The sequence below is a fragment of the Ruegeria sp. SCP11 genome, assembly GCF_040329455.1.
Classification (GTDB): Bacteria; Pseudomonadota; Alphaproteobacteria; order Rhodobacterales; family Rhodobacteraceae; genus Ruegeria; species Ruegeria atlantica_E.
Genome location: NZ_JBDZYG010000009.1, coordinates 112,427 through 169,121, shown reverse-complemented (window position 1 = coordinate 169,121; position 56,695 = coordinate 112,427). Strand labels below are relative to the sequence as shown.

53 protein-coding genes (2 of these 53 cut by a window edge) are annotated in these 56,695 nt (G+C 53.6%); 25 read left to right on the top strand and 28 right to left on the bottom strand.

Going from position 1 to position 56,695, the window contains the following annotated elements; translation table 11 throughout:
• The 4 genes from ABLN94_RS15430 to ABLN94_RS15415 all read left to right on the top strand — a co-directional run.
• On the top strand, window positions 1–960 hold the 3' portion of the coding sequence (locus ABLN94_RS15430; protein ID WP_352993775.1) for a TAXI family TRAP transporter solute-binding subunit. It extends 27 nt beyond the left edge of the window; 960 of the gene's 987 nt are visible here — the last part of the coding sequence; the start codon falls outside the window, past its left edge; it ends in the stop codon at window positions 958–960.
• Window positions 961–1,036: 76 nt separating this feature from the next.
• Window positions 1,037–3,409 carry a TRAP transporter permease gene (locus tag ABLN94_RS15425; RefSeq protein WP_352993773.1) on the top strand — a complete coding sequence of 791 codons (2,373 nt, stop codon included), beginning with the start codon at window positions 1,037–1,039 and terminating at the stop codon, window positions 3,407–3,409.
• Window positions 3,410–3,549: 140 nt separating this feature from the next.
• Window positions 3,550–4,683 (top strand): M20/M25/M40 family metallo-hydrolase, encoded by a 1,134-nt coding sequence (locus ABLN94_RS15420; protein ID WP_352993770.1) that lies wholly within the window; start codon window positions 3,550–3,552, stop codon window positions 4,681–4,683.
• Window positions 4,676–5,419, top strand: coding sequence for a sulfite exporter TauE/SafE family protein (locus tag ABLN94_RS15415; RefSeq protein WP_352993767.1), 744 nt, complete (start codon window positions 4,676–4,678; stop codon window positions 5,417–5,419). The genes ABLN94_RS15420 and ABLN94_RS15415 overlap by 8 nt, the downstream gene beginning before the upstream one ends.
• Before the next feature lie 347 nt (window positions 5,420–5,766).
• On the opposite strand, the gene ABLN94_RS15410 is transcribed toward ABLN94_RS15415, so the two are convergent.
• Window positions 5,767–6,327, bottom strand: a complete 561-nt coding sequence (locus tag ABLN94_RS15410) for a CHAP domain-containing protein (RefSeq protein ID WP_352993764.1) — start codon at window positions 6,325–6,327, stop codon at window positions 5,767–5,769.
• A 176-nt stretch (window positions 6,328–6,503) separates the two neighbouring features.
• The gene (locus ABLN94_RS15405; protein WP_352993761.1) at window positions 6,504–7,028 is read right to left on the bottom strand and encodes a GNAT family N-acetyltransferase; all 525 of its coding nucleotides are present in this window, start codon (window positions 7,026–7,028) and stop codon (window positions 6,504–6,506) included.
• Window positions 7,029–7,480: 452 nt separating this feature from the next.
• Between ABLN94_RS15405 and ABLN94_RS15400 the strand changes: the two genes are divergently transcribed.
• The 5 genes from ABLN94_RS15400 to ABLN94_RS15380 all read left to right on the top strand — a co-directional run bounded on the left by ABLN94_RS15400 (window position 7,481) and on the right by ABLN94_RS15380 (window position 11,365).
• Window positions 7,481–8,113, top strand: a complete 633-nt coding sequence (locus ABLN94_RS15400; RefSeq protein ID WP_352993759.1) for a glutathione S-transferase family protein — start codon at window positions 7,481–7,483, stop codon at window positions 8,111–8,113.
• A gap of 694 nt (window positions 8,114–8,807) precedes the next feature.
• On the top strand, window positions 8,808–9,455 hold the full coding sequence (locus ABLN94_RS15395; protein ID WP_352993757.1) for a hypothetical protein: 648 nt from the start codon (window positions 8,808–8,810) through the stop codon (window positions 9,453–9,455).
• A 141-nt stretch (window positions 9,456–9,596) separates the two neighbouring features.
• Window positions 9,597–10,187, top strand: coding sequence for a hypothetical protein (locus tag ABLN94_RS15390; RefSeq protein ID WP_352993754.1), 591 nt, complete (start codon window positions 9,597–9,599; stop codon window positions 10,185–10,187).
• Window positions 10,188–10,189: 2 nt separating this feature from the next.
• A complete protein-coding gene (locus ABLN94_RS15385; RefSeq protein WP_352993752.1) occupies window positions 10,190–10,579 on the top strand; it encodes a hypothetical protein in 390 nt (129 codons plus the stop codon).
• A gap of 102 nt (window positions 10,580–10,681) precedes the next feature.
• The gene (locus ABLN94_RS15380) at window positions 10,682–11,365 is read left to right on the top strand and encodes a hypothetical protein (protein ID WP_352993750.1); all 684 of its coding nucleotides are present in this window, start codon (window positions 10,682–10,684) and stop codon (window positions 11,363–11,365) included.
• 382 nt (window positions 11,366–11,747) lie between these two features.
• Here the strand turns inward: ABLN94_RS15380 and ABLN94_RS15375 are convergent, their stop codons facing one another.
• Window positions 11,748–12,584 (bottom strand): DMT family transporter, encoded by an 837-nt coding sequence (locus ABLN94_RS15375; RefSeq protein ID WP_352993948.1) that lies wholly within the window; start codon window positions 12,582–12,584, stop codon window positions 11,748–11,750.
• A gap of 598 nt (window positions 12,585–13,182) precedes the next feature.
• On the opposite strand from ABLN94_RS15375, the gene ABLN94_RS15370 reads away from it, so the two are divergent.
• A complete protein-coding gene (locus ABLN94_RS15370; protein WP_352993747.1) occupies window positions 13,183–15,096 on the top strand; it encodes an adenylate/guanylate cyclase domain-containing protein in 1,914 nt (637 codons plus the stop codon).
• Between the two features lie 324 nt (window positions 15,097–15,420).
• On the opposite strand, the gene ABLN94_RS15365 is transcribed toward ABLN94_RS15370, so the two are convergent.
• The gene (locus ABLN94_RS15365) at window positions 15,421–17,112 is read right to left on the bottom strand and encodes a winged helix-turn-helix domain-containing tetratricopeptide repeat protein (RefSeq protein WP_352993744.1); all 1,692 of its coding nucleotides are present in this window, start codon (window positions 17,110–17,112) and stop codon (window positions 15,421–15,423) included.
• 181 nt (window positions 17,113–17,293) lie between these two features.
• Here ABLN94_RS15365 and ABLN94_RS15360 point away from each other — a divergent pair, with 181 nt between their 5' ends.
• A complete protein-coding gene (locus ABLN94_RS15360; protein ID WP_352993742.1) occupies window positions 17,294–17,719 on the top strand; it encodes a hypothetical protein in 426 nt (141 codons plus the stop codon).
• 387 nt (window positions 17,720–18,106) lie between these two features.
• Here the strand turns inward: ABLN94_RS15360 and ABLN94_RS15355 are convergent, their stop codons facing one another.
• The 3 genes from ABLN94_RS15355 to ABLN94_RS15345 all read right to left on the bottom strand — a co-directional run bounded on the left by ABLN94_RS15355 (window position 18,107) and on the right by ABLN94_RS15345 (window position 19,956).
• Window positions 18,107–18,985, bottom strand: a complete 879-nt coding sequence (locus ABLN94_RS15355) for an ergot alkaloid biosynthesis protein (RefSeq protein ID WP_352993739.1) — start codon at window positions 18,983–18,985, stop codon at window positions 18,107–18,109.
• On the bottom strand, window positions 18,978–19,433 hold the full coding sequence (locus tag ABLN94_RS15350; RefSeq protein WP_352993736.1) for a nuclear transport factor 2 family protein: 456 nt from the start codon (window positions 19,431–19,433) through the stop codon (window positions 18,978–18,980). The genes ABLN94_RS15355 and ABLN94_RS15350 overlap by 8 nt, the downstream gene beginning before the upstream one ends.
• Window positions 19,434–19,494: 61 nt before the next feature.
• Complete coding sequence (locus ABLN94_RS15345; protein WP_352993733.1) at window positions 19,495–19,956, bottom strand: DMT family transporter; 462 nt, start codon at window positions 19,954–19,956, stop codon at window positions 19,495–19,497.
• A 106-nt stretch (window positions 19,957–20,062) separates the two neighbouring features.
• Here ABLN94_RS15345 and ABLN94_RS15340 point away from each other — a divergent pair, with 106 nt between their 5' ends.
• Window positions 20,063–20,674: a TetR/AcrR family transcriptional regulator gene (locus ABLN94_RS15340; RefSeq protein ID WP_352993731.1), complete on the top strand. Its 612-nt coding sequence runs from the start codon at window positions 20,063–20,065 to the stop codon at window positions 20,672–20,674.
• Window positions 20,675–20,749: 75 nt separating this feature from the next.
• Here the strand turns inward: ABLN94_RS15340 and ABLN94_RS15335 are convergent, their stop codons facing one another.
• Complete coding sequence (locus ABLN94_RS15335; RefSeq protein WP_352993729.1) at window positions 20,750–22,159, bottom strand: PLP-dependent aminotransferase family protein; 1,410 nt, start codon at window positions 22,157–22,159, stop codon at window positions 20,750–20,752.
• A gap of 120 nt (window positions 22,160–22,279) precedes the next feature.
• Here ABLN94_RS15335 and ABLN94_RS15330 point away from each other — a divergent pair, with 120 nt between their 5' ends.
• Together ABLN94_RS15330 and ABLN94_RS15325 are read left to right on the top strand one after the other, a co-directional pair.
• A complete protein-coding gene (locus tag ABLN94_RS15330; RefSeq protein ID WP_352993727.1) occupies window positions 22,280–22,669 on the top strand; it encodes a DUF983 domain-containing protein in 390 nt (129 codons plus the stop codon).
• Between the two features lie 121 nt (window positions 22,670–22,790).
• Window positions 22,791–23,633, top strand: coding sequence for a hypothetical protein (locus ABLN94_RS15325; protein WP_352993725.1), 843 nt, complete (start codon window positions 22,791–22,793; stop codon window positions 23,631–23,633).
• Window positions 23,634–23,717: 84 nt separating this feature from the next.
• Here ABLN94_RS15325 and ABLN94_RS15320 read toward each other — a convergent pair whose 3' ends face one another.
• The gene (locus tag ABLN94_RS15320) at window positions 23,718–24,467 is read right to left on the bottom strand and encodes an SDR family oxidoreductase (RefSeq protein ID WP_352993723.1); all 750 of its coding nucleotides are present in this window, start codon (window positions 24,465–24,467) and stop codon (window positions 23,718–23,720) included.
• Between the two features lie 95 nt (window positions 24,468–24,562).
• Between ABLN94_RS15320 and ABLN94_RS15315 the strand changes: the two genes are divergently transcribed.
• Window positions 24,563–25,477 (top strand): AraC family transcriptional regulator, encoded by a 915-nt coding sequence (locus tag ABLN94_RS15315; protein ID WP_352993720.1) that lies wholly within the window; start codon window positions 24,563–24,565, stop codon window positions 25,475–25,477.
• Here the strand turns inward: ABLN94_RS15315 and ABLN94_RS15310 are convergent.
• The gene (locus ABLN94_RS15310; protein WP_352993717.1) at window positions 25,457–26,422 is read right to left on the bottom strand and encodes an AraC family transcriptional regulator; all 966 of its coding nucleotides are present in this window, start codon (window positions 26,420–26,422) and stop codon (window positions 25,457–25,459) included. The genes ABLN94_RS15315 and ABLN94_RS15310 overlap by 21 nt on opposite strands.
• 184 nt (window positions 26,423–26,606) lie before the next feature.
• On the opposite strand from ABLN94_RS15310, the gene ABLN94_RS15305 reads away from it, so the two are divergent.
• Window positions 26,607–27,509: an SDR family oxidoreductase gene (locus tag ABLN94_RS15305; protein ID WP_352993714.1), complete on the top strand. Its 903-nt coding sequence runs from the start codon at window positions 26,607–26,609 to the stop codon at window positions 27,507–27,509.
• A 151-nt stretch (window positions 27,510–27,660) separates the two neighbouring features.
• Here ABLN94_RS15305 and ABLN94_RS15300 read toward each other — a convergent pair whose 3' ends face one another.
• On the bottom strand, window positions 27,661–28,398 hold the full coding sequence (locus ABLN94_RS15300; protein WP_352993711.1) for an SDR family oxidoreductase: 738 nt from the start codon (window positions 28,396–28,398) through the stop codon (window positions 27,661–27,663).
• A gap of 93 nt (window positions 28,399–28,491) precedes the next feature.
• On the opposite strand from ABLN94_RS15300, the gene ABLN94_RS15295 reads away from it, so the two are divergent.
• Window positions 28,492–29,388, top strand: a complete 897-nt coding sequence (locus ABLN94_RS15295; protein ID WP_352993708.1) for a LysR family transcriptional regulator — start codon at window positions 28,492–28,494, stop codon at window positions 29,386–29,388.
• A 155-nt stretch (window positions 29,389–29,543) separates the two neighbouring features.
• Here ABLN94_RS15295 and ABLN94_RS15290 read toward each other — a convergent pair whose 3' ends face one another.
• Together ABLN94_RS15290 and ABLN94_RS15285 are read right to left on the bottom strand one after the other, a co-directional pair.
• Window positions 29,544–29,762, bottom strand: a complete 219-nt coding sequence (locus ABLN94_RS15290) for a GDCCVxC domain-containing (seleno)protein (protein WP_352993705.1) — start codon at window positions 29,760–29,762, stop codon at window positions 29,544–29,546.
• Between the two features lie 4 nt (window positions 29,763–29,766).
• Window positions 29,767–30,090 carry a hypothetical protein gene (locus ABLN94_RS15285; protein WP_352993702.1) on the bottom strand — a complete coding sequence of 108 codons (324 nt, stop codon included), beginning with the start codon at window positions 30,088–30,090 and terminating at the stop codon, window positions 29,767–29,769.
• Between the two features lie 89 nt (window positions 30,091–30,179).
• Here ABLN94_RS15285 and ABLN94_RS15280 point away from each other — a divergent pair, with 89 nt between their 5' ends.
• From ABLN94_RS15280 to ABLN94_RS15270, 3 genes are all read left to right on the top strand, one after another.
• Window positions 30,180–30,569, top strand: coding sequence for a MerR family transcriptional regulator (locus ABLN94_RS15280; protein WP_352993699.1), 390 nt, complete (start codon window positions 30,180–30,182; stop codon window positions 30,567–30,569).
• Between the two features lie 201 nt (window positions 30,570–30,770).
• On the top strand, window positions 30,771–30,974 hold the full coding sequence (locus tag ABLN94_RS15275) for a hypothetical protein (RefSeq protein ID WP_352993697.1): 204 nt from the start codon (window positions 30,771–30,773) through the stop codon (window positions 30,972–30,974).
• 226 nt (window positions 30,975–31,200) lie between these two features.
• Complete coding sequence (locus ABLN94_RS15270; RefSeq protein WP_352993695.1) at window positions 31,201–34,569, top strand: DEAD/DEAH box helicase family protein; 3,369 nt, start codon at window positions 31,201–31,203, stop codon at window positions 34,567–34,569.
• On the opposite strand, the gene ABLN94_RS15265 is transcribed toward ABLN94_RS15270, so the two are convergent.
• The 4 genes from ABLN94_RS15265 to ABLN94_RS15250 are packed head-to-tail and all read right to left on the bottom strand — an operon-like array spanning window position 34,566 to window position 39,930.
• Window positions 34,566–36,395: a TniQ family protein gene (locus ABLN94_RS15265; protein ID WP_352993694.1), complete on the bottom strand. Its 1,830-nt coding sequence runs from the start codon at window positions 36,393–36,395 to the stop codon at window positions 34,566–34,568. The genes ABLN94_RS15270 and ABLN94_RS15265 overlap by 4 nt on opposite strands.
• Window positions 36,367–37,347, bottom strand: a complete 981-nt coding sequence (locus tag ABLN94_RS15260) for a TniB family NTP-binding protein (protein ID WP_352993692.1) — start codon at window positions 37,345–37,347, stop codon at window positions 36,367–36,369. Before ABLN94_RS15260 ends, ABLN94_RS15265 begins: the two co-directional genes overlap by 29 nt.
• Window positions 37,328–39,280, bottom strand: a complete 1,953-nt coding sequence (locus tag ABLN94_RS15255) for a Mu transposase C-terminal domain-containing protein (RefSeq protein WP_352993690.1) — start codon at window positions 39,278–39,280, stop codon at window positions 37,328–37,330. Before ABLN94_RS15255 ends, ABLN94_RS15260 begins: the two co-directional genes overlap by 20 nt.
• On the bottom strand, window positions 39,277–39,930 hold the full coding sequence (locus ABLN94_RS15250) for a hypothetical protein (protein ID WP_352993688.1): 654 nt from the start codon (window positions 39,928–39,930) through the stop codon (window positions 39,277–39,279). The genes ABLN94_RS15255 and ABLN94_RS15250 overlap by 4 nt, the downstream gene beginning before the upstream one ends.
• Window positions 39,931–40,051: 121 nt before the next feature.
• Here ABLN94_RS15250 and ABLN94_RS15245 point away from each other — a divergent pair, with 121 nt between their 5' ends.
• Both ABLN94_RS15245 and ABLN94_RS15240 read left to right on the top strand, forming a co-directional pair.
• Window positions 40,052–40,879 (top strand): hypothetical protein, encoded by an 828-nt coding sequence (locus ABLN94_RS15245; protein ID WP_352993686.1) that lies wholly within the window; start codon window positions 40,052–40,054, stop codon window positions 40,877–40,879.
• Between the two features lie 358 nt (window positions 40,880–41,237).
• A complete protein-coding gene (locus ABLN94_RS15240) occupies window positions 41,238–41,888 on the top strand; it encodes a sce7726 family protein (RefSeq protein WP_352993684.1) in 651 nt (216 codons plus the stop codon).
• On the opposite strand, the gene ABLN94_RS15235 is transcribed toward ABLN94_RS15240, so the two are convergent.
• The 5 genes from ABLN94_RS15235 to ABLN94_RS15215 form a co-directional block, all read right to left on the bottom strand.
• Complete coding sequence (locus ABLN94_RS15235) at window positions 41,885–43,105, bottom strand: beta family protein (protein WP_352993682.1); 1,221 nt, start codon at window positions 43,103–43,105, stop codon at window positions 41,885–41,887. The genes ABLN94_RS15240 and ABLN94_RS15235 overlap by 4 nt on opposite strands.
• Window position 43,106: 1 nt before the next feature.
• Window positions 43,107–43,670, bottom strand: coding sequence for an ImmA/IrrE family metallo-endopeptidase (locus ABLN94_RS15230; RefSeq protein WP_352993680.1), 564 nt, complete (start codon window positions 43,668–43,670; stop codon window positions 43,107–43,109).
• The gene (locus tag ABLN94_RS15225) at window positions 43,667–44,308 is read right to left on the bottom strand and encodes a hypothetical protein (RefSeq protein WP_352993678.1); all 642 of its coding nucleotides are present in this window, start codon (window positions 44,306–44,308) and stop codon (window positions 43,667–43,669) included. The genes ABLN94_RS15230 and ABLN94_RS15225 overlap by 4 nt, the downstream gene beginning before the upstream one ends.
• A gap of 653 nt (window positions 44,309–44,961) precedes the next feature.
• Complete coding sequence (gene gyrB / locus ABLN94_RS15220) at window positions 44,962–47,379, bottom strand: DNA topoisomerase (ATP-hydrolyzing) subunit B (RefSeq protein WP_170491156.1); 2,418 nt, start codon at window positions 47,377–47,379, stop codon at window positions 44,962–44,964.
• A 102-nt stretch (window positions 47,380–47,481) separates the two neighbouring features.
• On the bottom strand, window positions 47,482–48,054 hold the full coding sequence (locus ABLN94_RS15215; protein WP_352993677.1) for a TetR/AcrR family transcriptional regulator: 573 nt from the start codon (window positions 48,052–48,054) through the stop codon (window positions 47,482–47,484).
• A gap of 99 nt (window positions 48,055–48,153) precedes the next feature.
• Between ABLN94_RS15215 and ABLN94_RS15210 the strand changes: the two genes are divergently transcribed.
• Complete coding sequence (locus ABLN94_RS15210; RefSeq protein WP_352993676.1) at window positions 48,154–48,720, top strand: carboxymuconolactone decarboxylase family protein; 567 nt, start codon at window positions 48,154–48,156, stop codon at window positions 48,718–48,720.
• Here ABLN94_RS15210 and recF read toward each other — a convergent pair.
• The 6 genes from recF to mutM all read right to left on the bottom strand — a co-directional run bounded on the left by recF (window position 48,717) and on the right by mutM (window position 55,341).
• On the bottom strand, window positions 48,717–49,814 hold the full coding sequence (gene recF / locus ABLN94_RS15205) for a DNA replication/repair protein RecF (protein ID WP_352993674.1): 1,098 nt from the start codon (window positions 49,812–49,814) through the stop codon (window positions 48,717–48,719). The two genes, ABLN94_RS15210 and recF, sit on opposite strands and share 4 nt — an antisense overlap.
• A gap of 39 nt (window positions 49,815–49,853) precedes the next feature.
• Window positions 49,854–50,975, bottom strand: a complete 1,122-nt coding sequence (gene dnaN / locus ABLN94_RS15200; protein ID WP_352993672.1) for a DNA polymerase III subunit beta — start codon at window positions 50,973–50,975, stop codon at window positions 49,854–49,856.
• A 230-nt stretch (window positions 50,976–51,205) separates the two neighbouring features.
• A complete protein-coding gene (gene dnaA, locus ABLN94_RS15195) occupies window positions 51,206–52,603 on the bottom strand; it encodes a chromosomal replication initiator protein DnaA (protein WP_352993670.1) in 1,398 nt (465 codons plus the stop codon).
• 554 nt (window positions 52,604–53,157) lie between these two features.
• A complete protein-coding gene (gene rpsT / locus ABLN94_RS15190) occupies window positions 53,158–53,421 on the bottom strand; it encodes a 30S ribosomal protein S20 (RefSeq protein WP_170491168.1) in 264 nt (87 codons plus the stop codon).
• Window positions 53,422–53,646: 225 nt separating this feature from the next.
• Window positions 53,647–54,423 (bottom strand): enoyl-CoA hydratase, encoded by a 777-nt coding sequence (locus tag ABLN94_RS15185; RefSeq protein ID WP_352993669.1) that lies wholly within the window; start codon window positions 54,421–54,423, stop codon window positions 53,647–53,649.
• A 66-nt stretch (window positions 54,424–54,489) separates the two neighbouring features.
• Window positions 54,490–55,341, bottom strand: coding sequence for a bifunctional DNA-formamidopyrimidine glycosylase/DNA-(apurinic or apyrimidinic site) lyase (gene mutM, locus ABLN94_RS15180; RefSeq protein ID WP_352993667.1), 852 nt, complete (start codon window positions 55,339–55,341; stop codon window positions 54,490–54,492).
• A gap of 86 nt (window positions 55,342–55,427) precedes the next feature.
• Here mutM and ubiE point away from each other — a divergent pair, with 86 nt between their 5' ends.
• Window positions 55,428–56,180 carry a bifunctional demethylmenaquinone methyltransferase/2-methoxy-6-polyprenyl-1,4-benzoquinol methylase UbiE gene (gene ubiE, locus ABLN94_RS15175; RefSeq protein WP_352993665.1) on the top strand — a complete coding sequence of 251 codons (753 nt, stop codon included), beginning with the start codon at window positions 55,428–55,430 and terminating at the stop codon, window positions 56,178–56,180.
• Window positions 56,180–56,695 carry the 5' end (the start) of a 2-polyprenylphenol 6-hydroxylase gene (ubiB, locus tag ABLN94_RS15170; protein WP_352993663.1) on the top strand. The gene runs 1,014 nt beyond the window's last position, so the window shows 516 of its 1,530 coding nt (coding positions 1–516); its start codon is at window positions 56,180–56,182; its stop codon lies off the right edge, out of view. The genes ubiE and ubiB overlap by 1 nt, the downstream gene beginning before the upstream one ends.

Below are 56,695 nucleotides of genomic sequence, written 5' to 3'. Positions count from 1 at the left end.
CTGGCAGCAATGGTATCGCTTGGGGTGTCTGCATCAGTACAAGCTGAAACCAAGTTCATAACAATCGGAACAGGAGGCCCGACCGGCGTCTATTTCGTAGCAGGCAATGCAATCTGCCGCATGATTCACAAAGAAGCTGCGGAAGGACGAAAAGAGGGCCGGCAGCATGGCTTCCGATGTGCGGCACCATCCAGCAATGGTTCGACTTACAATTTGGCCCAGATTTCGCAAGGCGAGTTCGAATTTGGCGTGTCACAATCTGACTGGCAGTATTACGCCGTCAACGGAACATCCGACAAAGTCGTAAACGACGAAGGTTTCCGCGCGGTGTTCTCAGTACACCCTGAACCGTTCCAGCTGATTGTGTCCGCAGAATCCGGCATTAAATCCTGGATGGATCTTGAGGGGAAAAAACTGAACATCGGCAACCCCGGTTCTGGTCAACGTGGCACCACGGAATTGCTGATGGAGCGCTATGGCACAGATCGCGATTTCTTTGGCCTAATAACCGAAATGACTTCGTCAGAGCATTCGAACGCACTGTGCGATGGGAACATTGATGCCTTTACCTATGTCGTTGGTGTTCCCAACTCTGGTGTCGCGGTTGCGACCGAAGGGTGCGGCGCACAGATCGTCACGCTTAACACTGAAGTAGAGCAGAAACTGATCGAAGAGCGCCCATTCTACGCCGCAACGGACATTCCTGCTGGCGTGTATTCTTCACAGAAAGAAGATGTCACAACGTTTGGTGGGTATGCGACAATCGTTTCACATGAAAACGTCGATCCTGACGTCGTTTATGAAGTTGTTCGCGCGGTTTTCGAGAATCTTGATGACTTTCGGGGTCTGCACCCGGCTTTTGCCAATCTGGAACCTGAAAGCATGATCAACAACGGGAATTCCGCGCCGCTTCATGAAGGTGCCGCGCGCTACTACCGTGAAAAAGGTTGGATCGAATAACCTCTCCCTCCCTTCGATCCCTTTGGGTCCCTGCTGAACAGGCGGGGACCATCTCTCTTCCAAACTGGAAAGCACCATGTCAGAGAAATCACTGCAACAAGCAGCAGTTGATGAAGCGCTGAAGGTAGAACGCAGCGACTATTTTGGGCCTTGGCCAAAAACCTTCATCACCCTTGCCGCCCTTTGGTCCCTATATCAACTCTGGATCGCATCGCCGATTCCCTATGCCCTTGGCTGGGGTATATTTGTAGATTTGCCCGCACGCGGGATCCATCTGGCCTTTGGATTGTTCCTTTGCTTTCTCTTGTTCCCGACAAAATTCGAAGAAAAGCGTGGAGGAAAGGCGTGGTTCAGCCTGATATTGGCGGTCATCGCCGCGGCCAGCGCTTTGTACGTATATCTGGGTTATGACGGCATCGTTCTTCGCGCTGGTATCCTGGCAAATTTGGATATCCTGGGATTTAGCATCCCGTACGAAGTGATCCTGTCCGCTGTTGGGATGCTCTTGTTGCTTGAGGCCACAAGACGTGGGGTCGGTACGCCGCTGGTTATCGTTTGCGGTATTTTCATGGTCTATTCGCTGTTTGGTCCCTACATGCCAGAGATCATTTCCCACAGGGGCGTTTCCATCCCGCGGATGGTCGGATACAATTGGCTCACCAGCGAGGCGATCTTTGGCATCCCTATCGCAGTTTCGCTAAGCTATGTATTTCTATTCGTGCTGTTTGGCGCATTCATGGACACAGCTGGCGCTGGCAAGTTCTTTCTTGATATGTCTTTTGCCGCCGTCGGGAAATACCGAGGCGGACCTGCTAAAGCCGCAATTCTGGCATCTGGCTTGACGGGCATGATTTCAGGCTCTTCGATTGCTAACACGGTTACCACCGGTGCGTTTACCATTCCAGTGATGAAGAAGACTGGATTTCCTGGTGACAAAGCAGGCGCAATTGAAGTCTCGGCGTCGATCAACGGTCAACTTATGCCACCGATCATGGGGGCCTCGGCCTTCATCATCGCTGAATTCATCGGGATTTCTTACTATGACGTTATCGTGCATGCGATGATCCCGGCGTTTATCGCTTATATCTCGCTGTTCTACATATCGCATCTGGAAAGCCTGAAAATGGGGCTTGTGGGTCTTCCGAAGGCTGACTTGCCAGCGATGGCCAAGACGTTCAAAGAAGGTGCATACTTCCTGGTTCCAATCGGAATGCTGGTTTATCTGCTTTTGGTAAAGCGCTGGAGCCCAGGAAGCGCCGTGTTCTGGTCAATTATGATGATGGCCGGAATCATTATGTTGCAGCAGGTGATACTAGCGCGTCAGCATGGTTTGTCGGTCCTTAAAGGTCTCCGGTCGGGCGGGATAATTGTATTCTACTCACTGGTTGCTGGTGCGAAATCAATGACGGCCGTAACGGCAGCTGTTGGTGCGGCCGGGATCATCGTCGGAATCGTGTCATCGACCGGGCTCAACAACGCCATGCTTGGAATTGTTGAAGCACTTTCACAGGGCAACATCTACATCCTGTTGTTCCTTGTGGCTGTCGTCAGCATCATCCTGGGAATGGGGCTACCGACTACGGCAAATTATATTGTCGTCGCCTCATTGATGGCGGGCGTAATGGTCGAGCTGGGCAACGCGTCGGGTCTGGTTCTGCCACTTATTGCCGTGCATCTTTATGTGTTCTACTTCGGGCTCATGGCAGATGCGACGCCACCAGTTTGTCTCGCAGCATTTGCGGCCTCTGCCATCTCGGGTGCAGATCCCATGAAGACGGGCATCCAGTCCTTCAAATACGCGATCCGCACGGCCATCCTTCCAATTGTGTTCATTTTCAACCCAGAACTTTTGCTGGTCGGAGTAGACAGTATCTGGCAAGGGGGCTTAATCTTTGTCGTTGCGTTGATGGCTATCTTCGCCTTCTCGTCCCTGACACTTCAGTGGATGTTCGTTCGCCTGAAGCTGATTGAATCCGTGTTGCTGGTTTTTGTTGTAATCAGCCTTTTCCGTCCGGATTTTGTGTTGGATCGATTCAGCCCTGCCTATGAGGATGCACCAATGGCACAAGTTGTTGCCGGTGAAACCTCGGTTGGAGAAGGGCAGAAAGTGCGTTTGTATGTCACTCGCGAAACCGAATACGGGGACCGCTTCAAACTGTTCACTGCAACTGTTCCAAATGCATCGGACAATTTGCTGGAAGCTGTTGGCATCTCAGTTGAGGTCGAAAGTGATGGGCGTACCGCGGTCTCTGACATTGGATTTAATGGCCCAGCCGAACAGCTTGGGGTTACCTGGGGCGATTATATCACGTCAGTTGGTCTAGAGCAGTCCGGTCGGATGCCTAAGGAGATTATCTACATTTTCGGCATTCTGGCTTACGCCGCTGTAGTTCTGATGCAGCGACGCCGGATGAAGAAAAATCAACAAGCTGATCTGGTGGAAGCGTGAAAATGGAAGCCAATATTACCGAGCCAAATGTACGCAACAAAATATGGTTTTGGCTCGACAAAAATCGAAAACAAGTCGTCGATCTAACTCTTCGTCTGGTGAAAATCGAAAGCCAACAGCCCAAAGGAGATGTTCGGGCGATGGCAGATGAAATTGAAGCTATTGCAGCATCGATACCTGGTGTCGAGATTGAGCGCTTTGTCTCAGAAGAACCGGTGCATAATGTTGTCGTCCGTCTCCGGGGCAATCGCCCCGGAAAACGTCTGATCCTAAACGGGCATATGGATACGTTCCCTGCCGGCGATTTGTCTGGTTGGACGCGCGATCCAAAAGGTGAAGTGGACGGCGACAAAGCCTATGGATTGGGCATCTCTGACATGAAAGGCGGCATCGCGGCCAGTCTTCTGGCAATGAAATGTCTAGCCGATATCGGGGCGGATTTCCCTGGCGAAATCGTGGGTACATTTGTCGGCGACGAAGAAACTATGGGGGTGCTGGGAACCCAATACTTGCTCGACAACGTGCCGCACGCAAAAGGCGACGCTATGATAAGCGGCGACGTCGGGTCCCCGCACATTTTGCGGTTTGGCGAGAAAGGGATGATCTGGGCCAAGGTTACGGCAAAAGGCAAATCCACCCATGCCGCCCATGTTCACCGCGGGGAAAGCGCAATCGAGAAACTGACCGCCGTTATGGATAGCTTCAAATCCTTGCGGTCTTTTCCGGTTGAAACCACAGGTAACAATGTTGTCCCGCTCATTGATCAGTGGTCGGAAAAATCCGAACGCATGTCAGGTGAAGGTGAAACGGACGTGCTGAAAAATGTGACAATCACATTCGGCACAATTGACGGCGGCAGATTGTCAAATCTGGTTGCCGACAGGGCTGATTTTACTTGTGATGTCCGGCTACCGGTTGGTGTTTCAGTTGCGCAGATCGAGGCTGAGATGACCCGAATGTGTCAGGATGTTGATGGGATTGAGCTTGAAATCACGCGCCGATACGAACCCAGTTGGACCGCCCCGGACCACCCCGTGATCGAAGCGGTGCGTCAAAATTGTATTGAGGTTTTGGGACAAGAGCCGGCAGTGACCATGCGTGTCGGGGCGTCTGACGCCAGGCTGTATCGCTACGCAGGCGTGCCAGTCGTTGTCTGCGGATTGATGGCCCATAACCTAGGCACAGCCGACGAATACATCATGTTGGATGAACTCTATTCCCTTGTCGATATTTTCGCCCTGTCGGCGCATGACTATCTGGTGAGGAATGCTTGATCTCACCATCATATGTGTCGCCGCTTTTCTTGCAGGTGTTTTGAACTCAATTGCCGGCGGGGGTAGTTTTCTAACTTTCCCGGCGCTGGTGTTCATTGGCGTACCTCCCATCCCGGCGAATGCAACAAGCGCCGTCGCCGTGTTCCCAGGATACCTCGGCGGTGCCGCTGGTTTTCTGACAGAGATTCAAGCCTTCGACAGGCGCGCACTATTTGTCCTGTTGGGGTTATCAGTCTTAGGCGGCGTACTGGGTGCCATATTGCTACTGATAACGCCGTCTGAGGTGTTCAGTTTCATCGTCCCGTGGCTGTTACTTTTCGCAACGCTCTTGTTTGCATTCGACAAGCAAATCCGCAACTGGACCAAAAGTGACGGCAAAGCGAACCCCGTTGGCAGAAACGCGGCCACACTGGCCGTCACGACCTATGGCGGATACTTCAACGGTGGATTGGGAATTGTCCTTCTTGCGCTGTTTTCGGGTCTGGGGTTTCGGGACATCAACCTGATGAACGGGTTAAAAAACGCATTGTCGTTCATCTTATCCGGAGCCTCCGTCGTGACGTTCCTGCTGGCCGGAATCGTCTACCTGAAAGAAGCCGCTATTATGATGATCCTCGCAACAATTGGAGGATATGTAGGCGCAAGACTCGCAAAGAAGCTGCCGGTAAATGTGATCCGTTCCATCGTTATTGTCGTCGGGTTAGGAATGACGGTGGTATTTCTGGCACGCAGCTAAGTTCCCCCAATCGGCATTCTTCAGCCTTACACGGCCATACCAATCTTGTCGTAGAACCAAATTTGTCGAGGCAATGACGGCTTTGGTCTGATTGCACCACTTCAAGCACAGCGCAGCATCGGTCAATGTGGGCTCGAATTAGCCACTCTCTGCGGTACACGTAATTGACTGATGCAGCCCTAAGCAGACATCCAAATTCAGGCTTTAAACATTCCGACACACGGAAAAACGCCACCATTCGGCTTCATTAAACAGGCAGTAATTCCGTACGATTTATTTCCGAGACGAGGGACGATTTTGGCGCATACCACCGGTTCTCGACGCGCACGAAGGGAAATCGATTTGGGCTAACCGTCATCTTTCGGATAGATGAATCCGTTCACTGGGTAGAAACTGCCATACCGGCCCGGATGGCTTTCGACCCGTACCCGCGTCCAATCATTGTTTTTGGACACATCCTTAACCCCCATTTTCAAGGATACTTTGTTGCGGTGCCAGTTCGCGTGGTTCACGACGACTTCCCGCTCGGTAACAACATCGGACACGACAGCCACATGGCCAAGGGGCATACCACGGGTTGCCCGAAATGACATGACGGCTCCGACAACTGGTTCATTGCCCCGCTGATAGATATTATGCGCCTTGCCCCACCAGTCCTTGGCGTTGCCGCGAATTTCGATACCACTGAGATTCCGAGCGTAGGGCACACACCAAACTCTTTGCCCGCGAGCCTGCTTTTTTGAGACCTCTTGCAGCGCCCTTAACTGACGTTCCGGATCGATATCCGCGTCGTTTGGGTTCTGCGTGCAGGCAGAGACAAGAGCAAAGAGCCCAATCGCAACTGCAACACGGGCGACGCCGGTCAGGGGCGGCCAAATCGTATTTATTTTGCGGGCGCTTTTCTGCAAGAAGCTTTGTTGCCGTTTAGAGTGGTCTCGGAGTTTTACGACGAAATTGCGGGCTGTGAAAAGATATCTGCCAATTCCCCGGCAGGAATTTGCCAGCGCAAACCGGTCATTCAAAATCAAACTTCGCAACTTCCAAGATGCGGACGAAGCAGAACTTCGTCGGCCCAGCCTGAAGGTCAGCTATGCTCGGACTTCGCAGCAACGTTGATGCGCTGGACTGGATCATGGAGACGCTTCTCCATCAGGAAATTCGTTAATGTAGTGCCAGCCCTTTCGATTTGCTGCTCCTGAACAAGCTCCCAACCCTGCTGCTCAAAAAGTCCTCGGACGAGATAGCTCGCTTGAGAATGAAGGCGCGTCATGTTGGCGGCACGTGCCAACGCCTCAATCCGAGCATAAAGATTTACACCGATACCTTGTCGTTGGTGCTCAGGTGCGACGAAAGCAAGATCTATGTAGCCGTCTCTGTCGAGCGTCATGAAGCCAACGGGCAGACCCGCTTTGCGCGCGACTACGGTTTTCTGAGCAGCCAGCCGCGATGCCCAGTTTGGCCCGGACGGCGTCTTCGACACCCAAGCCTGTCGCTGCTCTACGTTATAGAATTCAGTCGCTCCTTTGCGCACGGCATCGAAGAATATAACACCAAGCTGATCCGCTTCTGATGCTTCGAAGTCACCAATTTCTATTGATGAGTCCTGCATTTCTGTGATCCTCGATAGCATTTCAATGAGTGCGGTCGAATCCAACAATCGCGAAAGCTGACCTTCGTACGTATCGCAGCACTGTGCAAGTTTGGGCTCGATGCGGACGTTCCGTAAAATTCAGTGTAAGCCCGTTTTGCGGGCAAACCTGCCGTTGGCGCACGGGGCCTGAATGTCTGGTTCGGCCTCGATTGCTGCCTTAGGCGGTATATCGGCCTCGTGCCAAGAGTTGCCCGTACGACTGATGCGACCTGACGGCAGCTTTCTGCCCGTTTCCGGACTCTCCAGTGGGCATCAGACGGCAGCGGGTTTAACCCCAAAACTCACCGTAAGCCAAGAGGCAGCTCTTGTGCTGAAGCGACTACACCCCGGACTCTTGCCCGAAAGCTTCACCGAAGCGATGCGTGCCAGTTGCAGCTGTGCTAGCTTTCCAACTCAGGGAGGAACGTCAAATGGCAAATCTGACTCTTTACGGACCAAGTTACAGCACATACACGCGCTCGGTACGCCTCGTGATGGAAGAAAAAGGGGTCGACTATGACCACGTCGAGGTTGATTTCATGGACGGCATGCCAGCTGAACAGATTGCCAGGCAACCGTTCGGCAAAGTACCGGCATTTGAGCACAATGGATTTCACCTTTATGAGACCGGCGCGATTGAGCGTTACATCGACGAAGGGTTCGACGGCACAGCATTGCAGCCCGGTAGCTTGAAACAGCGCGCCCGCATGGCGCAGATGATAAGCATTGTCGACAACTATACATATGGCCCGGTCATTGGTTTGTGCGAGCAAAGAATTTTTGCACCGATGATGGGTGGCGAGACCGACGAAGCTGCCTGCCAAGCCCTTATGCCCGAGATCCAAAAAGCCCTCGGCACTCTTGAAGACTTGCAAGATGGAAATCCCTATTTGGCTGGGGACGATCTGAGCCTTGCCGATCTCCACTTGGCCCCCGTGTTCTGGTACTTTGTGCAAACGCCAGATGCAGAACCCATTCTTTCGGACAAACCTGGATTGCACACATGGTGGGAAAGCATGGAGTCGAGGGAAAGCATGTCTAAGACAGAGCCGAAGTTCGAATAGTTCGCGGCATGTGCAAACATGTGTGAGCAGACAAACGCGCTGTCACTTTGAACGCGAAACTGACACCACCTCTGTCATTCCAAGCCCTCTAACTATTGTCCGACGCGTTTGCCTGGCATGTGTTCGTTGTCGTGTCGCAAGTCCAAACCGGCACGTTTGCGAATCCCGAGCTGTTCCGAGGATTCCCCTTTGCCCTCGACTCCGGACCCTCAATGCAGTCGAGGACAATGACCGGTCATAGCGCTAAACGGACCTACCGGAGATTCTGTCGAACCTCCGAGTAGGGTCAGAAGTTCACTTAGCGTGCACCCACGGAGCGTCCAGACGTCGCCCTAAAGCTGACATTCGAATGCGGTGCAGCATTTGGTTGATTGGGCTCGTTGCTGAAGTCTTCTGCACCCCGTATCAGCGACCGGTGGCAGCCCAAACCGGACATTCAATCCAGGACTTTGCAATTCCGGCTTAGCGGGACAAAGTGAGCTTTAGCTGGGGTCGCGCCAACGTCCGCTTCTAACTTTTCACGGTAAGATCATATTGTTGCCACGAAGACTCAATCTTATGGCGAACAATAATTTTATTGGGAAATTCCATTGTGAGTACATACTCTTCTGAAGAGATGCCAAAGTCGAAATTGTTAGCTGTCGGCATTGATCTAGGGACAACCCAATCACAGATCTCTCGATATTTTTAGTTCATGAACCCACTGCGCCGTTTTTCACTGTATTTGTGGATATTGCTAAGAAATTTGCCCCCGATTTCGGCGGGCAGATTGCTGATGCCTGTGATATTCCTCAGTAGTTGGACGGTGTTGCAGGCGGCTCAGGTTACCGCACCTGCGGCCTTTGTTTGGGCAGGTGTACTTGCACAAGCAGCGCAGATCTGGGGCGCGCTCCCTGTCACAGCTCGGCGGCATCACCATACATTTGATTTCACACGCTCGACTGCAAGTTGGGCTTTGGCAATACAAATTTGTGTATTGGTAATCCAAGTTTGGTGGTGTGAACCTTGGTTGAGTCAGAAATTGGTCACTATCTACTGCGCGGTGTATGCTGCGGTCATGGCGTTGGGCGTTTGGGGTGACCGGGATATCTTGAACCGTTTCGCACCCGCATCAACGAACTCCAATGTCTCACTCGAATTTAGACGGCATGAGCTGATGCTCAGCGCTTTGGTCGTCATTCTTGTCATTGTGGTCAATGAAACTCTGTTGGTCCTGGATTCCACTTTGGCCACCAGAGTGGCGGCACTCTCTGTGCTACCCATTGTGTTGCACTATTTTTATGCAATTGCGCTGCGCTTAACCCACCCGCCTCTCTATAAGGACGACGAATATGACGGCTAAGTCATCCGATCTTCCCAAAGCATCGGCATACAGGACTGGCAAAGGAACCGGGCCGAATGCGAAGAGAGCAGTGGTTGGATTTTCTTGTTATGCGATGCTGTTCGCGTTGACGTCTTCGAGTTTGAGCAGGAATCATCGAATATGACCCGCTTTTACGACTGGAACCCAATGCCTCATCACCTGGCAGTCAGATGCCCAAGTTGCAATGCAGAGGCTAAATTTGAGTTTGCAGAAACGGTTAGAATTAAGCTGAAAAAGGATGTCGACTTCTTTCAGAAGAGCACCGCGTTTGAATACAGGCTTATGGAAAATACCGGTCATGGCAGTTGGCACGCTGCCATCTACTACCATGGCCTGTGTAGCAGCGACATGAGTGATATAAAAGATTTGCCGGACGACTATAGGCCCGAGGACTGGCGTCACAGCAAATACTTGTATCGGTCTCATGGTTTGGACATTGGCACTGTCGTGTGTCGTTCCTGCTTACTCCGCAGAAAACACGATTTGATTTGGCCTGATGATGCCTATTTTCAGATCGAGCACAATCAACATACCTTGTGGGCCTATGACCGGGAGACGGTCTCGGCGCTCATTGACTACATTGGGTCGAGGGATCGCAGGAAAACTGGCAATTGGGGTGCATTTCTGCGACATGTACCAAGCCGCTTTCTCCAGGCGCGTGCACGTCAACCTGTTTTGAAGAAACTCGACAGCCTCTTGCGAGAGACTTGAACATGGTTGCGAAACCACCGGAAAGATATTGGACCAAAGCGGCGATAGCTTATCTTGCGGAGCGGCTTGGCGTCCGGAACGAACCTAGGATGCAAGACTGGGCTTATGAAATCGCTGATCCAACGAAACTGAATGAGTATTTAGCGCTTTTCTCAGAAGTTCAGGACGATGATGTACGCTTCACATTGGCGGACGTAATTATCCAAGCGTTTGAAGAGCATGGCGAGAACTTGGAGGACGAAGAAAGGTGGAACGACTTCTTGGACAACCTTGCGACAAGGCCAGAACTGCACGCTCACCAAATATGGTATTGGTCAGCCTTTGACATCGACATCGAGGACGCTTGGCGGGTCACGCCGTACATGCGTTCCCGGTACAATCGGTTGTTATAGGGAAGCTGTACTTTGTCAGCGTTTTACAGTCTTGGGTCGCGCTCTTTGCGGTTGAGGTACGTTTCGCTGCTCGACTGACCAACATACTTAGGAAGGGGTTTTATGCAGTTTCTGGAGTGGTCGATCCTTGGTCTCCGTTCCGCGCGTCACGTGCTGAGGCATAGTGAACGTGATCTGTCGATCACCCTTTTTCCTATGGTGCATCTCGCGGAGCCAGACTTTTACGAACGGGTGTATTCTGATGCAGAGGACCATGATGTTGTCGTGCTCGAAGGCATTGACTCACCAATTTCACGTCGTCTCACGCGCAGTTATCGCTGGATTTCGCTCGCGAGGCTGGGTTTGGTCGTGCAGGAAAAATTCGTAGGAAATGACGTACGAACCATTCATGCTGACCTGACTGCCACAGAGTTTGAAGAGCTTTGGCGCTCTGGACCGCGTTGGGAGCGCGCAGCGGTTGAGGCCGGCGCCACAGTCATGGGTTTGTGGCTTCGTTTGACAGGCACGAGAACTGTCCTTGGACGGAATCTCAATACAACTGACCTTCCAGACCGAGATACGGTGATGATGTGGAGCGAACGCAATGCGCCGCTGCTCGACGCGCTTCTGACTGCACGAGACGCGGTGCTCTGTCGTGTGGTCACTGATCTCCTTGCCGATGGAGAACAACCTAATTCGGTAGCGATAATCTACGGGGCTGGTCACATGGGAGCGCTCGTTCACATGCTCTTCCGGGAAGGGTTCCGCCCGGTTGAGAGCGAATGGATTCAGGTTTTCAGCGCATGATGATGTCCTCGCGTAGGTCCATTGCGCCGCTTGCCACCGCTCTAATCAATCTGAGTTGGGCTGGCTTCGCAAAGCAGCCGTTTCGCCGTAACGCAGAAATTGACAATTTGGGCTCGCATCCGCTGTTCTCGGCGGTGCGCATTAACGGGTCGAAAGAGCCCTTATCAGACCTTCACCGCACTTTGCGGTATTGCTCGTGCAGAAGATTCTGAACTGCGCAAACCGGACATTCCCGGGCGCTTTGCCGATGGAAGGACTGCGGACAAAGCGCCAATTCGCGACAGTTGCACCAAGTTCAGCTTTAAGTACTTATCTCGTCCAAGCGGCAAATGGTTTAATTTGATGATAGGTGTTGTTTTGCGTCCAGACGATTCGATGTCTCTTAGGACGTTTTCTTCGCTCTTTTAGTCGCCAAGAAGACGCCAAATCCAGCGACAACCATCCCAACCCAAGCAATCGGCGGCATGACTTCTCCGAGCACCAGCCAAGCAACAGCCGCCGCTCCCGGTGGGACTAGAAAAAAGAGAGCAGAAACTTTCGACACTTCCCCGGCGCGGATCATGGCAAGCAACAAGCCGACAGCGATGAGTGAACTTGCAATGATGAGATAGACCAGCGACGCAATAAGCTGCCAAGTCCAAGTGATCTGCATGGTTTCATAGGCGATCATGAATGGCGCAACCCCCAACAGACCCGCAGTAAACCCGACCAAGTTTGCAGTGACAGGATGGTGCGAGACTCCGAAGCGCTTCTCCCACAAGGTTCCGCCGGTAATACCGATCAGGGCGAGTGCGGCGAAAAGAAAACCAACCAGTGGTGGTGTAGCAACCTCTGACATTGCAATAATGACAAGAACCGCCCCCGTCAGGCCAAGGGCTAATCCGGCCCATTGCCGCCAGCTCACACTTTCACCTGCCCAACGCGGCGCGATCAGGCTGGTCAGAATGGGCTGCATAGCGAGGATCAGGGCCAGTGTTCCAACCGACAAACCTGCGTTAAAGGACATGTAGCACATGCCAAAATACATCGCCTGCAGCAGAAAACCAACGATGGCCAAGTGTATCCACTCTTTAGGTGATTTTGGAAGCGGTGGGCGCAGGATTGCAAACAACCCGGCCATAATCACCACTACACAGGCAAAGCGCAGTGCAAGGAAAGTCATCGGCTCAATGTAGCCGAGACCGAACTTGGCACCGACATAGCCGGTTGACCAAACCACCACAAATATTCCGGGTGCGAAAATAAGCCATGTGGGCCGGTCGGCGGTCAAGAAAATTACCCTCGGCAAGTGTTGTTGTCGGACATCAGGGAATAATCACGTGAACTCCGAAATACACTGAGTATGGGAATAGTGAAAATGAAATGATGTGGACACATCCATGAACATTTCCAAACGAGACTTTATGGAGGGCAATCTCCTCAAAACCTATGTGGAGATCGCAAAATTGCGGAAACCTCACGTTGGCTGCGTCGCGTTTGAACCGAAGCCAATCGGTAATCAGTGTGAAGCATAGAGTCTTGAGAACCGACAGAGATCGTAAGACCCTAACGGTTCTCAATGCGGACGTCTGCAGTCAGCGCAGCATCTGTTGTTAAGGGCTCGATGCGGCCATTCTCTGTGGCTTGCATGATTGGCTGGTCGCAGCCCGAAGCGGACATTCACCAGCGAGCTTTGCCGATCCCCAGAAGCGGACACTGCGGATGAGGCGAAGCTGACACTTAGTCAGTGCCATGACAGCCAAACTAGTTGGATTACCAGCAGGGCATGCATTGTCGAGATTTCGTGACATCCGTTAGACTGTAAGCAGGAGGGTCCTATGCAGCGCCGACTCGCCGCGATCATGGCTGCCGATGTCGTTGGGTATTCGTCGTTGATGGGCAGCGACGAGGCAGGGGTATTGTCCGCCCTCAAAACGGTGCGTTCAGAGATTTTTGATCCCGCAATTGCAAGACATCACGGGCGCCTCGTCAAGTTGATGGGGGATGGTGCTCTTGTCGAATTTGCTTCGGTTGTCGATGCGGTAACTTGTGGCGTCGAGATCCAGCGGGCAATGGCTGAAGCTGCTCCGACCCTCGACAACGGGTCGCAGTTGCAACTTCGGATCGGGATAAACCTCGGTGATGTCATGATTGCTGATGGGGACCTCTATGGTGACGGGGTGAATGTTGCCTCCCGCATTGAAGGTTTGGCGGACCCAGGCGGCGTCGCGGTTTCTGAGAGTGTCGAGCGACAGGCAATGGGCAAGGTGGATGCCGGATTTGAGGATCTCGGTCTGAAAAACCTGAAAAACATCGCTGAACCGGTTCGGGTTTTCCGCGTCATGCCCGACAGAGCACCCGCCTCTGTACAGTGGTCCAACAAGCTGACACCGGTGACCGGTGCATCGGTGCTGGTTGGTCTGGTCGTTGCAAGCTTGATAACGTGGTGGATCGGCTTTGATCACGAGCCACTCGATGTCATGACCTTTGATGAAGCTGCTCTGTTGACAGAGCCAACAGGCCCGACCGTTGCGGTTCTGCCGTTTCAAAACCTTAGCAATACGGACGCCCGCGATTTATTGGCTGTTGGCATTGGCGAAGACATCATCGTTGAGCTGGGGAGCTACCAGGACCTCAATGTATTGTCCCGCCAATCAACTCATTCCGTTGGACCGGACGAAAGTGAACCGCACAATATCCGGCAGAAATTCGGCGCGGAATATGTGCTGGAGGGCTCTGTCCGGCAGGTTGCAGATCGTCTGCGCGTGACGGCACGACTGATAGACACAACTTCGGGGCTTCAAGTCTGGTCGGGGGCGTATGACGAAAGTCTCACGACCTCAAATATTCTGGACGTTCAACTGAGCATTACCGAAAAAGTTGCCTCTGCTGTGGGTGACGCGGGCGGGGCGATCAAGCGCATTCACGCAGGTCATGCGCGTGCGAAACCTCCGGAACATCTGTCGTCTTATGAATGTTCCCTGCTGCGGGTTGGTTTTCTGAACCGACGAGATATGCAAGAGCGCGTCCGCGGCTGCATCCTGCGGGTTGTCGAAGACGAACCTGAGTATTGGCGCGGGTGGGCGCAATTGGCCGAGGCACTACTGACGGATGTGAAGCTTTTTACCGGGCTGTATCCAGGGACGCAGGATGAGAAAATCCAACGTGCGGAAGAGGCGGCGCGGAACGCAGTGTCTCTGAACCCGTATTCTGCGCGCGCTCACTTCCTTTTGGCGCTTGTACTTCAGATTCAGCGCGATCTTGACGGGTTCTTCTCGTCCGCCGAAACAGCGCTTGCATTGGGGACAGATCGTTATTTGCAAGGGCAAATCGGTTATGAATTCATATGGTCCGGGCGTCTGGATTTGGGGGCTGCGCTTGTTGAGAATGCAATAGCGCTTGACCCAAATGCAGCAGACCCGAACTGGTATCAGGCGCTGGCCGAGTATCATTTCCTGAACGGAGATTATGAAACAGCACTGAGCACCTATCGCAAGGGGGCACAGCCGGACATCTGGTGGTCGGTCTCCATAGAGGTCGCCATTCTGGCTGAACTTGGTCCGCGCGACGCCGCCATTGCCGCGCGGGACAGGCTCAACAAGATTCGTCCGGGAATAAAAATTGCCGACGTTGTCTGGATGTATCGGCGCTTTGCGCGGCCGGATGAACACATCCTACCTTTCGTCGAAGCCTACAGAGCTGTAGACATGCCCGAGGGACGGTTTGCCCCGCTAAAGGATAGTGCAGGCTGACCGACAGGGTGCGGTAAGGCATAGGGTGGGGCCAAGTGTGGCACCGATTTTCATTCGGGCACGCCCGCCTTTTGCAAGCTTGCCAGCCAGATCCGTCGGTTCTCGGAGTGGTTTTTTTGATCCTGCGAATTGCCTGGGCATCGCTGAGATTGATAGCTTCGGGGTGATCTCAAGCGCGTCTTTAACAGCCTCCGCAGTGATCTACTCACCACAAATTACGCGATACGGCTGCTCGGCTTTTAACGAGTTGCGCGCCGGAACGGGGCGTTCGCCAACCTTTTAACCGGACTTGAAAATACTTATATTGAACGAAATAGTTGATTTCTAAAGGCCCGCCTTACCTAGCCCACGCAGCATATCTTCGGTCCCAGCACCCATCCAACCTAGGCTTGAGCGCAAAGCCTCGATTGAAGGCCGTGAGGCACCTGTTTCGCTGAAGTGCCGATCAAGCAACTCGCTGGCGGCATCAACCCTGCCGTCCAGCGCCAGCGCTGAAGCCATCGCAAGGTTAGCGAATGAATCTTGTGGGGCTGTCGCAAGTGCTCGCTCCAAGGCGGCGATTGCCAGATTGTTTTGCTTGTTCTGGATGTGTGCCAGACCAAGATACTTCTCTTTGGTGAATGGGCGAAACCTTGGGTTCAGCTCCAGCGCATACTCGAAATACGGGATGGCTTTTTCCGGTTCGTCACTCGCCATGTGCACCAGGCCTGCACAAACGTATCCGCAATCCATGTTGGGATTCAGGTCCATTGCTGTTCGACAGGCCGGCATTCCCAACTCGGGTTGGCCCATGCGCGCGTAGCCCGCACCAACAAGCCAATAGGGTTCGGCATCCAATGGGTCCGCTTGCGTTGCTTTCAGGGCGGCCTCCAGCGACAGCTGCGCGGAATCTGAGCGGCTGACTCCGGGCACGGCCGCTAAGCTACCGACAAGATGAACAAAAGCAAGCCCACCCCAAGCGGATGCAATTTCGGGATCAAGCTCAGTCGCTTTGGTCAGAAGTGCGTAGGCTTCCTGATAGTCCGAGACACTTTGATGGTTGTAAAGCAATACGTTTCCACGCAGCGCATAATCCCAGGCATTGTCCATCAGTTCGGGGTCCTGACGGCCAAGGTCGGCTTTCCGAAGTTCTGCCCGCAACACCGACGCGATCTGACCAGTTACATTACCCTGAAGTTCGAACAGATCAGCGGCCGGTCGATCATATCGCTCAGACCAAAGATGGCTGTCGTTTTCGCCATCAATCAACTGAGCATTAACCCGGACGCGGTCACCTTCCAGCCGGACGCTCCCCTCAAGCACATAACGAACCCCAAGTTCTGCCGCTACCTGAGACGCGCCAACGCTCTTACCGCGATAGGTAAAAGATGTACTGCGTGAGATGACGAATGCATCCCGGATACGAGAAAGGTCCGTTATCAAGTCCTCGGTGAAAGCATCCGCAAGATAGGTTTTGCTTTCATCGCCTGAAAGGTTGTCAAAGGGCAGGACCGCGATGGACGGGCCGAGCGGCTTTGCAACACCAGCCGTTTCGGACTGAGTGCTTTGCCAAAAGAGATAGCCAACAATCCCGAGCGTGATGACCGCCGCCAATACGGCGTATCGCGCAACACCTGCTCGGGTCCCAGTTCGCTCCCTTCCGCTGTCGCCTGATGCAGGCGGTATGGTTTGAGACGTTGCGTTCTGGTCCTCAGGGATTTGCGGCTCCTCATCGGCCTTGACAGGGGCGACAAAACTGAAACCTCTGCGCGGGTAAGTCTTGATGAAGCGCTGCTGTTCCCGGTCATCGCACAATGCTTTGCGTATCGACCGAATCTGCGTGCTTATCGCCGCATCCGATACGATCTTTCCATCCCAAAGGGCATCGCACAGTTCCTCGCGCGAGATGATCCTCTCTTTCTCATTCAGAAAATAGTGCAGCAGTTCCAGCGCGCGGGGTTCAAGAGGGATAGCTTCGCCGTCCCGAAAGAGCCCGCGTGTGGGATCAAACGTGAAACGGTCGAACCGATATCGCATTAACCCTCTCCTGTATTGCCTTAAGACAACTCAGATCATCCTTAGAATTCCTCAAGTGCTCCTTAAGCACAAGTCTGCACCATGACGCAGACTCAGACATGCAAGCCCGGACGTCCGCGCTTGGTGCGTAGGTTCGCAACAAGCAGTTGCAGTCGTTCAATTCAAAACGGAGACACATCAAATGAAAATTCGCAACAATACCTTTGCCGCGCTACTTGCTCTTACAGCACTTTCCACCCCGGCACTTGCAGAAACTCAACTGGAAAACGCGCTCGCGAATGGAGCTCATCGTCTGACGGCCGAAGAGGTGAGCATTCGTCTGGCCGACAAAACCGTTACGTTTGAGAACGCAAATACCGGTGCTAAGGCGTTGGTGTATTATGACGGGAGCAATAGCACCAAACTGAAGCTGGAAGACGGAACCATGCTAGATGGGTTTTACGCCTTTGACCTCGCCGACCACGTGTGCGTTGGCGTCTATGGAAACGAACCAATGCGCCTGCGGTGCGTGCATGTCGTTCTGATTGACGGTGTGATGCACAAATTCGAACTCGACGGAAGTCTGCGCGGGCGGATTATCGAGGAAGTCAGCGGCAACGTAATCTAAACCTCATCAAGTCGCCCGTACTGCAAGCCGAATGTTGTGCCGGTGATTTGGATGAGCAACACTCTTCCATCACCGACACTGTTTAACATAAAAAATTGGATGACAGCTGAGGGATCGCGGTTCCCAATCTCTCGACACTACAGCTGCGGTTGCTTCCGGCAAAGTAGCCAGGTGTTGCAAAGTCCGCTAATTGCGCTTCACTGTCTTTCGAGAAGCATGCAGCATCCTGTGGTTTCGGACTCATTGTCGACCTTCGCTGACTTCTGTGTCTATGACTGGAGGCAGCCCAAACCGGACATTCATCGCCGAGCTTAGCAATCTTCGACATGCGCAACATTGCTACCGTCCCCGAAGCCAACACGAAGGTCAGCTAAGGACACACTCATCTCACATGTTCGCTGTCTCAGCCACTCGCATCTTGGTATCTTTTCTCCGCGTCCATGCTTCCATGTTTTGCTGAACGAACTGATTGATAGAGGTTGGTCGTGATCCGGTCAGCTTCAGCACACTGTCAGTGACGCGATCCTCTGATCCGCCAGCAATTACACCGTCCATTGCCGCCAGTGTTCTTGCGTACTCTTCCGGCAATCCGAGGCTTTGATGACGCTCTGCCAGTTCATCGATGGTCAGGCGATGATGGGTGATCTTCCGCCCCAATTGATTGCTCAGTGTTTCGGCAACGACATCATAAGAAATCGCTTCTGGGCCAGTGAGTATATAGTCAGTGTTTTCGACTGATGGAGTGACCAGCAGCGCCGTTGCACAGGCTGCTATATCGCCAGCATCGATAAAGCCAACTCGGCCGTCATCTGTCGCTGTGTAGATGGCGGACTCATCGCGAATGGGATCACGGTGATGAAGCTCGGAGAAGTTCTGCATGAACCAGGTTGGACGCAGCACGGCCCACTCTGGAGCGTTGGAGCGCAGCCAGGCGTGGACTGCGCCCATCATGGGTCCGCCTTCGTCCAAAGAAGAAGCACTAAGCAGCACGAAGCGTTGGACGCCCGCGGCAAGTGCCGCCTCAAGACCGGGCTGCATTGCTCCCAGTGAATCCACGGTGTTTGTGGGTGCTACGAGGTAAACAGCCCTCACGCCTTCGAAAGCATCCGTGAAAGTGGACGGATCGCTCCAGTCGAAGCGCACGTCGTTTTTATTCTGAGGACTGCGTGTTCCCACGCTGGGGGCCAGCCCTTTTGCATGTAGCTGTTTGACGACGCGGCTTCCCGTCTTTCCGGTGCCGCCGGTGACAAGAATGGAATTAGTCATCAATAAAGTCTCCCAACTTGGACTTAAGAACTTCGACGCCGCCGACAGCGTTCAGCAGAACTAGAGGGTTCCAGTAGTCGCGATAGTGCGTGATACGTCCGTTTTGGACCTCGATGACCGATATGTAGTCTTGATCATAGCGCCCGGCCTCACCTTCACCTTTGCAGGAGAACTCCAGCACAAAAGTTTCACCGTCTTTGGCAACATGGGTGACTGCCGGGCTCATGGATTCAAAGCTGATTAGGCCGCCTGCCGTTGGCAGATAGGCGGCCATCGTGTCTCGGCCGCGGAGTTCTCGCACCGAGCCTTCTGGAGCAAACGGGAACTCGAACACGATGCCTTCGTCACACATGTCTAGGAAGTTCTCGCCTGCTTCTGCGATGATTGCATCTCCGAGGGCACCGCGCAGCATCGCGCCAAAGCTGGGTATGTTATTCGTGTCAGACATGATTTCTTTACCTCTTGTTGTTCCCTTAACGGGAGGGTTTTTCTGTGAGTGATGACTTGGCTTAAGTCGCTTTTCCAAACTGCATGATCAGAACACCTGCAATCGACAGCACAGCACCAGTGATGCGATAGAAGTCGGCTGGTCGAGGAGCGTTCCCAAGAAGCCCGTTCTGGTCCAGGATGAGTGCCATCGTCATTTGTCCGGCAACGACTGCGGCAATAAATGCGGCGGCCCCAAAGCGTGGGATCAGAACCATGGTCGCCATCACGTAAATGACACCGATCACACCTCCTACCCACGCCCAGGGAGGAGCCGCATATAGTGATGATAAGCTTGGCAATGTCGGTCGAAGCCATGCGATGCCGACCACCAGACAAACGAATGAAATTCCAAACGACAACAGAGTTGCCCAGAGTGGGTGGCCGGCAGCGCGGCTGAGCTCGGCGTTCATTCCGGCATGGATGGGTATCAAGGCCCCGCAAAGCAGAGGCGCAAACCACAGAAGTGCGATTTTCGGGTCCATCTTCGCGTCCTTTCATCAGCCGCCAAAAACGGGTTGCGGTATCGACAAGTTTGCCTCAAAATACAATGGAACGATACCGTTTCGTCCTATATAAGGGAGAATCACGATGGAACGCAAGAGTTCCGACGTAAAATATTCTGATCGGCCGCGTCGGAAGCCGGCCGGGGCTGCCGTTTTGCAAGACACGGTGACGGAAGCAATTCAACGCGCCTTGTTTGAGGAATGGGCGGAAACGGGTTACTCGGCTCTACGCATGGAGCGTATTGCGGCTCGCGCAGGTGTCGGAAAGGCGGCGCTCTATCGAAGGAGCAAATCCAAGTTTGAACTGGTGACCGAAGCGGTGAAATCAGCGGCCACGAATATCACTCCAATTCCGGACACAGGATCTTTTGAGAAGGACGTTGCCAGGCTCATGCGCAGAATGGCTGCAACTCTGCGCCATCCGCTTGTGAGGCGGATTCTGCCGGACCTACATGCTGAGCACGCTCGTTCTGATGAATTGGCAGAATTGCTGGAGAGTGTGACGCGGGATCGCCGGGCCCAAGCAATGGTTATGTTGGACAGAGCCATTGAGCGTGGCGAGCTGACAAAGGACACAGATCGGCAAATGATCCTGGATATGTTTATCGCACCGCTCTACTGGCACGTCATTGTTCAGCATCGACCTGTCAGATCTGCGGACATTCAACGATTTACCAATCTGGTACTAAGTGTATAGAAATAAACAGTAACTATAAAGCAAGTTGAATAACTGAGGCGAAGGTCGTTTCGGTTTTCGGCACAGCCTAACAGCCTAGGGAACCCAATTTTGATGGGTGATCGCATAATTCAACGCTTCGAGATCTTCAGTCAGCTGGCTGTATGAGATTGGCCCTCCCAGGCACACCCTGACCGCTTCGTCGGGTGCGCCTGTTACCGTAAAGGCATTGCTCGGCATAACTCCGACTTGACGATTGGCCATGTGGCTCATCACGTCAGCTCGGCTCGACCCTTCGGGCAGCTTGAGCCAGATATTAAATGCTTCGTTGCTGCCGACGAAGTCTTGGTCCAGCATAATCTTGGCCGCAAGGTTCTGTCTGCGGTTCGCTTCCTTGCGGACGAACTTTTGCACCGCCGCGGCTGTACCATCCTCGATCCATCGCGCCATCAAAGCTGTTGTGATTGGTGACGCCATGACATTCGATGCTTGCAAGGCCCGCGTGAAGTGGGTTTTCGACAGCCCAGACGGAACCGCCGTAAGCGCAAGCCTCAAACCAGCGCCCAGACATTTCGAAAGACCCGCGATGTACCACCCCAATTCGGGGATCTGCTGTGAGATAGGCGGTGGCGCATCCGACGACACAAAACGACAAGCGTCATCTTCAATCAAAGGCAAACCGTAGTTGTTCAAAACGGATGCGATCTGCTCACGTCGCTCTGTTGGAATTGTAAGCGTCAGGGGATTTTGTAGCGTCGGGTTCAGGTACAGAGCAGAAGGCGCATGTTCTCGGATTGCAGCATCCAGCTCATCGGGGAGAATTCCACTGTTATCCGATCTCACGCCAACCAGCCGAATACCAAGTTGGGCAGCGATGGCACGAATGCCGGGATAGGTCACACGCTCACAGATCACGGTGTCTCCTGGCTTGGAGAGCAATGTCAGGATCGACAGCAAACTGGCATGTGCGCCTGGCGTGATGGCCAATTGATCTGCTGTGATGTCGATACCATTGATGGTCATCCAGCGCGCTGCGGTCTCCCGGTCTTGCCGGCTCCCGATAATGGATTGGTAGCGAAGTAGAGGAACGAGGTTCGCAGAAACATGTGTGAGACCTTGCTCCATACGGGCCACCAGAGCTGGATCATCTGGCTCAGGGGGCATGTTCATGTTTGGGTCTTCTTCCAGCGCGCGGCGCGGGTCTGCTTTTTCTGAGGTTTCTTCTGGTTTTCGGATAAACGAACCCCGGCCGACAAAGGTGTCGATATACCCTCGCTTCGCAGCCTCAGAGTATCCGCGAGAGACAGTTGTGAAATCCAAGCCAACAAGCTTGGCGACGCTGCGTTGAGGCGGAAGCCTGTCACCTGCATCAAGCACACCTGTTTCCACATCATGTCTGATCGCTTCCGCGATCTGGACATAGAGTGGTTTCCCGTCGTCGCGCAGATTCGGTGTCCATGACTTCAAGGCATCATTCCATTCAATATATAAGATTGTGTCTGTCACCTTTATCCTTATTACAGGCGAATTTCAACATATTGTCGCACCTGCCACCATATTGATTGGGTATTGATTGCATTTTGTTTGAAGATGAATTATCTGAGGCGCAACAGAAGGAGATCAAAGATGTCCGAACTTGCAATTGACGCCCACGACGACAGTGAAGAGCGCCCCATCAAACCGGCGATCATGAATGGGATGCGCCTCAAGTGCCCCAAATGCGGGGAAGGCAAACTGCTGCATAGCTACATCAAAGTGAACGATGAGTGCTCGAATTGCGGTTTGGATCTGAGCCATCAGCGGGCTGATGATGGTCCGGCTTATCTTACGATCCTGATCGTTGGCCACCTTATGGGGTTTGCGTTGCACATCGCCTGGGTGACATGGAGGCCAGAACCCTGGGTCTTGGCTTTGAGCATGTCGGTCATCGCAGTAGTCGGCGCCTTGGCACTGCTGCCGGTCATGAAGGGCCTGATTGTCGGATACCAATGGGCCAAACGAATGCACGGGTTCTAGGTCACGCCGAACGAATACGGTAATCGAAGCTGGAGCGCTCCCGGTCAGGCTCTGTACGTTATCGGTTAGGCGAGCCGCCCCCCCCATGAATTCTAAGCCCTTTCAAAGGATGGTTGCCTAGATGGATTTGGATCTCTTTTCACTAGAGGCGACAGGAAAGACGATTGCGGACCTCACATCAGCCGCCCCCCTTATTCCTGCGAAAACCGCTGTCAATGTGGCCTGGCTGAACGATGAGGATGATTACGACAGGCTGCGAACGGTGCGCCGGATCGACGATGCCGGACTATCGCCGGTGCCGATATTTGCAGCTCGTCGCCTTCAATCAAAGAAACACTTGTTTGACCTGACCGAAAAACTCCGGTTTGCCGGCGCACAAGGACAAGCCATGGTCGTTGGTGGTGACCCATCAGATGCGTCGGGGCCATTCAACAACACGATGGATCTCCTTCGAACGGAGTGGATTGAAAAGTATGCGATCAAGAGGGTCACCTTGCCGGGTTTTCCTGAGGGGAACGCTGCCATAGGTTATCGTTCGGACGTGGCCCTACTGGAGCAGAAGGTAAAACTTTTGGAGTCCTACGGATGCAGCGTGAGCATAACCACTCAACTTGCCTTTGATCCTAACAGAATTCTCAACTGGATAAGCCAGCTTCGAAAGGTTGGTCTTGGCCAGACGATCCAAATTGGAATACCTGGGCCGACAAAAAAGGATCACCTGCTCAGGTTTGCACGTTCATTTGGGGTTTCGGCTGGCGGGTTGAACAGCGTGAGTGACACTGTGGACGGGATCGTTGATTTCTCCCGTCTGGTCCGCTTGATCGAACAAGAGCTGCAACGACGCAATTTAGCAGATATTGCGGTTCACCTTTATCCCTTTGGTGGCACGAAGGCTGCCGTTGAGTGGCTTACTGCGGTTAAGGCGCGGCAAACGCGGGACACTTCGAGTAAAATGCTGGCGTGACGCAATACCAGATGCAAAAAAGGCCGGCGCATTTGGGTCGGCCATTTTAGTTTCCGAGAGGGTTTCTTCTTATTGTTGAGGGTGTCACGCCGCCAAAGCGACCGAGTCCTTTCCAGCAGGGAGCCGAAGTGGGCATGTGCTGTCGGTGACGGCCCTCCAGATTGCCTGAACGACATCCTCGGAGAAGGTGAACTCCTTCCCTTCGGTGTTCATGAAGGCAGCCATGGTTTGCTCGACGAACGGCTTGTAGTCTTCAGGCGTGTCATTGGATTCTGACATCATTGCCATTGCGTTCTTGCCAAAATTCGTCGTTGGGGCCTGACCTGGTAGAACGATATGGGTCCGGATACCCAGCGGAGCCAGTTCGAGGGCAAGGCATTCGGTGAAGGCGTTCACCGCAGCTTTACTTGCCGTGTAGACCGAAGCCAGCGGCAGCGGTTTAAGTGTGACACTGGAAGAGACATTCACGATCACCCCTGACCCCGTGGCGCGCATTTGCGGCAGCATCGCACGGACCATTTCCATGGTGCCGAACGTGTTGGTCTCAAAAATCCGGCGCAGGTTATCCTCTGATGTGCCCTCAAAAGGGGAAAGCCAGCCGACGCCTGCGTTGTTCACCAAAGCGTCGATGGCGCCAGCAGCTTCCACAGCCTTTGCGATACTCTCACTATCCGAGATATCCAATGGCAGGATCGCCAAACGATCTGATACCGGCAATAGTGTTTCATCTGGCTTGCGCATTGTCGCGATTACCGACCAGCCCTGTTCGAGGAAGAAGCGCGAAGTCTCCAGTCCAAATCCCGAAGAACATCCTGTGATCAATACGGTCTTCATGACGTTATCTCCTATTCGTTGATGCCTTGAAAGTAGATGACGTCGGCAGTATTATATATAATCAATAGTCCTTTTCTTTTTATCAATGGTCCAAAATGGCAGATCCATTCTCTGAAATCATCACCCTCCTTCAACCCAAAGCGTCCTATTCCAAACTGGTACATGCATCGGGACCATTTCGGGTGCATCGCGAGGATGTAAACGAGGCCTTCTACTGCTCACTTCTAACCGGACGCGCACGCCTGGAGGTCGAAGGAAAAGAACCGTTGGTATTGAATGCGGGTGATTTTGTACTGATCCCTGCGGTTAAGTCCTTCACCTTCTCAAGCATGGACCCTCCGCCACCCGCTGATTTGGTCAACCACCCGGTGGAGGGTGAAGACGGTATTTTCCGGCTTGGGGCATCTGACGCGGATCCAGAAGTTCAACAGCTCGTGGGACACTGCACCTTTGCCAGCCCGGACGCTGATCTATTGATCTCTCTACTGCCTGATCTGATCTTTGTCCGCGGTGAGGGTCGGTTGGCTGCGCTTACAGGGCTTGTTCGCGACGAGGCTCGCGCAAGCAGGCCGGCGCGAGATGTGATCGTCGAGAACCTATTGCAAGTCCTGCTGATCGAAGCCTTCCGCTCTGGCGCGGACCCGGCCCCGACTGCTGGCCTTTTGCATGGATTGGCAGACATGCGGGTTGGACCCAGTTTGCGAGCCATGCACGCGGCCCCGGCTCACAGTTGGACTGTTCAGGCTCTTGCAACCGAAGCCGGGCTATCGCGGTCTGCATTCTTCACCCGGTTTGAAGGGGTCATGGGAATGCCCCCAATGAGCTACTTGCAAAACTGGCGGATGACACTGGCAAAGCACATGCTTCGGGCGGGCGATCTCAGCATTGCCGAAATCTCTGCCCAGACAGGCTATGGGTCGTCCAGTGCCTTCAGCACTGCATTTTCCCGCTATGTAGGATGCCCGCCCGCGCGCTACTCAAAGGCAAATCTACTGGAAGCTTCGGGATAGGTCCTCGGCGGTCAAAACAGGGTCCGAACCACCTTTGGAACGCTCATTCACAAACTGACGAGGTGGGCGCCCCATCACTCTTTTGAAAGCTGTGTTGAACGCGTTTTCGGACTTATATCCGAAGGCATCAGCGACGGTCGCGATGGTGCATCGGGATGACAGGAGCTGGTCGCTCGCTTTGATCATTCGAAGAACAGCAAGGTATTCCATGGGACTTTGTCCCGCGGCTTCTTGGAAACGCCTCGCAAAGACTGATCTCGACATACTTGCAACTTCAGCCAATTCGCTCAGCGTCCATTTCTTGCCGGGATCACTGTGCATTGCAGTCAGCGCCAAAGCTAAGCGTGTGTCAGCGAGCGCCTTAAGCCAGCTCAGTTGAGTATCCTTATCCGCATGATGATGACGCAGGGTCTGGATCAGGACCACATGCGAGAGATGTTGTGCAACCAAGGCACTACCCGGTCGAGCATCAGCCAGTTCCTCCAGGATCAATCCTACTGAGTGAACCAGATGGGCGGCGATCTCTTCTTGCGCCGGAATAACCATAATCGACGGCAGCATCGAAATGAGCCTGAATGCGTGCACTTGAGAGACGGTAAAGCGGCAGCTTGCAATCATTGTGCCCCCGCCACCGTTGATAACCGCTGGCTCCTTTGAAAGTGGCGCTGTCAGAAGCTGCTCTACGGGTTCGGCTTCAAGAGAAGGATCGGTCTTGATCGCAAAAGGACGACCCGTCGGTAGGATAAAAAAGTCGCCTTCCCTAACCAGAACGGGTTCTTTGCGGCCCTCAACAGACATCCAGGCATCACCAGAAATCATGGCGTTGCATTTCAGAGCACCCGCCTGATCGGGAAAGCCAATCGCAGAGGGATGCCCAAGGTCGAGAAGACCTGCCAGATGGCTCTGAGGTTTCAGGATGGAGAGGATGTCAGAAAGAGGGTCCACGTGATCTCTGCCGATTTGGAATGTATCGGAACTCTATCAGCTTGAAGCCATTCCTCCAAGAGATTGGGACGATTGCGAAGATATTCGAGATATTCACTTATTGATAACGCCAGTTTCGCCGGTAAATTTAATGACAAAAATCCTGAGCCGCTGCGCAGGTTTCAACACGTCATAGGAGATATCAATGCGCGTTTTTGTAACCGGAGCCACTGGCTATGTCGGATCTGCCGTCGTCCGCGAACTATTGGATCACGACCATTCGGTCATCGGGTTGGCTCGTTCAGAATCCTCAGCCGAGGCCTTGAAGAAAGCCGGTGCTGAGGCACATCACGGAGACCTTGAGGATCTGGACAGCTTGCGCACAGGCGCCGCTCAGGCAGACGCTGTGATCCACCTTGGCTTCAACCACGACTTCTCGAAATTTGCGGAAAACTGCGCTCATGATGCCGAAGTGGTCCGTGCCATCGGAAATGAGTTGGCAGGCTCTGACCGGCTGTTCCTCGCGACATCCGGCACAGCGATACTGACGCCAGGTGTCGAGTCCAAGGAAACAGACCTTGCTCCGACGGGCGACATGGTAAACCCCCGCGTAGCGACTGAACACGCTGGCGCGGAAATGGCGCAAAAAGGTGTGAAGATTGCTGCCGTGCGTCTCGCACCCTCGGTACACGGCGCAGGTGATCATGGCTTTGTCCGGATGCTGGCGGATATCGCGAAGCAACATGGCGAAGGCGCTTACATCGACGAAGGACAAAATCGCTGGTGCGCCGTCCATCGCCTGGATGCAGCAAGGCTTTACCGGTTGGCTTTAGAACGCAACGAAGGCGGCGTTCATTACCACGGCGTTGCTGAAGAAGGCGTGCCTTTCAAGGATATCGCCGAGGCCTTGGGTCGCAGTCTGGGGCTCCCAGTCTCGTCCAAAACCGACGACGATGCGCAAGCCTATTTTGATTGGTTCAGTTTCATGGCTGCTTCAGACAGTCCGGCATCGAGCACATGGACCCGAGAGGTTCTCAACTGGTCCCCATCAGAGCCAAGTCTGATTTCAGACATTGATGCTGGACTCTACAGCTCATCGAAGGATTAAGGAGGAAAAGGGTAGATAGGCATCAGATTTCAGCTTGGACGTCTGCCGGATTGTAATTCTGATAGCTACCATTCGCGCTAGGTGCGATTGATAGCTATCTCCGCACTTCCGCCATTTGTTCAGAAATGCATAGCTTTCCGAGAGGGGTGTCTTAGACGACACCGCCATTGGCACGCAGTGATTGACCACTGATCCAACGGCCATCCGGTCCGGCCAGAAGCGAAACAGCAGCAGCGATGTCTTCGGGCGTTCCGAGCCGGCCAAACGGGTTCATCTTCTTGATGTTTTCAATCAATGCTTCGGGTTTTCCATTGATGAACAAGTCGGTCCCAACCGGCCCCGGCGCGACGGTATTAACGGTGATGTCACGTGAGCCCAGTTCTTTGGCCAGCACATGGGTCATCGCTTCCACCGCAGCTTTTGTTGCCGCATAGACCCCATAGGTCGGCTGATAGAGCCCGACAACACTGGAGGACAGACTGACAATCGCTCCGCCTGCGTTAAGGCGATTGGCAGCCTCGCGCATGCCGCGAAAGACACCGCCAATGTTGATGGCGCAGTGAGCCTCGAAGTCAGCATCGGAAGTAGATGCAACTGCGCTCAGGCGCATTATACCCGCGTTGTTGACCAGAACATCGACAGAGCCGAATTCCTGTTCAGCCGCATCGAACAAACTTGGCATGCAGGATGGATCAGAGATGTCGCCCTGAACTGCGATTGCCTGGCCGCCAGCTTTTTTGATAGCGTCTACAATCTCGTTCGCTCCGGCCACATCACTTGCATAATTGGCAATGATTGCATGGCCATCCTGAGCCAGTCGGAGTGCGATGGCTGCACCAATCCCTTTGCTGGCGCCGGTTACAATTGCCGTTCGTTGTTCGTGTACCATGTCAGTCTCCTTTCTGTTTGCAGCGAAGATAGATACGGAGACAAACCAGATAATCAGCCTTGTTTTGGAAATACAATTCGGTAAAAGTGAACAATGATCGATAGACTTGAAACCATGCGCCTGTTTGTTCGGGTGCTGGAACGCGGGAGCTTCACAAAGGCCGCAGCGGATCTGAACATTCCGCGGTCTACCGCAAGTGAAGCCATCCAGAGGCTGGAGCGTGACCTTGGTAGTCGGCTGCTGGATCGAACGACACGCCATGTTGCTCCAACACCGGATGGGCAAGCCTATTACCAAAGATGCGCGTCTATTTTAGCTGATATTGAAGAAGCTGAAGGTGCACTGCGTGGGCACGAGCCGTCAGGTCTACTTCGCATTGACGCCCCCGGCACGCTGACGCGGGTCTTCCTGCTGCCGCACCTGACTGACTTTCTCGCCAAGTATCCCAAGATCACCCTTCAACTCGGTCAGACAGAGCGCCTTGTGGATCTGGTGCGCGAGGGCGTTGATTGCGTCATCCGCGCAGGTATTCCTGATGATAGCGGAATGATCACGCGACACCTGACAGACCTTCCGGAGATCACCTGTGCGAGTCCAGAGTATCTGGCCAAGTTTGGCACTCCCAAGTCGGTAGACGATCTGAAAGGTCATCAGATGGTTGGTTTTGTGTCTTCTCGCACCGGCGCCGCATTGCCGCTGGAGTTTAAGGTCGGAGACAAGATTCAGGATGTAACGTTGCCAGCGCTGGTTACAGCGAATGACGCGGACACAGTGCATCATCTGATCCGAGACGGGTTCGGAATTGGACAAGCGCCGAAATATCGTTTTCTGGAAGATTTGGAAGATGGTCGTCTTGTTGAAGTCCTGCCGGATACGCCGCCATCCCCAACCCCGCTGGCTGCGTTTTACCCACAAAACCGACAACTCTCACCGCGCGTCAGAGTTTTCCTCGATTGGATCGTTCGCATTTTCGATAAGGCCGCACGTTGACCAAATGTCTAGGGCCGTCCGCTCGACTTTGCAAAGTCAGCTTTCTGCGCATCGTAGACCTTCGCGCCCTGAGCACCACTGGCAACTTTGGGTTCAAAGCGTGCTTTCACAGCAAATCGTCCGAATAACCGCTCTGCGGACCAAAGCAGACTTTGTCATCCGCAACAATTATCGCCATTCTGGATCGGCGGGCAAGGCACCGTGGCATAGGAACAGTAGACACAACAGTCCCCTTCCAACGGCTTTAAAACCGCTGCGCAAGACTTGCATTCATAGAACCACTGGCAAGAATCCGTCGGCATTATTTCGGTTTCGCTGTGACCGCATTTCGGGCACGTCAGGGTGCTTTCAAGCACTACAGTTTGCTCTGTCATTGTTTCACATCTGCATTATCAGGTAATCGTTGATCCGGGCCTCGTTAAAGACGACGACCCAAGCTAACGCGGTGATTGCGGTCGTCCCCGAAAGCCACCATTTCAACTTTGTTAGGGAACCGCGCTGATAAGATATAAGCCACGATATAGCGACAAGCGCCGTCGAAATCGCCAATACGTAGTAGCTTGCCGCCGCGATCTTTCCGAAAATGGCCAGCCAACTGCCTCCTAGTCCCAGCAACATCATTGTCATGGGCAATACACAGCAAGTCGCGACGCCGAGCGCTGACAGTGACCCCAGATAACTAACGCTAAGGTACTTTTGCATTTCATTCCCTTGACTAGTTGGAGTTGTCGAAGTGTCAGCCTCTCGTTTAACTTCTGTAGTCGCTACAGGATCAAGACGGGAAAACTCACATGTTTGCGATTGGGGAAGCATCCCGGCAAAGCGGTGTCGGCATTGAAACGATCCGCTACTATGAACGCGAAGGGATCGTGCCCAAACCAGAACGGGCACCGAATAACCGGCGGATGTACTCCGCGCACGATGTTGGAAGGCTTCGTTTCCTGAAAAAATGCCGTGATTTGGGCTTTCCACTAGCCGATACAAAGACGCTTCTCAGCCTGTCCGAAGGCGGCGGAGAAGATTGCCGATCAGTAAAAGAACTGGCTGAGCTTCATATCTTCAATGTGCGTGAAAAGATAAACGAGCTGAAGCGATTGGAAGCAGCGCTAAACGAACTCACAGCCAACTGCGACAGCGGGAATGTCTCTTGCCCCATCCTCTCAAAACTGCGTACCGACTAGTGAAACTTTGGGCTCAATTCGGTCATGTGCCGCATTCTGAACGAATTGCCGCTTCGGATCGCGAGACTGCAAACGCTGTATAATTGCGACTTATGTTAAATCCCAATCAGTCTCTGGATCGGGGGCAAAATCCGCAATTCTTATACGTGAGATTAAGTTCGGCCTGCGATGGTTGCCCGGTATTCTACATTAGGATTTGCCATGACTAGACCCATCAACATCGACCATTTTTTTGACGAAGAAAACAAATTCATAGCGCTGCCGGCTGGCCGAACTGCGGCCGAGAGTGCGAGAGTCGAACAAACCCGCGCTCATACCTTCTTGGAGGATGCCATTGCAGACGACTTTGAGCACCTCTTCCGCAATTTAAAAAGCCATCTTACCGCCTCAAACGCGAGGGTGTGATGCGATGGGCTGGTCTTCACCAGCCCATCGCTTCAATTCACCCAAGTCTTATCTCATACACGTCGCTCGGAATTGCAGCTCACAAATGATTGGGGACCAAGCTCGCAAAAACGATGCGAATTTCCGACAGTTTCAGGAAAACGAATGTTTCTTCCGGTGATGTCTTGAAGGACGATGCCCGCAGTATCACTATTAGACTAAGCGTCCTAAAACCAAGTCTTGTTCATTGTTTTCACTCCCTGATTGGCTGCGTTCCAAGCCAAAGCAGCTCACCGAAGCAAAACAAAAGCCCGCAAGCGAGCTTGATGCCGAACCGGTTGCGAAGGTCGGCACCAATATCGACCGGCCGGTCATCAATCTTTATCGACCCCATATCACCTCCGGGGATTGTCTGATTGTCACCGGGTATCAGGACTTCTTGTCTTCGCTGTCGATTTTGATGAAGGAATTGCCAGAGCTGAGGGATCCCGAAAACGACAGCGATATCCGGATCCGGATATCGTTCGGGATCGACACAGCGAATACCAAAAGGCTGACCAACCCCAAACCAGTCACCGAAGAAATGAAACTCTACTGGCTGGAGCGCTCCGGGCTTCAAGTGGAGGAGGATCACGATCTCATCGCGGTGCTGGCAAAACACGCCATCAAAACCGGGAAAATTGATCTGCGTGTCTTCGATCCGGAGCTCGCCAAACGCAAGTTGGGGATATCTGGGGATCGGCGGCTACACTCAAAAATCGTCAGCTCACCAAAAGGTGCCGTCGCCGGATCCGCAAATTTTTCCTACTCAGGGCTCTACAGAAACATCGAGTATGCCGATGACCTGGATGCGGGCACTCATGAACTTCAGGTCGAGCGCACAGAAGCCGCTGAGCAGGCTTGGGATGTGTCTGTCGATTGGAATACCGAAGCGCTGGAAATACTCGAAAAGCTTATCAAACCGGTGACCGCTGAAGACGCGATGGCGCGAACTATCTCGGAGCAAAAGGGGTTTGGACCCTGGCTGACTGGCGCCCGAAAAGAGATCACGAGCCATACGCTGTTTGGGTATCAACAGGAGCTGACCTATGAGGCGTGTTCCATCGTCTATGACCATGGGATTGCCTTTGTAGAAGCGCCAACCGGTTCGGGAAAGACAGAGATCGGCTGTCACCTGGCTGAAGCATTGTCAGAAACATTCTCGGAAGTTGTACCCCGCTCCCCCGTCCATGGCGTTGCGCGAAAAAATGCAGCTGTAATTGCCCCGCCCAAAGTTATTCCCAGTTGGCGCAAGTACTCGACAAACTCGCTCCAACCTGTCGCAAATAGCAAACTTGCCAAACAACACCTCCGCGGCGCGGGCGATGAAGAAAAATCTGGGCTCAGGCTCGATCAGTTTGGCATTCTGATAATCGATGAAAGCCACACAGTTACTCCGGGCTTTGAACAAGCATCTCAAATGGCCTCAGCCATCGAACTTGCCCCGCCAAGCTGGAATGTCTGTCTGTCGGCAACGCTGCTCGGGAACCGGGATGTCGACTGGTTGACCCATATGCAGGAGAAGCGGGCGTCCATTTTCATGACCCCAACCTTCATTCAGGCCATGGGTGAGTTGTTCGAGCGCGAAACCCACGTTCCCAAGGATATCTTCAACCAGGATACACAACTGGCCGTTTTGTCAGAACCTGACACGACGCTCACGCGAGAGGCTCGCACCGAACTCGCTCAACTTGTTTCGCCGTTTCTGACACGCAGACAAAGGCGATGCATTGGCGAGGACGAAGATCCCAAGAAGCACAGTTACCCGAAACTTGAAAACCACGGGCGCCCGAAGAAACTTAAGGTGACAAAGCCTCAGCAAACGCGCCTGGATGAGATTGTGGCACTCTGCAAAGAACTTGCGCCTGGCGGTAGGGTGACCGCTGTCGAAAAAAGCCGGTTCGGGCACGTCAGCACGCAACAAAGCACGCAAGACCAACTCTACATCCGCAACCTTTTGAACATTCTGCGCGTGAGCTCCGCCCAGGCCAATTGGGAGATGTCTCATGGAGCAATCGGCAAATCGCTTCGCGACTTCGAGCGTGGTGGGAAATCGAAGAAAAAGGTATCCCACCGCGACCAGTCCGACATGTTCGCAGCATTGGGAATAGAAGCGCCTGAACCCACAAAGAAATGCGACGCTCTAAACCAAAAACTGGGTCTCAGTGCTCTCAAGGAGCTTGATGAAAAGCGGTATGAGGCGTGCCTGAGAATACAAAATGAAAAAGATAGGGTCGTCTTTCTCGCAGAACGGACGGACACACTCGAGATTTTTGCAGAAGCACTGTCGCGCAGAGGCCACCACACCAACTATGTCGTGGGAAACCAAACCAAGGGTGAAGATCGCGCCGTGAAGGCGATCTTTGGAGGTGGCCCCGACAGCTTCAAGCGTATCACACAGGGCAAGTCCGTTGAGTCTTACTTCCGACCTGGAGGAAAGAACGAACCAAAAGGATCTGCCTCGGTTTTTCTGACTTACAAGATGGCTGAAGGTATCAACCTTCAGTCGTCAGACACGCTGGTGTTGCTTGGCCTGACCTCGAACCTGAAAGAGCTCATCCAAGGTCTGGGTAGGATCGACAGGATCGATAGTGAGTTCGGGGTCGTCAATTACCACCTTATTGATGTGCCAGTAGGTCAGTTTGCATCTGACGAAAAAATCGCCCAGCGCATAGAGAACTATAAAACTTTGGCTGGGGAAGAGCTACTCGACGCCGTCTTAGAAGAAAGCACCGAAGATGCAGAACTGATCCTCGGTAGTGTTGTTGAATATCTGCGATCCCCACGGCGGCTTCGCGACAATAACTTTCACGACGTACTGGAACGCACCAAGCAAACGATCCCCGAAGACCGCTACAAACTCATCGACAAGGCCAAAATCCAAGGCACCTGGGGCGCCGAGTTGGCGCTCCTATCGGCCCGTGAGAAATTCACGGCGCTACATCTCAAAGGACTTAGCAAGAGCAATAGCTTCTTTCCGCCTCGCCTGCTGCTTCTTAAGGATACTACGCCAGGCCTTATATTGGAACGCGACCAGCTAGCCTGCGTCCAATCGCTGGAGACTGCATACGAACGGACCAGAAGCCTTGGCATGGAGCACGCCCACATGTCTCTGGAAGATCTCTCCGAAGCGCTAGAGACGATTTCAGAGCAGATCGGCAAGCTGACCGAGTGGGACTTGCGCCCCGCTCGCGTTGAGAGCCTTATGAAAGCTTGCGCCGAGTTCATGGGACGCAAAGGTGGTGTCGAACTCAGTGATCAAGAGTGGTTTGGCCATCTGTCACTGCCTGCCGTGGAAATGGTGTGCGAGGCGTGGAGCCGTGAGCTTGATCCCTTCTGGGAACAAGCGAAACACGAAGTGCGTGACAGCTTCGCCTATGAGGATCTTCCCAAGGGGTACATCGCGCTTCAGGTTATCCTGGAAAAGCTCGAAAGCGATCATCAGGCATCCGCTGAGATCCATGAAAAGATGGTCCGGGTCATCGAGGAAGCTGAGCAGGTTTCACGCGACCACGAACCCGCAATTGGACAGCGCATTTCAGTGGTGTTCTTTTCGGATGGTGCAGGCGAGCACTAGGCGGCCTCAGACAGCAGCGAAGCCAGGTCACTTAGTTTTACTAAGTGACCTCGCGTAGTCGTACCTTCAATTTGCGCACCATGGGTCTCAATCCCTTTGCTCTCAAAATCAGACAGGAGCTTTCGGGACGTAGTTCCTCTTGACCTAGCCAGTGTAGCTACGGGCATGTACTCGCTTTGAAAGATCGCAAGCTGCTGAGGTCTAACCAAGAAAGACTCGCTTGGGCCATGCGGAACTTTGCGTGATCCGAGCAGACCCAGCTTGCACCAGTGAGTTACAGCCTGGGCCTTCCAGCCCGTTAACTTCGCGACATCATTTGCGGTCCAGTCTTTTGATAACCGCTGCGTCCCCAGTTCGCGGTCGATGTCGGAAACTGAAAAATGAAACTCTCCAAGTTGCATGTTTTCTTCCGCAACAACAGGTTTGATAACGCCTGTGGAGATTTTCTGAAGAACATGCATCAAAGCAGCTCGATCAGTTGTGCGCCTCAGGTTGAGCTGATTGAACGGTATAGTTTCTCCCGCTTGAACTTGAGTGCAGTTTCGAATGTTTGTTGTGAGTTCTTTTAGGCTTTCACTGTCAATGCAACCATCAACAAGTGGAGGACGGTATTCAGCAGCAACCTCGTGGATCAATTCTGACGCGCGAAGCAGATCAAATTGCTTTCTTGTAACACCAAGGTAGTCTCTGGCCTGCAACCCATCCCAATACCGCTTCCTATCCAGATAGATGTTCGAAATTTCGAAGCGTGGAATCATCGTATGCCGGTGCCCATACCCGCTACGGGCTTGCTTTCCGGCAATTTGACCTGACTGAACCTCAGCCACCAAGCGCTGTGCAGAAATTCCCAGTTCCTTGGCCGCTTGTTTAGCCGAGACCCATTCCCGAGCTTGCAACGGCGTTAGCTTTCCCAGGTAGGTTCCCTTGAACTCGGTTGAAGCAGCACGCGACACTGCATCTCTGAAAGGCTGATACGCATCATCTTCGAACTTCATCAGTCTTTGATACCAGCTTCCGAGCATGGACGGCACAGAGTTGGATTCTGAATTTCCTGCCAGTATCAACCCTCGAACGTGTTCTTCGAACCCATTTGGCCAATGTTCAAATACAGTTGCCAACGGCTCAACTAGTTCCAACGAATCTGCGACGCTTTTGGGTGTTTGTGTTTTCCCAGATTTGCCCGTGCGGTTCTGAGTGAAACCACTCGCAAGGAAGTTAATAAAAACGCCAATGTCTGTTGGGATCTGACGCCCTCCTGCAAGGTCAAGAAACCGCTCACCAACTGTTGAATCTCCCGCAATCAAGGCGGAGATGATCACTTCGTGATCCTTTGCTGCCACCCGCGGGAAATTGGAGTAGCTAAAACCACAACCGCATTTATCAAAGCCGCCGGACGTCGGACGCAGTGTCGCCTTGCAGACAGGACAAACATCTTGAAGTCGTGTTTTGTGATGGTGACAGGCAGTCACCAAGTAGTGACGCCAAGTTTGTTGAAAGGGTAGGCCATCGGCAAGACATGAAGGGCAAATCGGATCGCTATGATGCCGCTCGAAGCGCCAGTTTAAGCTGGGTGACTCAGGGTTGACAGAAGGGGAAATAGCAACCAACAAACCATTTTCTAAGCCCATCTCCTGCTCTAATTGCTCGATGTTCTCGACTAGAATTCGCCCATACTTCCGCCGGAACCGTGTCAAAAATTCAGAGACATCTCTGTATCCATTTACGTGGGCTACGCGGCGCAAGTATCCGATAAGGCTCTCGCCTTTCATTGGTGGTACTGAAAACAAACCCGGCACCTCATACACCTCGCATAATCGCAAGCTCATGCGACGTCATAGGCTCTACTTCGAGACCAGCATCTGCCATGACTCTGATGTATGACCTGATCAACTCAGTATCCGATGGTGGTTCTTCTAGAAAAAACGACTGATACGGATCTCGCTCCAGACCTGAATCCGTCGCTGCCCTGGCAATCGTTTTGGTGCTGTATGGTAAATTTTGGTCACCCAACGCAAGGGGCGCGCGCAGCACTTCCAACGCCACCGGCACACGCCCGCCGGAAGCTCCGTACAATCGCCGCACCATATCATCTTGGTCAAACTCCAAAAGGATGCCGGACTTCTCAAGACAATCGAAGGCAGCAAAGATTGCATCGCAGAACGCGATACGATCAGCTTCAACGCTCCACCAATAGGGGTTCATTCGAATGGTGTTCAAACAGCGCCCCGCAAACTGCTCGTTGCTGTCCATAACTGCTTCGAACATTGGCAACCCAGCCAAAATCAGAGTGACCGAGGTTTCATCAACAATGGTCTTGAAGTGATCAGCGGCTTGTCGACGCGAGTGCCTAGTCAGAGTTTCGGCGCAATGGTTCACTTCGTCGATAATAATTGTCTGAATGCCGTGCTCAACCACGAGCCGAAAGAGACGTTCTCGAATTTGGGCAGGTCGCTCTCGTTCTAAGAAATCAAAGCCCATGCTTCGCAAGCAGGAACCGTAATAATCCCGCTCGGAAGGCCGTGGCGGAAGTCGACCCAGAATGACATCTGAAGATACCAGAATAGCACTTGGGCCGTGGCGGTCATTTTCAACTTGTGCCTTCAAGTCCTTTGTCAGCTCTGTCTTTCCACATCTCGTCGGCCCCAAGATTGGTATGATCCGTCCACCCTCGGTTGCAGCAATGTTCAAAAGACGTTTTATCTCCGAGACAGCCCATTCGTGACGGCTATGTCGAATGAATGCACCTTGCAGAGCTCCACTAGTTGTTTGGTCCAGCATCTTTTCTTTCGACCCTTGGCAAGTTCCTTGATCTCGTAACCGCAAGCTTGTTGGGACCAACTGCTGAACGTATTTGGTCAATTAGTTGTGGGTCCCTTAAACTTCTGTTCTTCATTTCAGCAGCCCGTAGCTTGTCGATTGCCGCAGCGCGATTTTTTTGCATCTTTGTCTTGGGGCCTTGCTTGTATGCCCTACGCTTTTCGACCTCTGCATGGAGCTCCGCAGCCGTTTTCATTGGCCCGTTGTGTTTCGGCTTAGGCGGTCGGCATTCTCTCAGCTCACTATAAGAAAGTGCTGCCAAGTCTTTTGCTTTATTGAACGCGCGCACCAACTCGCCTGTGTGCGGATCGACCACCAAAATTTCCCTTGCATCAAGGGGAGCGTAGCGAATTTCGACGCGTTGATTTGGACCAATTCGGCGATAAAGACTTGCCAAGTCCTCAGAGTGATAGTTCATAGTCTCGAATTCGATGCCGTAGTGCCACAAGGTCCGAGTTACTGATCGGATCATCAACGCCGCTTGATGCTCGTCCAAAGACGGTGGTTCAGGCACAATGTGTTCTTTGGCCAACCTGTCCCAAGCGGCGCTTGGTGTTTCCCCTCTTTTGTAGATGTCCTGAACTCTTCGTCTTGGAGTTCTTCCATATTCATCATAGCGCCAGCGCTGCATGATCGAGTTGAATTCACTCAACGTCAGGCAGGCTTCTTCCATCGCTTTTTGTGTTCGTTTCCTGTCAGGATAAGCTTTTGACTTAGTGGCTCCTGGAAGCTGACTGACCTTGTTTCGTACTGGCAAGAACATGTTTTCAGCAAATGGTTTTTCTTGTGGTTTTTTAGGGCCCGCCCAATGACCATGGACACCGGAAACAGCGATAAACGCATCGATAGGTTCGCCCACATTTTCCGAACCCTGATCCATGACGACCATTTTCGGTATGGCTGCAATTCTTTTCCTGTTTTTAATATCGTGCTGCTCGAAAAAGTCGTCTTCGGGATAGCTGATCATCTCCTTAAGCGCCTTAGCCACATGCTCTGATGACGGTTCTGGTAAGAAAACCTGTAACGCAACAATCCAGCTAGTTGCGCAGTCAATGGCCGCACAAATCCACGGGCGCCCAATTACCTTTCCGTTATCGTCCACCAGAATTATGTCAGCCTTTGTGCAGTCCAACTCTATTCGGTCATAAGGTGCTTCTACGTGACAGAATTTTTGGGCCACTCGCATGTGCTGGCGAGCTTCGTTACTGCCCAATTGCCACTTTAGAATGTCAAGATGTGGGACTGTTTTTACAATCGCTTCGACTGCCTTACGTCCGCAGCAACCCGGCTCTATGCCATGCTCATGGCAGACGACCTGGTATTGATCGTGTGCATTGATGGATAAGCTTGTCAGATTTTGTCTGTCCGACGATGTATATTGCATTTCCAAGAGATCGAGCACTATCTCGTGGAAAACACTGTCGTACCTTGGCGTGCGATTTCCTGAGTTACTGTGCTTGGGCAAGAGTGCGTCCGGCCCGCCACATCGATACAATTTTACCCAATTCTGAACCGTCGATTGCTTCGGAAAACGATTGCCCTTGATTTTAAAGGTGGGTTCTTCTGCGAACTCGCGTTCGAGTATCGGGATGCGTTTTCCCCATTGAACGCCTTCCTCACCAAGCTTTAGTGCCTTTTCCACAATGCGTAGTCTGAGCTGAGCTACACGTGCATCGTTAGCGGTTACATTGCGAGGCAGTTTGTCGAAACCTCCACGCTGCACCAGCCCGTTGTGCACATGGTCCCGATATTCTTGCCCAGATATCTCAAAAGTTTCACCTTGCGAGTTCGAGAGCTGATATGCATCTCGCCCGGCTATCGCTCCATCAACCGCATAGGTTTCACCGTTAAATTGAATGGTGCTCTGGTGCCGCTTTTTGAGGATCTGCTTCAAAACTCGATTACCTCCAGATGTCTTCGGTCGCGGTTCGCAGTATTAAGGTGCGTGGATGGCCCAAGAGCTTCACGTGAAAAATCGAACACAAGGTAGCCATCAAGAATAAGACGAAGGATCTTCGCTTGGGGGATACCAGTATTCTCTCTTAGTTCTTTGAACGTCACACGTTGCTGTTTGAGGCTAACCATTCTGCTTGCAAGTTGAGGGGCGGTCTCTTCGGCTTGTCCTTGCAATAATAGCCAAGCATTTCGATCAACCGGCCCTTGCAACAAGTCTTCGGTTACAATGACCAAGGAGATTCCGACTTCGGCAAGAAGTGAAGGATAGACTAGGTATTCGGGTTTCTTATCTATGTGAGCGCTGTGCTTGGCGTCTAAATAGAACACCCGCCCGTCGAAAAGTTTAACCTCTAGGTCCGGTGTGTAGAGCCGTGGTTTGTACCTCCGCCCTTCATAGGCCTCTAGCGCCGCTTCTTTGTTTGCAAATGCTCTTCCGGTTCCCATATCGATTGTGCAAGGCTGTGGCTTAAGCGAGACCACACGAGGGTCGACCTGCATGCAACGAACCAGTGCTGCTTCCATTTGGCTTTCGAGCTGAATGACGCCTGGGAACTTGACACCAGACATTTTGCCAGCGCGTTTTTTCATTCCGCGCTTGTGAACGCGTCGGGCCGTCGGGGGTGCGTGTCGATCTATCCTCATATGGGCTCTATACATGCATCCATTCGCATTGGCAATGGGCTCAATGCGAATAAAATGATTGCGACTGATGATGACTGAAGACGAATTTCAAGATTTGGCCAAAACCGAAAACTGGATTGCCCTCGGAGCCTGGCTCAACCACGTCGTTCAAGAAAGCGAGACATATGGTTTCGAGTTTCCTGACGACGCGCTTCAAAGTGTAGCCGAGATCAGAGGCACAAAGCCTGCGAGCCTTCGCAATCCAATGTCTGCGGCAAAATGGTTGAAAAGTAACCGGCCTGATCTTTTTGATTCAAAGCCCGACTGGCTGGCGATGATGCAAGTGATAATGCTTTCAAGGATTGATCGGTATGACCCGAAGAAAGCCCACGAGATTGCAGATGCAGTTCTTTCAGGCGAGCTATCACAGGCCGAAACCAAAGCTATTCTTGATCAAGCCCGATTAGCGGAAAAGCCGGCAGTTGTCGTAGCGAGGGGCGGCTTCGGCGGCCAGAAAAGAGCGCGAGATTTCGCGTCAAATGCCAAGAAGCTAATAAAGCAGAACGCAAACGATGTCTTTGATACAAGAAAAACTCTGACTGTCCGTGAAGGCCGTACATTCGAGCCTCTCGCCACAGATTTAATCGTTTACGAGGGTTCGCAACCTTTTGCTGCGATTGAAATACGAGGGCCTCGCAATAGGATTGATCCAGGGTATTTGATCGACCAACTGGCTAGAGCAGCGCTTCTTTTAAGGAAGGTTCCCGAAGTTCTTTATATTGTTCCCGAGAAATCTGAGTACAAGTTAGACGAACTGGTTGCGATACGCGACAAGCTAGAAATCGAGGGTATTAAGTTTGGGACACTGCCGGAAAAACGTTCGCTAACGCCGGGTGATCTGCAACTTGCAAAATAAGGCATCTATGGTTTGACACTCAAACAAACGCTGGAGATTTTCATAACTCAGAGAAATACCAAAATAGGAACTGGTCATGTGAAGCAGCTGCGCCAAGATCAGCGATGAGCAAGAAGCAGATTTTTTTGAATTTTCGCGGACGGCTAAGAGCTGCCATTCCTGCTTTACTCGCATGCGACCGTTGTAAGCGCTAATGTTGGCAATGGGTGTCAGGCAAGTTGCTTGGGCATTTCTTGTACACCTTTTTAGTTGCAGACAAACAAGGGGTGAGTGATGAACAAATCCAAGATTGATCCCAACTGCTTTGTACTCTATTTGTTCCACCACATATTTTGCCGGCATGAGCCATAGAGAAAGCATGAAAGACAATCTTGACCTCGCACAGGATTCCTACGCCACCGAAGTCCAAATTCGGACTGCCTTGGTGCGCCGTTTGGTAGCCGACGCTAGATCTAAGAACAGCATACTCGCAGCGGAAGCCGTATACGGTTTTGAAAATCGAAGAGCCGACTTACTAAAACTGGATGAGTACAGCCATGCTTTTGAAATAAAATCTGACTATGACAACACTTCGAGGTTGCCGGGACAATTAGCCGAGTATTCGAAAACCTTCGATTTTGTAACCGTGGTTACAACACACAGATTGCTGCCCAGCGTGCGGGAGATAGCCCCCAGGAAAGCTGGGTTAATGGTGTTTGATGGACAGACAGTGAACCACGTGCGAAAGCCGACCATTAACAAACAGCTTTCGAAGTTCCATTTGGCAAGCGGGACTACTAAAGCGCGACTGCTAAGTGCTTTGCCTGCCTCACAGCGGCGCAAAGGTGTGACTGAAGTTCGTACCGAGGCAGCCAAGCGGTTGAACATAACAGCACTAAGAAACATGTTCCGTTCGGAACTGGAAGAAAGGTTCGCAGAAAGCTCTGCTGCTTTCTTTTCAGAGACCGACGCCCAAATTGCCGCCGAAGACCTACTTCTTCTACGCCGTAGTTCCCGACTGTTCACCTAAATTGGATCACAGCCGAAATACTTCAGCACCTGAGAGATGTGGATTTCCATCCGAACTGAAATCCAATGAGAAGGAGAATTACTTCCAACCGCGCCTCCAGCTGCGGCAATAATCTCATCGTTGCCCCAACTTGCAGTCACTGTCTGGTAGTATGGCGCCAATCCCATGACTTTTGTAGCGACTGATTGGTAGTGTACTGAGTAAGGAGCCAAGACGTTCTTGGTCTTCTTTTCCCCCTTCACCACAACTTCTTTCGTACCGACAACCTTTCTCTTCTCGCGAAAATAATATGTGTGCATCCCATCGTGCCGAGAAACAAAGTCAATCCTTGGACGCCAGCCTTGCGTGATAATAATCTCATCGTTTCGAATTGGGTTAATAGACCCGTAATCCCCATACTTCACGCCAGTGTGGGTTTTCTTGACTTCTTCATAGAGGTAAATTTCTTCGACACGAAAAATGTCGTGTTCCTCATCCCCAACATCAGTCACCGATTTCGGAAATGACGTTGCCAGCACGACGACCTCTACATCTCCTAGTTCTGCGTAGATAGAACTAATGACTTGTGCTGTGCGCTTGGCATGAACCAAACCGTTGCCGGGACGAACGTATTCATGGTCCAGAATAATGAAAAAGCGCCCCCCTTCATTTCGAAAAGCATCTATCTCAGGCTTTAGCGAGAGCAGGTCGAACAGAAACTCATCATCCTCGGTAACCGCAACGCGATACGCAATCTCTTTGAAACCCTTGGAGAACGCCGAGAACTGAGCCTTAAGGTCGGACACATATTTTGCCTCATCGTCGTCTTCAGCGGGGTTCACGAGGAGTGTTGGTTTTAACTTTAGTCCTTCTTTCCGACGATCAAAAACAAACCTTGTCCATTTTTCGTATCCGTTGGCTGAGTTCCCAAGTGCCTCGATCTCTGCACAGCTCAAGCTAGGTTCGCGGGTGAGATCAAGAAAGAACCAGTCGCAGTCTCTCATCGCCTCAAGAGATGACTGCCAATTACGCTCGAAACCGTATACGCCGAATGTTGATAACAGTTGCTCGGCCGTGAGCGGTTTCCCGGCTTTGTCCTTTCCGGCGTTTCTCTTCTTTTTTCCTCGGGAAAGTTCCACAATCGGGGTGACAACTGAACGGCGCTGGCTATTCAGGTTCCGCCACGCTCTTTTTTCGGCATCGGCAGTTTTGAAAAGAAGGAAATAGTTCTCGTCCAAATTAAACTCCGTGCCCTTTCATGCCGAGGTTCTTCGCCCGATACCGCAGTGCCAGTGGAGAAACTCCGAAACGTTTAGCAAGTTCCGAAACATCGCCTTGAGTTCTACGCACCTCCTCCCGGAAATGGTCTTCTGGCATGAGCAAGGCAGCCGCGAATGAGTTCGCTTGATACTCTAAGTGGTTTCGCTCATCTGACCGGTGAAGGATTCGTTCGCCTTGCTCCAACCCGTTCAAATTCTCTCGATGCAATTGGTAGTGAGCAAATTCATGAGCCATCGAAAAACGCTGCCGTGTACGGCTGTGTTTTGAGTTTACGCCAATCTCAAAGTGGTTTGGCGTAGTTTCCTTGATGTAAGCATCAATTCCGTCTGGTAGAGGTTTTTTCTTGAGCGACAAATAGGGGTTTGCCTCTATGAGCCGCTCAATATCAAGCTCCACCCCGTCAATCAGATTGTGGCGAATGCAATATTGTATCACGCGCTCAGTAGTGTCGAGCGCGTCAACCTCAAGATCAGGCAGGGAGGGAACAGGTCTATTGATCGGCCTTTTCGGAGCTTTTCTCATTCGTAAATCTTTCCGTTATCCTGATCTGCGTCATCACCTTCAAGGTATCGTTCAAATTGAGCCTGTAGTTGCTCAACGTCTCCCCGCAGGCCATCAAAGCCAGGCACCAACTTTTCGTATACCTGCCTTTGCAATTCTTCGGTGGCCTTAGTATCGTCTTTAACAATATCTTGCAGTGCGGTCTTCGCAGCCTCATACGAAATTGCATTCAGGGCGTCTTGAATGATGGGGTCTGCATCCTTCGTTCTGAAGAAATACGGAATTTCTTTTTCGACTTCCTCTGAAATAGCTTGTTTGTTTGAGCTTCGAATGACTGTAAACGCGAGCCACGATATCAATGCTTGAACTGCAACGAGCACAGCTACCAAAGTCGAATAGAATCCGCTGACTGCGCCCAAATATGTCTCTTCATCCCAATCACTGCCATAAAAGCAATACGTGAATCGATCATAGAAACGTGTCTCAGAAACCACCCTGCATGTCGCGTCAGATACGAACGAAAAATCGACAATGTGGGTTGCAAATACAAAGAGAATTGCGATCACCGCAACAGCCGTAGATACGGCCACCAACAAGTATCCCCAAAAAATGCCAACGGGCTTGTGCGGTTTGTCAGCGTCTTTCGAGGTTTGCGTCATACTAGGTGACTCTCAGTATTTGATTAATCATACAATATTAGGTCCGCCAGAAAGGCGGACTTCGTCGCCTTGTTCAGCTGAGCCAACATAGGCCACACGCTAAACGTGTTCAATTGCAGTTATTTGCACTTTCGACCCATTCGTACTCTCTTTAGAGATGTATGCGTTCAACAAGCGAATTTAACTGGTGCGCCTGCGAAAAATCATGACCAGTATTTCCGTTTACACGTGTGTTACCCGTCCAACCCATCCCTAGTGCTGAATTCAATGGGTATTCATCGTCACTCGCTCGGGTAGAACTATTCGAGGAACCCTTAGTCGTCAGGCAGGCGCGCAGATTCCCAAATGAAAGTCACTCTGATCGACGAAACAGGGTGGTCATGTTTGGCCCTGCCGCATGAGCGGCTTCGCCCCTTTTTCCACTCTAGCAGGTTCAAAAAAGTTCAGTATTGAATGTCTACTTCGGGCTGGGAAGCAGCTTCGGAAAACCTTTACAAGAACTACGAAGTTGGCGTGGAGTCGGCCAAGATTTGGGCCTTTAGATAAGGAGATCCGAGGTCCAGAAACAATTGAGAGTTACTGCGCCCAAGGTTTTGGGCCAAAGATGCAAATCTTTAGGCGAAATGCAAAGCTATGGGCGCACCTACAATAACTTAGAAATCCAGGTTCTCGACGCTCAGCGCGTTTTGCTGGATAAACTCTCGGCGCGGCTCGACAACATCGCCCATCAGTTTGGTGAACAGGTCGTCGGCCTCGACCATATCATCCACGCGCACTTGCAATAGCGTGCGGGCGTCCGGGTCCAGCGTGGTTTCCCAAAGCTGATCAGGATTCATCTCGCCCAGACCTTTGTAGCGTTGCAGGGAAAGACCTTTTTCGCCCTCTTCCAAAATGGCGCGCAACAGATCCAGCGGGCCGTGGATGACCTGCGACCGGTCGCGGCGAACCAGCGTTGCAGGTGTGTTGTAGACCTCTTGCAGGCTTTGGGTGAAACTGCCGGTTTTCCGGGCCTCGCCCGAACGCAGCATCGGGCCGTCCAGCGTGCGCACCTCTTCCACACCGCGCAGGATGCGGGCCAGACGGATACCGTGATCCTGCGTGATCCGGCCCTGCCAGCCGCGCTCATATTCCAGCGCGATCAAGTCGAGACGGGCTGCGACCTTATCGGCCACGCCTTGCAGGTCGGCATCTACCGCGCCGGGTACAAAGGCCCCTGCCACTGCGGCCTGCTCCAGAATGTGACGCGGGTAATGGGTCGGGAAGGCGTCCAAAACACGCTTCAATTGGCGCGCTTCGTCGACCACACGGGTCAGATCCTGACCAATGATCTCTTCGCCCGAACCCAGTTTCAGCACGGCCCCTTCAACGCCCTGATTGATCAGATAATCATCCAGAGCGGCCTGATCTTTTAGGTAAACCTCTGATTTGCCGCGCGAAACCTTATATAGCGGCGGCTGCGCGATGTAGAGATATCCACCCTCGATCAGCTCCGGCATCTGCCGGTAGAAGAAGGTCAGCAGTAGCGTCCGGATGTGTGCGCCGTCCACGTCCGCATCGGTCATGATAACGATCTTGTGGTAGCGCAGCTTTTCGATGTTGAACTCATCGCGCCCAATACCGGTGCCTAGCGCCATCACGAGGTTGCCGATCTCCTGGCTCGACAGCATCCGGTCAAATCGCGCCCGTTCAACGTTCAGGATTTTACCGCGCAGGGGCAGAACGGCCTGGGTCAACCGGTCCCGACCTGTTTGGGCCGACCCACCAGCCGAGTCCCCCTCGACCAGGAAGACTTCGGTTTTGGACGGGTCTTTCTCGGAACAATCTTTCAGCTTCCCGGCCAGATAGTTCACATCCATCGCCGTCTTGCGGCGTGTCAGTTCGCGGGCCTTACGAGCAGCCTCACGCGCCAGCGCTGCCTCGATGATCTTACCGACGATCCCTTTGGCTTCATTGGGATTTTCTTCAAACCACTCGGCCAGTTTTTCGTTCATCAGACCTTCGACTGCCGGACGCACCTCGGAGCTGACCAGCTTGTCCTTGGTCTGAGACGAGAATTTCGGGTCGGGTACCTTGACCGACAACACGCAGGTCAGACCTTCTCGCGCATCATCGCCGGTGAAACTGACCTTTTCCTTCTTCGCGATTCCGCTGGATTGGGCATAGTTATTGATCGTCCGGGTCAGAGCGCCCCGGAAACCCGCAACGTGCGTCCCGCCATCGCGCTGCGGGATGTTGTTGGTGAAGGGCAGCACCGTCTCATGGTAGCTGTCATTCCACCACATCGCGATCTCGACGCCGATATCGTCGCGCTCGCCCTTGATATAGATCGGCTCGGGCATCGCAGGCGTCTTGGAGCGGTCGAGGTATTTGACGAATTCCTTGACGCCGCCTTCATAGAACAGCTCGGTTTCCAGCCGTTCTGCCGGACGTTCATCGATCAGGATGATGCGCACGCCCGAGTTCAGGAAGGCGAGCTCGCGCAGTCGTTTTTCCAGCGTTTCGAACGAGTATTCCAGATTCGAGAACGTATCTGTCGAGGCCAGAAAACGCACCTCGGTCCCCGTCCGATCACCACACTCACCAACGACTTTCAAATGTTCGGCTGTCTCGCCGCCCTCAAAGCGCGCGACATGTTCCTTGCCCGCGCGCCAGATGCGCAGTTCCAGCCAATCCGACAGCGCGTTTACCACCGAAACACCCACACCGTGCAGACCGCCCGACACTTTGTAAGAGTTGCTGTCGAATTTCCCGCCAGCGTGCAGCTGGGTCATGATGACCTCGGCGGCCGAGACACCCTCTTCGGGGTGAATATCAACCGGAATCCCGCGCCCGTTATCGCTGACCGAGACGCTGGAATCGGCATGGATTTTAACCGTCACATGGTCGGCATGCCCGGCCAGTGCTTCGTCAATTCCGTTATCAACGACCTCATAGACCATATGGTGCAGACCCGAGCCATCGTCCGTGTCGCCGATATACATACCCGGACGTTTGCGGACTGCCTCTAAACCTTTGAGAACTTTGATGGAATCAGCGCCATATTCTTGTGGTGCCTGTGCGTCTTCGGACATGCCGTTAGTACCTATATTATTTTGGTAACTTATACGTTTTCTGGTGGGGAATGTCACGCGCTCCCCCAAGGTTTTGTGGTTCTGATTGGAGTTGTTAGCAGTTCACAGCCGATCCAGATCGGAGGCGATATCCGCTGCGATTTCTACCGCGTTCACATCGTCACGTTCCGCCGACAATCGAAGGCCAAGAAGGTCTGATTGATAGCGGGCTGCAAGGCGATCCGGATCATGATCCGGACCGATTTCCCCTGCCTTCTGGGCGCGGCGGAACAAGTCGGCAAAACAGGCCTTCATCCTGACCATATGGCTACGCGCCTGGGCAGCCAGATCATGATTTTTTGCCTGCAATTCGGCATAGGTCTTGGCAAGCATACAGGCCTTGGTCGGCAGTTCTGATGCCGCGACGACCAGACTCGGCTGGGCCTTCAATGCCCCCAAAGGACCCAACTTTTCTGCCAGTGCCGTCATATTGGCCACCCCGTCCTGTGCGTAACGCTCCAACGCCAACGCGTAGAGCGCGTCCTTTGACCCAAACGCCGCATAAAAGCTTCCGGGCTTCAGCTTCAATTCCCGCTCAAGATCTTTCAGTGACGTCCCTGCCCAACCGTGACGCCAGAAAATGTCACGCGCCTGTGAGATCAGAGCATCACGGTCGTATGAAGGTTTGCGGGGCATCGTTTCACCAATTCTTGAACGGTCACTCAAATATATACTTGAGCGATCACTCAAGAAACCCTATTTCTGTTTCATCGCGCCAGAAAAAGGAGTTCCGACATGGCCAACTTCCCGTCTCACGACCTCGAATCCGCCCCTGAAGGTTCAAAACCGTTGCTGGAGAAATCGCAGGCCGCCATTGGCCGCTTGCCCGGCCTGCACAAGGCCATGGCCGAAAGCCCGCAACATCTGGAGGGTTATCAGGTCCTGCACGGCCTGTTCCTGCAAACCGACTTTGACAATGACGAAAAAACCGTCGTCTGGCAGACGATCAACGTGGAAAACGAGTGTCATTACTGTGTCCCTGCGCACACCGGTATCGCCAAAATGATGAAGGTATCGGACGAGATCACAGAGGCGCTGCGTAACGAAACGCCGCTGCCCTCGGCCAAGTTGGAAGCGCTGCGCACCTTCACCCTGCAAGTGATGGACACCCGCGGCAACCCAACCGAAGAGCAGCTGCAGGCCTTCTTTGGCGCAGGTTATTCGCATCGCGCGGTTTTGGATGTGGTTCTGGGACTGGCACAGAAAACCATGTCGAACTACGTCAATCACATGGCCAAAACGCCGGTCGATGAGGTCATGCGGGGCTTCTTGTGGGAGCGTAAAGTCAACGAACCCGCCTAAGCTGTCACGACCGAGCTCTCATCGCCTTCGGTAACGATCAGCGTCTGGGCTCGGTCCCCCAATTCAGCAAACAGTTCAGGCCCGGTTCCTGTCATCCAGGCCTGAGCGCCCAGCGCACAGATTTCGTCATATAACGCGGCCCGCCGCTCGGCATCCAAGTGCGCGGCCACCTCATCCAGCAACACAATCGGAGGCGCGCCAACCATACCCGCCAGCGCCCGCGCGTTGGACAGGATCAGGGACACGAGCAACGCCTTCTGCTCTCCGGTCGAGCAATCCTTGGCCGGAACCCCTTTGGCCGCGAACACGCCGTACAGATCCGACCGGTGCGGCCCGACCAGTGTACGCCCCGCCGACAGATCCCGAAATCGGCTTTCGTTCAGCGCTTCACGCAGATCCTCGGCCGTTTCAGGCATCGCACCTTCGGTTTGCACCAATTCCAGATCGGCCGACGGGAAAGCGGTCTCCGCCTGCTCCTGCGCCGCGCGCAGGTGATCCAACGCCGCCAATCGCGTGGCATGGATGCGGTGACCGGTCTCGGCCATCTGCCCCTCAAGCGCCGCATACCAATGAGCGTCGCGCACTTGCTCTTTCAGCAAGCGGTTCCGTTCGCGCATGGATTTTTCATAGGTCAGGGACGCTTCGGCATGGGCGGGGTCGAAACTCAGCGCGATACGGTCCAGAAACCGTCGCCGTCCTTCGGCACCTTCGATCCACAACCGATCCATGGACGGGATCAACCACACCACCCGTGCCAGCTTGCCAAGATCGATCTGGCTCGACGCCTTGCCATCAATCCGAACCTGACGCGCCGCGCCGCCTTCGGACCAAGTTTCGATCTCAAAGTTCTGGCCTTGCGCGTTTAGTAGGCCCGACAGTTTCCAACCCAGCGCCTCGGGTCGCCGCGTCATCTCAGCCGCGCTCGCCCGCCGCATCCCGCGACCAGGCGAGAACAGCGACACCGCTTCCAGGATATTGGTCTTACCGGCCCCGTTTGACCCATGGATGGCCACCGGCCGCCCATCCAAAGACAATCGTGCCAGCTTATGGGACCGGAAATGCGAGACCGTAAGTTCGGTCAGGGTCAAGGTCATGACCCCTCCCTTTCGTTAAGGATCACCCTGCAGGGTCGATCAGACGCGCATTGGCATGACAACGTAGACCGCGCTCGGGTCATTGCCTTCGCGCATCAGGGTCGGATCACCTGCTGAGTTGAACAGGAACACAGCGTTCTCGCGATCCACCTGCGAGGCAATCTCGAGCAGATATTTCGCGTTGAACCCGATCTCGAGCCGCTCGTCGCCGTAAGCCACGGCTAGCTCTTCCTCGGCGGCACCGCTGTCGGGCGCATTCACCGACAGAACCAGCTTGTCCGCGTCCAGTTGCAGTTTCACCGCGCGCGAGCGCTCCGACGACACGGTCGCCACCCGGTCTACGGCCTGTGCGAACTCAGCAGCGTCTACTTCAAGCTGGCGCGTATTGCCCTGCGGAATCACCCGCGTGTAGTCGGGGAACGTCCCGTCGATCACTTTCGACGTCAGCGTGATGTCAGGCGTCGCAAAACGCACTTTAGTTTCGCTGACCGAGACGGCGATATCCATTTCGTCATCGTCCAGCAGCTTGCGCAACTCACCCACGGTTTTACGCGGCACGATCACGCCCGGCATGTCCGCGGCCCCATCCGGCAGATCCGCATCAATGCGCGCCAGACGGTGGCCGTCAGTAGCCACGCAGCGCAGCACTTTGCCGCCCTCGGACCCATCGGCCACATGCATATAAACGCCATTCAGGTAATAGCGCGTTTCTTCGGTTGAGATCGCGAATTTGGATTTGTCGAACAGCCGACGCAGCAACGCGGCCGAGGCGGAAAAGTTCGACTGATACTCCGAGGACGCCATGACCGGAAAATCTTCTTTCGGCAGGGTCGCCAGCGAGAAGTTCGAGCGTCCTGCTTCAACGGTCAGACGGCCCGCCGCGCTGTCAGCAGTCAGGGTCACAAGTGCCCCGTCCGGCAATTTGCGCACAATCTCATGCAGGGTCGTCGCCGCTACAGTTGTCGCGCCTGCCTTCTCGACCTGTGCGGGAGCCTTGTCGACCACCTCAATATCCAGATCGGTAGCGCGGAACATCGCCTGATCGCCTTCGGCTTCGATCAGCACGTTGGCAAGGATGGGAATGGTGTTGCGACGTTCCACAACGGATTGGGCCTGCGAGACGGCCTTGAGAAGGGTGCCGCGTTCGATGCTGATCTTCATACCCTCTATTCCTCTGACTTGCGTGCCGAAAATGGGCGGGACTGGCACGTTAGCGGTTCCACCCTGAGGCACAAGGATTTTTTATGGTTTTCTGGGTCGGAATGGCCAATGCGTCAAGGGCCGCGTGGCCGCGCGGGCACAGTTCATGTGCAACCGTGGGTTAAAGCGCACAAGAAAACACCCCGGGCGCTAGGCTCTGGGGCGTTTTCCTGAGCGGTAGGGGATAATCCTCAGGCTTCCAGCGCGCGACGCAGCATTTCCACGTCTTCCGCGATCTGACCGTCCGTCACTTTCAACTCTTCAATACGTTTGACGCCGTGCATAACGGTGGTGTGATCGCGTCCGCCAAAACGGCGCCCGATCTCGGGAAGGGAGCGACTGGTCAATTGTTTGCACAGATACATCGCCACCTGACGCGGACGGGCATAGGACCGCAGACGTTTGGGCCCGATGATGTCGGATAGGCGGATATTGTAGTAGTCGGATACTTTGCGCTGAATCTCTTCGACGGTGATCTTGCGTTCCGATGCCCGTAGAACATCGGCCAAACAATCCTGCGTCAGTTCCATGTCGATCTCGCGGCCCACCAGAGATGCAAAGGCGAACAAGCGGGTCAGCGCGCCTTCCAGCACACGAACATTGGTCGAGATGCGATGAGCCAGGAATTCCAATACGCCATCGGCGATGGTCAGGTCGGGATAAGTAGAGCTGTACTGCTGTACTTTGTTTTGGAGGATGCCCAGACGCAGTTCGTAATCGGTCGGATGCAGGTCAACGACCAGACCACATTGCAGTCGTGACTTCACGCGATCTTCCAGATCTTTGATCTCACCCGGGGCGCGGTCGGCCGAGATAATGATCTGCTTGTTCTGGTCCACCAGCGCGTTGAAGGTGTGGAAAAACTCTTCCTGAGTCGAATCCTTGCCGGCGATGAACTGCACATCATCAACCATCAACACATCGACCGAACGGAACAAATGTTTGAAATCCATCATCCGACGCTCGCGCAGGGCCTGCACAAAGCGGTACATGAACTGCTCCGCCGATAGGTACAGCACGTTGAGCTCGGGGCGCTTGGTTTTCAGCTCCCACGCGATGGCGTGCATCAGGTGAGTTTTACCAAGCCCGACCCCGCCATAAAGAACCAGCGGATTAAAGGTAACGGGACCACCTTCAGACACACGGCGCGCGGCGGCATGGGCCAGTTCGTTGGGCTTGCCGACCACGAACGTATCAAAGGTGAAACGCGCATCGAGCGGTGCCGCCTGCAGGGATTCGAGCGCGTCGCTTGTCGGCTCGGCCTGCTGAGACAAGGATTGGGGCTGAGGACTTTCCTGTACCACCGCATGTGTAGCCGCGGCTTGACTGGACGGGCGCGCGGGCGAGTTGGCCGCAACGCGAAACGCCAAGCGCTGAACCGATTCCCCTGCGGTGTTCATTTCGTACAAAATCAAGTCCGCAAAGTTCTGGCTTACGTAATTGCCCATAAAGTTGGTCGGCACCGAGAACGTCGCCACGCCGTCCTGCACCTCTTGAAGCTCCAGAGGTTCAATCCAGGTCGTGTAGTTGTTCTTGCCGATCGCCTTGAGCAGTTTGTTACGCAGTTGTCCCCATTTCTCTTGTGTCATCAAGCGCCTCACGCATCCCATTCTTTATTGGCCTGTCGGCCTTATTACTATGTCCCGGTTGCCCGGTTTTAAGCCTTCACACGCAAAAGGGTTTCCCTGCGCCAAACCAAATAGGTCTGGCGGGACTGTCCGCGAAAGTCAGCACAGCCTAACAGGTGAGCACCCAACGAAAGGGCGCCCCGTATGCTGGGTGCGCATCACAATCTAATTTTTCGACAGGGCTCAGATCCTCGGTAACCCAAAGACCATTAGCAGATCAGCAAACCGGTCAAGCCTGCTTGCCAACATTCGTTTCACGACCGTCCTGATGCCCGTCAGTTTGATCGAAAAACAGCCTGTCCCCCCAAGCGAGTGAATCGCTAAGTTAGTGGTAACAAGAGGCCTAGGCATACGGCAACGAAACTCTGATGTTGACTCGGGTCTTTGGCCGAAAGAATCTCTCAGTTTCGTGAAGGCGCGGCATTCCGGCAACAGCAACAAAAAGGCGCCACAGATTGTGACGCCTTTGTAAACAATTCAGCCTTGTTTTGTTGACCTAAGGTCAACCTGAGCGATTAGCCCAGCGCTTTAACGCGCGCCGACAGGCGCGACATTTTCCGCGATGCGGTGTTCTTGTGGAAGACACCTTTGGTGACGCCACGCATCAGCTCGGGCTGAGCGGCGCGCAGGGCTGCGGATGCAGCCTCTTTATCGCCGGATGCGATCGCTTCTTCGACTTTGCGCAGATAGGTGCGGATGCGCGAACGACGAGCTTTGTTGATTGCAAAACGCTTTTCGTTCTGACGAGCGCGCTTTTTAGCCTGGGGCGAGTTTGCCATGTGTTTCTGACCTTCGTTCGGTACGGTTATCTAAAGAAGCGCGTCACGGAATATCCGCACCGGATCAAAATCACGAGTGTGAGTCGGGCCAAGCGGGCCGCACGCGCATGTATAGCGGCGCTTGTTATCCAAGTTTGCCGCCTTTGCCAAGCTGATTCTTTGCCCTTATCTGGCGGCCATGAAAAAAGGCGGGTAAGGCCCGCCTGTCTCAAACTGTACTGAGCTTTACTTGTCGCGGAACTGGGCTGCGCGTTTTTCCAGGAAAGCGGCCATGCCTTCTTTCTGGTCTTCGGTCGCAAACATCGAATGGAAAACGCGGCGTTCGAACAGCAGGCCCTCGCTCAGCGTGACTTCGTAGCTGCGGTTCACGGCCTCTTTGGCGGCCATCGCGCTTAGCTGCGACTTCTCGGCAATCTTCTGGGCAGCGCCGATGGCTTCTTCCATCAGCTTCTTGGCTGGAACAACGCGGCTGACCAGCCCAGACCGCTCAGCCTCTTCCGCGTCCATGAAGCGACCGGTCAGGTTCATGTCCATGGATTTGGACTTACCAACAAAGCGCGTCAGACGTTGTGAACCACCAAGACCGGCGATGACACCCAGGTTGATCTCGGGCTGGCCAAACTTGGCTGTATCGGCGGCAATGATAAAGTCGCACATCATCGCCAACTCGCAGCCACCGCCCAGCGCATAGCCGCCAACGGCCGCGATGATCGGCTTACGGATCGCACCGATCCGCTCATTTAAATCGCCAAAGAGGTTCCCGTCGAACACGTCGACAAAGCTGAGCTCGGACATCTCTTTGATATCTGCACCCGCGGCAAAGGCCTTGTCCGACCCGGTGATGACGATGCAGCGCACCTTGTCATTGGCATCCGCTTCTTCCAAAGCCGTGCACAGTTCCGAGATCAGTTGTGAGTTCAGCGCATTCAGCGCGTCCGGTCTGTTGAGCTTGATAAGCCCGACGTGGTCTTCGATTTCGACGATGATCGTCTCAAACGCCATGAGATGTAAGCTTCCGGTTGTTCCGTTCAGGTACGATTCCTTATCACGCGAGAACGCTGGATCAAGTTATCTTTGGCATTGCGCGCAGTAGAAGGATGAGCGACCGGACTGAGTGATTCTCTTGATTGCGGCATCACAGCCCTCGGACCGGCACGGCTCACCCTCGCGGCCATAGACATCAAAGCTGTGCTGAAAATATCCAAGTTCTCCATCGGCTTGGCGGAAATCGCGCAGCGAAGATCCGCCCGCTTCGATGGCGTCCTGCAACACCTGCCGGATAATTGGAACCAACGCCGCCACCCTTACCGCAGAAATCTGTCCGGCCTTGCGACGTGGCGACACGCCCGCGCGATAAAGAGCCTCACAGACATAGATATTACCCAATCCGGCAACGATTCCCTGATCCAGAAGTGCGGATTTGACCGGGGTGTTTTTGCCCTCAAAGGCCTCGATCAAGTGCTGTTCGTGAAAATCGTTGCCCAAAGGCTCGGGTCCCAGAACCGCCAGCAGCTTGTGTTCCTCAGCTGTGGCCGTCGGCAACAAGTCCATTGCCCCAAACCGACGCGGGTCGTTGAACGTCACGCGCGCGCCATTGGCCATGTGGAACACCACGTGATCATGTTTCTCGGGCATCGGATGCTCATGCACGAACTGTCCCAGCGGATCGCCCGACACCGTCATCCGCCCGGACATCCCCAAATGGATCAATAAGGTTTCTCTACTACTGAGATCGGCCAAGATGTATTTCGACCGCCGTCTTAGCCGATCCACCCGCTGCCCGGTCAGCCGCTCAGCCATGCGCTCAGGGAAAGGCCAACGCAGATCAGGCCGGTTTACATCCGCCTGTTCGATCACCACGCCCTCCATGGCAGGGCTCAAGCCGCGTCTTACTGTCTCGACCTCGGGCAATTCCGGCATTACACGGCTCCTATTCCAAAGGGCCGCATTGTGCCCCGGTTCCAGAGCCCTATAACAGAGGCGAAATTCGACAAACGGCAAGGCAAATGTCCGACAACAGCGACAAGACCACTCATTTCGGGTTCGAAACCGTCCGCGAGGCCGACAAGGCCGGGCGCGTGCAGGGCGTATTCAACTCCGTCGCCTCGAAATATGACGTGATGAACGATGTCATGTCGATGGGCATCCACCGGGTCTGGAAGGACGCGATGATGGACTGGCTGGCCCCGCGCCCCGGTCAACGGCTGCTGGATGTGGCAGGCGGCACAGGGGATATTTCCTTCCGCTTCCTGAAACGTGCAGGCTATGGCCACGCGACCGTTCTGGACCTGACCGAGCCGATGCTGGTCGAAGGTCGCCAGCGCGCCGAGGCCGACCAGATGGCCGACAGCCTGAACTGGGTGGTGGGCGACGCGATGGCGCTACCGTTCGAAGACAACACCTTTGACGTCTACACGATCTCATTCGGCATCCGAAACGTGACCCGCCCGCAAGAAGCGTTGAACGAGGCATTCCGCGTTCTCAAGCCCGGTGGTCGCCTGATGGTGCTGGAGTTCAGCCAGTTGCCAAATGACGGTCTGCAGAAACTCTATGATCTTTACAGTTTCAACGTCATTCCGCGCATGGGTAAGCTGATCGCCAATGATTACGACAGCTATCAGTACCTGGTGGAATCTATCCGCAAATTCCCAGATCAGGAGACGTTCCTGAACATGGTTCGCACGGCCGGTTTCGAAAACGCCAAGTACCGCAATCTCAGCATGGGCATCGCCGCGCTGCATTCCGGCTGGAAGATTTAATGCGCGGCCCTCACAACATCATTCGCCTGATCCGCACAGGCGCCACCTTGGAGCGCACCGGTGCCATGAACGTGGTCTTGGACGCGTTCGAAGCCCCGCGCGCAATACGTTTTCTGGCGCATGCCTTGGGTAAGCCGTTCCAATGGCTGGGCTACAAGGGTGATCCCGACATGCCGCCCGCGACGCGCGCACTGACGGCGCTCGGGCCTGCCTATATCAAGTTTGGGCAGGTGCTCTCGACCCGACCCGACGTGGTTGGCGACGAACTGGCCGAACAGTTGCGCGTGTTGCAGGACAAGCTGCCACCGTTCTCTCGGGCCGAGGCCATGGCCGAAGTGACCAAGGAACTGGGCCAACATGTGGACGATGTGTTCTCGGAGTTCAGCGAACCCATCGCTGCGGCCTCCATCGCGCAAGTGCACAAGGCCAAACTGACCAGCACAGGCGAAGAAGTCGCGGTCAAAGTCCTGCGCCCCGGCATCGAACGTGCCTTCCGCAAAGATGTTGACGCGTTC

Bases quoted from the DNA above. Each gene is read 5' to 3' on its own strand.
- ABLN94_RS15225 (WP_352993678.1), bottom strand. From the start codon at position 44,308: ATGACGCAAACCTCGAAAGACGCTGACAAACCGCACAAGCCCGTTGGC.
- ABLN94_RS15315 (WP_352993720.1), top strand. From the start codon at position 24,563: ATGGCAGATCCATTCTCTGAAATCATCACCCTCCTTCAACCCAAAGCG.
- ABLN94_RS15385 (WP_352993752.1), top strand. From the start codon at position 10,190: ATGGTTGCGAAACCACCGGAAAGATATTGGACCAAAGCGGCGATAGCT.
- ABLN94_RS15240 (WP_352993684.1), top strand. From the start codon at position 41,238: ATGAAAGACAATCTTGACCTCGCACAGGATTCCTACGCCACCGAAGTC.
- ABLN94_RS15350 (WP_352993736.1), bottom strand. From the start codon at position 19,433: ATGTCTGACACGAATAACATACCCAGCTTTGGCGCGATGCTGCGCGGT.
- ABLN94_RS15365 (WP_352993744.1), bottom strand. From the start codon at position 17,112: ATGCGATATCGGTTCGACCGTTTCACGTTTGATCCCACACGCGGGCTC.
- ABLN94_RS15340 (WP_352993731.1), top strand. From the start codon at position 20,063: ATGGAACGCAAGAGTTCCGACGTAAAATATTCTGATCGGCCGCGTCGG.
- ABLN94_RS15420 (WP_352993770.1), top strand. From the start codon at position 3,550: ATGGCAGATGAAATTGAAGCTATTGCAGCATCGATACCTGGTGTCGAG.
- ABLN94_RS15210 (WP_352993676.1), top strand. From the start codon at position 48,154: ATGGCCAACTTCCCGTCTCACGACCTCGAATCCGCCCCTGAAGGTTCA.
- ABLN94_RS15285 (WP_352993702.1), bottom strand. From the start codon at position 30,090: ATGCAAAAGTACCTTAGCGTTAGTTATCTGGGGTCACTGTCAGCGCTC.
- ABLN94_RS15360 (WP_352993742.1), top strand. From the start codon at position 17,294: ATGAAAATTCGCAACAATACCTTTGCCGCGCTACTTGCTCTTACAGCA.
- ABLN94_RS15395 (WP_352993757.1), top strand. From the start codon at position 8,808: ATGAACCCACTGCGCCGTTTTTCACTGTATTTGTGGATATTGCTAAGA.
- ABLN94_RS15355 (WP_352993739.1), bottom strand. From the start codon at position 18,985: ATGACTAATTCCATTCTTGTCACCGGCGGCACCGGAAAGACGGGAAGC.
- dnaA (WP_352993670.1), bottom strand. From the start codon at position 52,603: ATGACACAAGAGAAATGGGGACAACTGCGTAACAAACTGCTCAAGGCG.
- ABLN94_RS15370 (WP_352993747.1), top strand. From the start codon at position 13,183: ATGCAGCGCCGACTCGCCGCGATCATGGCTGCCGATGTCGTTGGGTAT.
- ABLN94_RS15405 (WP_352993761.1), bottom strand. From the start codon at position 7,028: ATGCAGGACTCATCAATAGAAATTGGTGACTTCGAAGCATCAGAAGCG.
- ABLN94_RS15320 (WP_352993723.1), bottom strand. From the start codon at position 24,467: ATGAAGACCGTATTGATCACAGGATGTTCTTCGGGATTTGGACTGGAG.
- ABLN94_RS15275 (WP_352993697.1), top strand. From the start codon at position 30,771: ATGACTAGACCCATCAACATCGACCATTTTTTTGACGAAGAAAACAAA.
- ABLN94_RS15400 (WP_352993759.1), top strand. From the start codon at position 7,481: ATGGCAAATCTGACTCTTTACGGACCAAGTTACAGCACATACACGCGC.
- ABLN94_RS15415 (WP_352993767.1), top strand. From the start codon at position 4,676: ATGCTTGATCTCACCATCATATGTGTCGCCGCTTTTCTTGCAGGTGTT.
- ABLN94_RS15215 (WP_352993677.1), bottom strand. From the start codon at position 48,054: ATGCCCCGCAAACCTTCATACGACCGTGATGCTCTGATCTCACAGGCG.
- ABLN94_RS15295 (WP_352993708.1), top strand. From the start codon at position 28,492: ATGATCGATAGACTTGAAACCATGCGCCTGTTTGTTCGGGTGCTGGAA.
- ubiE (WP_352993665.1), top strand. From the start codon at position 55,428: ATGTCCGACAACAGCGACAAGACCACTCATTTCGGGTTCGAAACCGTC.
- ABLN94_RS15390 (WP_352993754.1), top strand. From the start codon at position 9,597: ATGACCCGCTTTTACGACTGGAACCCAATGCCTCATCACCTGGCAGTC.
- ABLN94_RS15330 (WP_352993727.1), top strand. From the start codon at position 22,280: ATGTCCGAACTTGCAATTGACGCCCACGACGACAGTGAAGAGCGCCCC.
- ABLN94_RS15185 (WP_352993669.1), bottom strand. From the start codon at position 54,423: ATGGCGTTTGAGACGATCATCGTCGAAATCGAAGACCACGTCGGGCTT.
- ABLN94_RS15260 (WP_352993692.1), bottom strand. From the start codon at position 37,347: ATGCTGGACCAAACAACTAGTGGAGCTCTGCAAGGTGCATTCATTCGA.
- rpsT (WP_170491168.1), bottom strand. From the start codon at position 53,421: ATGGCAAACTCGCCCCAGGCTAAAAAGCGCGCTCGTCAGAACGAAAAG.
- ABLN94_RS15300 (WP_352993711.1), bottom strand. From the start codon at position 28,398: ATGGTACACGAACAACGAACGGCAATTGTAACCGGCGCCAGCAAAGGG.
- ABLN94_RS15345 (WP_352993733.1), bottom strand. From the start codon at position 19,956: ATGGACCCGAAAATCGCACTTCTGTGGTTTGCGCCTCTGCTTTGCGGG.
- dnaN (WP_352993672.1), bottom strand. From the start codon at position 50,975: ATGAAGATCAGCATCGAACGCGGCACCCTTCTCAAGGCCGTCTCGCAG.
- ABLN94_RS15290 (WP_352993705.1), bottom strand. From the start codon at position 29,762: ATGACAGAGCAAACTGTAGTGCTTGAAAGCACCCTGACGTGCCCGAAA.
- recF (WP_352993674.1), bottom strand. From the start codon at position 49,814: ATGACCTTGACCCTGACCGAACTTACGGTCTCGCATTTCCGGTCCCAT.
- ABLN94_RS15245 (WP_352993686.1), top strand. From the start codon at position 40,052: ATGATGACTGAAGACGAATTTCAAGATTTGGCCAAAACCGAAAACTGG.
- ABLN94_RS15230 (WP_352993680.1), bottom strand. From the start codon at position 43,670: ATGAGAAAAGCTCCGAAAAGGCCGATCAATAGACCTGTTCCCTCCCTG.
- mutM (WP_352993667.1), bottom strand. From the start codon at position 55,341: ATGCCGGAATTGCCCGAGGTCGAGACAGTAAGACGCGGCTTGAGCCCT.
- ABLN94_RS15380 (WP_352993750.1), top strand. From the start codon at position 10,682: ATGCAGTTTCTGGAGTGGTCGATCCTTGGTCTCCGTTCCGCGCGTCAC.
- gyrB (WP_170491156.1), bottom strand. From the start codon at position 47,379: ATGTCCGAAGACGCACAGGCACCACAAGAATATGGCGCTGATTCCATC.
- ABLN94_RS15305 (WP_352993714.1), top strand. From the start codon at position 26,607: ATGCGCGTTTTTGTAACCGGAGCCACTGGCTATGTCGGATCTGCCGTC.
- ABLN94_RS15265 (WP_352993694.1), bottom strand. From the start codon at position 36,395: ATGAGCTTGCGATTATGCGAGGTGTATGAGGTGCCGGGTTTGTTTTCA.
- ABLN94_RS15425 (WP_352993773.1), top strand. From the start codon at position 1,037: ATGTCAGAGAAATCACTGCAACAAGCAGCAGTTGATGAAGCGCTGAAG.
- ABLN94_RS15280 (WP_352993699.1), top strand. From the start codon at position 30,180: ATGTTTGCGATTGGGGAAGCATCCCGGCAAAGCGGTGTCGGCATTGAA.
- ABLN94_RS15250 (WP_352993688.1), bottom strand. From the start codon at position 39,930: ATGAAAAAACGCGCTGGCAAAATGTCTGGTGTCAAGTTCCCAGGCGTC.
- ABLN94_RS15325 (WP_352993725.1), top strand. From the start codon at position 22,791: ATGGATTTGGATCTCTTTTCACTAGAGGCGACAGGAAAGACGATTGCG.